Below are 57,671 nucleotides of genomic sequence, written 5' to 3' on the forward strand. Positions count from 1 at the left end.
TAAGGGACATCAGCGCCGGGAACAGGGCATGCAGCGCCAGTTCCCGCCTAGGGCCAGCAGCATCACATCCAGCCGGCGCTGCAGGACCGCCCGGCGATAATGGGCCGGACCCGGACAGGAGTAACCGTTTCACTTCATATCGTCTAGACACCTTCGGGGTCCTCCAGCTGCGGTAAAGGGTTTCCCGGTTTCCTAAATAATTCGAAGAAATCGGTCTAACGTGCACGCTCCATATGAGCCCTAGTCGGCTCTTACCTCCGCAGTACCGGTCGACGCTTTACTACGGATATGCCGAGACCAAACACGTTGTGGTTCTCGCGAAGTTGAAGTGTCGCCGAAACCACGCCAACCCACATCCTCATTTTCTTAAAATCACTTGGCTTCCCTCCCGCTTCATCGGTCGCCCTGCAACACGCCAACGGGTGATGCGTCACTCTCCTATACCTCTGTCAGCGCGTCCTCTGGGGAAACGACCGCGGTGCTAGCCAAACGAACGTTCCGGTGATCGTTCGTTGTGCCCGAGCCAATAGCAAGCGGCACAAGTACTTCACTCAGATTGGCGAGGTTAGGCGGCAACACCCCAAACCTTTACAGTCCCCCCGCTCGCAACAGCCTCAACAGAAACATGCATACCACTGGCCCCCCAAGCAACACGATGCTATGGTGAGCGCGTTAAGTGTCAATATCTCTGTTCGGCAGGTCCCTGGGGGACCACCGGTGCAGCAAACCAGATGGGCGTTCGGGGGAGCGCGCATTGTCCTCCGGAGCCAATATGAAGCGGAACCTGTCTCAGTCCCGTACCCCATTCCTGAAGTACCTAGGGGTGGTTCCGCTCGCGCTTGCCCTAGTAGTGGGCCCGGGCCTCACCGGACCCACCTTCGCCCTTGAATCGAGCCCGGCGCCCAATCCCTCGGATTCACAAACGGCCGCCGCCTCCCCGACCGCTGCACCCCTTGGCACGATGCCATCCGCAACAAGCAGCACGCCGCAGCCGTCACCGCTTCCCACGCAGAGCGGGATGGCTGCCCCGTCGCCACAACCTCAATCCATGGCCGATGCCATCGGACCAGGGGGCGCGCAAATGGGCCAGCGCTCAGCCAGAGTTACCTCCTCCGCGGCCCCGTCCAGCGCCAAGTCGAACAGCATTGAAAACCTCTCCGCCCAAGGAACCTGGACGCCAACTTTCGGAGTCCAGGGACTGGATGTCAGCTACTACCAGGCCGCAGTCGACTGGCAGCAGCAGTGGAACATGGGAGCGCGCTTTGCCTATGTAAAAGCGTCTGAGGGTAACTACTACACGAACCCCGCCTACAGTTCCCAGTACCAGGGATCCCGAAACATAGGGATGATCCGGGGCGCGTACCATTTCGCCATTCCGAACTGGTCTTCCGGAGCCGACCAAGCCACCTACTTTGTCAAGAACGGTGGAGGGTGGTCCCCCGACGGCTACACCTTGCCGCCGGTTCTCGACTTTGAATTCAATCCTTACGAGGGTAGAACCATCAACGGCTTCTACTTCGGTAACACCTGCTATAGTATGTCGCCCGGTCAACTGGCAGCCTGGGTCCAGGACTTCGGAAACACGGTCAGGTCAATGACTGGCAGGTTGCCCATGATCTACACCAACACGAGCTGGTGGAATCAGTGCCTGGGCAACCAAACAGGCTTCGGTGATTACCCGCTTTGGGTAGCTGCCTATCCCGGCTCGCCCAGCAACGACGCCGGCGCCGTTCCCGCGAGTTGGTCAACGTACAGCGTCTGGCAATACAGCAGTACGGGCCCGATGGCCGGCGACTCGAACGTGTGGAATGGCGACTACGGCAGCCTTCAACGGTTCGCCGCACAGTCGGATAACTCAGGATCATCGCTGGCTAAGGCGCCAGGCAGCAGCACCATCTATCTCATCAACGGGACGACTAAGTATCCAATTCCTGATTGGTCGACTTACCAGCTATATATGGGCCTAGGTTCGCTTCAGCAGGTTAGCCAGCAGTACCTCGATTCATTGGCAACGGGAAACAAGGTCGGGCGATTTGCCAGGAGCGACGACGGCTCCATCTTCTTGATCGACAGTGGTAAGAAATTCCACGTACCAAGCTGCTCGGTCATGTACGACTTTGGCGGAGGAAACTGCACTGGTTGGATTCCACTCTCCGGCGGGCAGATAGCATCTTATTCGGATGCAGGGATGCTGAGCAACGCGACAATCTCAACAAGCGGCCAACAGTTCTACGTCTCCGCGATGTCGAAGCGTGAATTTTTTGACACTGACTCCTTGGTACAGTCCGGTCTTTCGGGAGCAATCACAAGCGTTAGCGACTCTGTAACCGCTGGATTCCCGCTTTCATCTGCGGGTCCAATCCTTCGTTCGGACGTTATTGTTGTAGACCGCGCAAGCCGCCAGCCCTATATCTACACGGCTGGAAAACTGATTCCAGTGCCTACTTCGATCAACACCGAAAACGCTTGGGCAACACCCATTAAGGCGGCAGCCTTCGACGCAGCGTCAATCGCCAAAGTTCCCTTGGGTACAGCATTCAAAGGTTTTGTCTCCAATGCGGCGGGGACCTCTCATTATGTGGTTGGCACCAATCGAAAATTCTTGATGGCAGACCCCACTCAGTGGCCGGACTCATCCATCGTGTTTTCCGATGCCCTGCTGAACCTCATAGGGAGTGGAGACATGATTTCCACGCCGGCCCTTGTAAAATCATCTTCCTCGCCCGTGGTCTATCGCAAAGACAAAGCAACTGCACGTGAAATACCTGATCTGGCCACCCTCACCCAGCTCACGCAAGGGGGAAGCCCTCAACTTTATTTGCTCACGGACACGGGAATAGCTTCGCTCGTCAAAGGGCCAGCACTTCTGCCTCTCGGGAAACTCGTTGTGAGCGATACGAGCCCCGCCGTGTACCTAATTGACGGCCCTGACAAGATGCTGCAGCTTGAGGATTTCCGGATCACAAATGCTATGGGGATAAGCGGCTTCTCCCGCATCACCCAACCCCAGCTGTCGCCATATGTCTCTACGGGTACTGTTCAACCCGTAGTTCGATGTGGTTTGGACACCTTTCTTGGGTATGGGGGCGGATTGTGGAAATTGCCGGCAACCGCAGCTACGGCGCAGCTACCGGCGCGAAATCTAGACCTTTCCACGTGTAGTTCTCTCCCCGCTGTACGAGGCAGCTTGGACGCAAGAATTTTTACCAAAACATTGGACTCCCCAATTGTCTACATGATGGTGGACGGCACTAAACGGCCTGTCAATTCTTGGGCGAGGCTCGTTGAACTCAACAACGGCAGCGGTTCACCCATTATCGCCGAATACAGCAGGAGCGCTCTCGATTTGGTCCCAATAGGACCACCAGCGTGACAACCAGCGTGAAAATGAAAGGCGGGTTATCGAAAGCTTCGATAACCCGCCTTTGCTTCCTGTCCTTCTAACCGGCCTGTTCAAGTAGTCCGAGAAGATACTTACCGTAGCCGCTCTTTACCAGCGGCTCAGCGCGCGCCTGCAATTCTGCGTCGCTGAGGAATCCTAATCGCCATGATATTTCCTCGGGACAGCCTATTGAAAGTCCCTGTCTCTTCTGAACTGTATGAATGAACTCCGAAGCTTCGTTGAGGGAATCAAAAGTTCCAGTGTCCAGCCACGCGGTTCCGCGTGGCAAGATCTCTACCTGCAGCTTTCCACGCTCCAGGTAGGTCCTGTTTACGTCCGTTATTTCCAGCTCCCCACGCGGGGAAGGCTTGAGGTCCTTCGCAATCTGCACTACCTCGTTATCGTAAAAGTAGAGCCCCGGTACTGCGTAGTGACTCTTAGGCCTCGTTGGCTTCTCTTCGAGCGATATTGCCTTGCCGTCATTGTCGAACTCCACGACACCGTATGCCGACGGATCGCTTACCCAGTATCCGAAGACGGCTCCTCCCTCAATATTGGCAAATCGACGAAGTTGCGTGCCCATACCACGGCCGTAAAAAATGTTATCGCCAAGAACAAGTGAAACAGGTCCGTCGCCGATGTGGTCGGCTCCTAGGACGAAGGCCTGCGCCAAGCCGTCCGGCGATGGCTGCTGTGCGTACGTGATGTTGACGCCGAACTGTGATCCGTCGCCTAGCAAGCGTTGAAACTGCTCCGCGTCATGAGGAGTTGTGATGACGAGGATGTCGCGGATACCCGCCAAAATAAGTGTGGACAGCGGATAGTAGATCATCGGCTTGTCATAGACCGGCACCAGTTGCTTGCTGATGCCCAACGTAATGGGATGGAGTCTGGAGCCGGTACCGCCGGCAAGGATAATTCCGCGCATGCAATCTATCTTTCCCCCTGATTCGAAGTCCAGCCAAATCCGGTAACCTATGAAACTATGCAGCGACTTCTCGTAACCGGCGGCGCCGGATTCATCGGCTCGAATTTTGTCCATTATGTAATGGCCAACACGGACAACTGTGTCACCGTATTGGACAAGCTCACCTACGCCGGGAACCGCGAGTCGCTGAGGCACCTGCCCAAGGACCGTTTCGCTTTCGTCCAGGGCGATATCGCCGATCCGGCCGTCGTGGACCCGCTCGTGGCCGAGGCCGACGTCGTGGTCCACTACGCTGCTGAATCCCACAACGACAACTCCCTGCATGACCCCCGCCCGTTCCTGGACACCAACATCATCGGCACCTACACGCTGATCGAAGCGGCCCGCAAACACAACAAGCGCTTCCACCACATCTCCACCGACGAGGTCTACGGAGACCTGGAACTCGATGACCCCGAACGGTTCAACGAGAACACCCCGTACAACCCCTCCAGCCCTTACTCCTCCACCAAGGCTGGCTCCGACCTCCTGGTCCGCGCCTGGGTACGTTCCTTCGGGCTGCAGGCCACCATCAGCAATTGCTCGAACAACTACGGCCCGTACCAGCACGTGGAAAAGTTCATCCCCCGCCAGATCACCAACGTCATCGACGGAATCCGGCCCAAGCTCTACGGCAAGGGCGAAAACGTCCGCGACTGGATCCACGCCAACGACCACTCCTCGGCCGTGCTCGCAATCATCGAAAAAGGCGTCGTCGGCGAGACCTACCTGATCGGCGCCGACGGCGAAAAGAACAACAAGGAAGTCGTCGAGCTCATCCTTGAGCACATGGGCCAGTCCCGAGATGCTTATGATCACGTAGTGGACCGCCCCGGCCACGACCTGCGCTACGCGATCGACTCCACCAAGCTCCGCACCGAACTCGGCTGGAAGCCGGAATTCTCGAATTTCGACGCAGGCATCGAGGACACCATCGTTTGGTACCGCGACAACCAGGACTGGTGGCGGCCGCAGAAGGCCGCCACCGAAGCCAAGTACAAGGAGCAGGGCCAGTAAACATGGAGTTTCAAAAGAAGCTCGCAGGCACGGAAACGCCGATTCCTGGCGTCGTGGTCTACGACCTTCCGGTCTACGGGGACAACCGCGGCTGGTTCAAGGAAAACTGGCAGCGGGACAAAATGGTCGCTGCCGGGCTGCCCGACTTTGGCCCCGTCCAGAACAACATCTCCTTCAACGACAAAGCCGGAACCACTCGGGGCATCCACGCCGAGCCCTGGGACAAGTTCGTTTCCGTGGCCACGGGCCGGATCTTTGGTGCCTGGGTGGACCTCCGCGACGGGCCGACCTTCGGGGCGGTCTTCACTACGGAACTCGATGCCAGCAAGGCCATCTTCGTCCCCCGCGGCGTCGCCAACTCCTACCAGACGCTGGAGGATAACACCTCCTACGTCTACCTGGTCAATGATCACTGGTCGCCGAACGCCGAGTACACCTTCCTGAACCTGGCCGATGAGACCGCGAACGTCCCTTGGCCCATCCCTCTCGCCGAGGCGGAAGTCTCCGAGAAGGATCTGGGACACCCCCGCCTCGCCGACGTCAGCCCCATGGGCCCGCGCAAAACCCTGGTCCTGGGCGCAGACGGGCAACTGGGACGAGCCCTCCGCAAAGCGTACGACGGCGACGCCTCCGTCGAGTTCGCCGGACGCCAGGACTTCGACCTCCTGGATCCGAAGTCCTACTCAGCACGGCACTGGGGCAACTACGGCACCATCATCAACGCCGCTGCCTACACAGCGGTTGACACCGCCGAAACAAGCCCCGGCCGCGAGGCAGCGTGGGCCATCAACGCCACCGCCGTCAGCCGGCTCGCCAGAACCGCGGCGGAACACGCACTCACGCTCGTCCACGTCTCCAGCGACTACGTCTTCGACGGCACCCGCACCGAACACACCGAGGACGAACCGTTCACGCCCCTGGGCGTCTACGGCCAGAGCAAAGCCGCCGGCGACGCCATCGTCAGCACACTTCCCCGGCACTACATCATCCGGACCAGCTGGGTCATCGGTGAAGGCAACAACTTCGTCCGCACCATGGCTGACCTGGCCAGCCGCGGCATCCAACCAGCCGTCGTCGACGACCAAATCGGCCGCCTGACCTTCGCCACGGACATCGCCGACGGCATCCACCATTTGCTCCAGGCCAAGGCCCCGTTTGGAACCTACAACCTGAGCAACGACGGCTCTCCGCAGTCCTGGGCCGAAATCGCCGCTGACGTCTACGAACTCTCCGGCGCCGAACGGTCCGTCATTACCGGCGTCAGCACCGCCGAGTACTTCAAGGACAGGGCGGCCGCGCCGCGGCCGCTGAACAGCGTTTTGGACCTCGGAAAAATCAAGGCCACAGGATTCCGCCCAAGGCACTCCAAAACAGCCCTCACCGAATACCTCAGCACAAGCCAGGCGACGGTCTGACCCGCGGGCCAAGGCAAAGCCGGGCGCCGTCCGAAAGGACGACGCCCGGCTTTGCCTCTTGGAGTTCTATCCGGCTTCTTCAAATAATCTGCGGCGCCGGCGGGCAAGAACAACGTCACATGCAGTCCACAAGACCATCCCGCCGACGCCCGCGCACCACAAAGTAACTCCTGCGGCCCAGCCAGGCGGCGTAAAGCTAACCGACAACGTGGACCCGGCCGCACGCTCGGGAACGTCGACGGCCAGAAGGAATCCGTCAACGGGTGAGGCGAGGGTCGCTCCGCTTACCTGATAGCCGGGCCATGGAAGCCGGGCCAGCGCGGCACGACCTCCACCGGATGGCACCTCGTCGACGCGAAGCGTGACCTCTGTGGCTGTTCGTCTTGTCTCGGTGAGCTTAGTCCCCGCCGACGTCCAGACTAGACCGCCTGAGGATCCCGTTGGAACGTCCCGGCTCCACAGAGCTATCTCGCCGTCATCGCTCACTTCCCGCCAACCAGCGGGGACAGGCCTGACAGATATGGGCTCCTGCCTTCCGACATAGTTATTGGAGGCTGTAGGCCGCTGGTTCCCTTCGAACGACTTCTTCAGGACTTGAATATTATCGATTCCAAGAACGTCAACCAGCGGCATGCCCGTTTCCTCCTGACGCTCAAAGAGCCGGTCAAGGAGCTCGGCGCACGTGCCTCCGAGGTAACGCAGGCATAGAGTCTTGTTGTATTCGGTGTGCCCGATCAACTGGTATCTGTTGAGGACTGACGCGTGGCTGAGATACCACGTGTTGGCCATCAGGGTCCTTGACCAGGTTGAGTCATCCTGCGGATAGTCGAGGGGATCCCCGACCACCAAGACCTCGCCACGGACACCTGCCAAAACGCTCTTGGGGCCGGCCGTCGCAGCGGGTACGGCAGGATTAGACAGCGGGCTCACAGGAGTTATCCGAAACTGCAGCAGAGCGGTGCCTAGCGTCACGACGAGACAGACCACGCCGATGGTGGAAGCCACAGACAAATTGTCCAGCCGAAATGTCTTTCCCCTCATTCGCCCCCACAAAACGCATATAGCGGCAACGGCGAGGAGGCCTGCCAGGAAGAGCGCCAGGTAGTGGTCGGGGTACTGCGCCCATCCGCCATAGACGCCAAAGGCAATGGCACCCGTTGCCCCCAAAAGGGACAGTTTCGACGGATTTTTGGCAAGGGCGTGGGAGAGCAGCACAACGCAGAGAAGGATGCAGGCCAGCGCCAGGTACGGCATAAAGCGCGCCGGGTATCGGAGCGGGCCAACCGTCGTGGGCAGCAGCACAAACATCAGCGACAACGCCGCGAAGAACAGTATGTCCCTGATCTGCGGTGCGTACGCCCGAATCCTCCCCCAGCTCAGGAACGCGACGAGCGGCAGGAACCAGGCAATATACAGTGCAGGCGCCGGGGCGGAGAAGCCGCTCCACCACCAGGAAGGCATCATGGGGTAGGCAGTGGCGATGGTGGAACTCACGAGACCACTGAGGTCGGTTCCCATGAAGTCGTCATTGGCGATGGCAGTTGTGCTTCGCGTTGTAACGGCCGCTGACAGGACGCCGGGAAGATAAACCACCACGGCGACAAGAACCAGTCCGAACCCTATTCCCGCAGTTCGCCACGCGGTCCCCCACCTGCGCTTCAGCAAGGCATCCACACCAACGGCCAGCAGGACGAAGCCAACTGCAACAGTTCCCGCTACGTACCCAATGGTGACTATCAGGTATCCGGCCAGGAAAGCCCAGACCGGACTGCGTCGGGCATCGCCGGCAAGCTTCAACAGCATCCAGAAATAGGGCAGCATCGCCCACGCAAGTTGTCCTGTGACCCACGAAGGAGCATCGAAGAACATAGTGAAGCCGTTCAACGGCGAGGCAACCCCTGCCACGAGGGCCAGGGGCGGGGGAACCTTGAAAGACTTGCTCAGCAAGAAGCAGCCAACTCCGCCGAGCACGAGGAACGCGATCTTCAGGCTGGTTGTTACGACAACGGCATCAGGAGCGAGGTAGACAATAACGCCAATGATCATGATGAGCGGATTCCAGGTTCCCCACTGCCCTTCAGCCGCATAGTTCCCACTCGACCACACCTGGGGATTGAGGATCGGAACCGTGCCGGCCAGCAATGAGTCACCCAGGTGGTACCAGACACCATAGGCGCCGTTCTCAGTGTCATCCCAAAAATAGAACCTGGGCGTCCAGATCAGCGGAATCACGCTGAGGACTAAGACGCTGGCTGCGGTGCTGAGGACCCAAAGTAGCGAGCGCGGTGGTGCGTCTTCACTGTCTTGCATTAATTTCCTGTCTTCATCTTCCGCCCGCGCCAGTCCGCGCCTCAAATGCCGGCAGCATGATTTGGCCGGCCCAACCTACTTAGCCCGCTACCTTCCAGAGGGTAACCGTGGCCGGCTGGCCGCCGTTGATGTAGGCGGCCTCGGATATTTTCGCCCCGTTGACCTGCCCTTGCCAGCTGGCGGGGCAGCCCGTGTCCGTCAGCACATAGCGGATGTCGACTTTTTCCGCTGCGGGCTGTGCGAAGGAGCCCTTCGAACGCTCCACCAGGATTTCGCGGATGTCTTTTTCATTCTTGGGCCAGGCCAGGCCGAGGTTGTAGAAGGCAGTGGGCAGGCCCGTGAGGGCCTTAACGCGAAAGGGGCTAATGCACGGATCGAACATGACCAGTTCCGAGGCCTGTCCCTTGGCATCCACCGTAACCCGCAGGTCCGAGCCGGGATCCGTCAGCGGCGTTGCCGCCGACTTGATCGCAAGTGCCTGAGGGTCGTTGAAGCTCGCAGTGCCGTAGTCATGGACGTAGTCGGCGAATTTTGCATAATCGGAGAGGCTGACGGCCGTGGCGGCCACCACCGCGACACATGCGGTCGCCACAACTATCGCGGGCGTTCGTCCGAAACTGACACGCGCCGGCGTCGACGTATCCGACACCTCGGGTGATGCAGATTCCAGTGACTGTACCCTCCTGCCCGCGCGCCACAGCTGCCAGCTCCGTACTGCAACTTGGCAGAATACCGGAACTGCGGCCGCTGTGACCACGGTGAAGCTGTCGATCCAGAAGCGGTATGGCTCCTGGTTCGCGCCCCACAGGTCGTTGCTGGCAACCAGGGGCCATGCGAAAACCGAGCCGACGGCGAATGCCAACCACGCTTTGTTCCGCAGCACGAGTCCCGCGTAGAAAATTAGCGCGAGCATGAGCAAAGGAACCAAGGCCCCCAAAACGCCTGTCCAGAGCGGCACTCCGAGGGCATTGGACGATAACTCCCGGTACGTCAGGAAGTCATCCTTGTCAGCCAGTCCGAGGAGGGTTCCGAGGATCGTGGGGGAAGCAGCTACCGCCAGTGCCGCACAGGCAGCGATCACAGGGGCTTTGTATCTGAGGAGAACCAGGATGAACCCTGGCGCGGCCGCGAGCAGGCCTGCCATGAGAGTTACCAAGGGCCCCGCCTTGGCGGCGATCGCGGTGCCGCCCGCCAGCACGGCCACAAGCAGCACGAGGCTCACGGCACCGTGCCACCTTCGACCGCGTTTCAACAGCCCGTACGCTCCTGTTGCGTAGACGAGAAGGTAGACGGCCGTGAGGAAGGAGTAGGTCTGAACATTTGCCAGCGCACCCACTGCGGCAGCCGCGATAATTACGACGGCGGTCCGGGTCTTCGCACCTGCCGGGGCCGTGCCGTCGGCGAGGGGGAATGTGACACCTATGAGGAGGCAAGTGGCGGTGACGGCAATGGAGAGCGCCGCGGATTCACCGTTGAGAGTGAAAAGCACCCCAAACGCGCCCCAGAGAACGCCGTGGTTATCCAGGGAGTGGTGCCAGTTGCCGGTGGCCGCCACGGCAAACGTGCCGATGATGCTGGGCACGAATCCGAGGACGCCCAGCACCGGCAGACCGGTCAGTCGAATCAGCAGCCAACTGATCGCCGCCACCATGACAAATTGAAACGCAAGGCCCGCAATTTGCCACGTGACAATGATGTCGGCGTTGAACAGGCGGGCCAGGAGCCCGAGGAAAACGTAGTAGAGCCGGGGATAGTGGTTGGTCCCGGTTTCGGTAAACGGTTCGACCGCAGCCATGTTGCCGTTCTTCACGTTCACCGCGATTGCCAGGTAGGAGTACTGGTCGTAGGGAAAGTACTGGCGGAAGTTGTGCCAGCTGAATCCGGTGCTGGTAGTCAGCGGACGGACTTGGAGAACCCAATACATCAGCCCGGATCCGACGATAGCGGCGGCTGAGATCAAATGCTTCCAACGGTTCCGAGAGTTAGTGGCAGCTGTCTGCTGTGTCATTCCGCTGGATACCCCGACATTTTCCGTTGAATTTCTGGGCAGCTTCCCGGAGGCTGCTCGATTACAAGTAAAGATTCTAAGGCCTGCGCCAGCAGGGTCTGGCCTCCATGCCCGGCCGCGCGTCACGCTGCATTGTCGCCAAACCGGTAGACTCTGTGCACATGACCAATGCAGTGACAGGCTCTTCGGCCAGCACCCATCGTATTTCAGTCGTCGTCCCTGTCTACCAAGGCGAAAAGACCTTGCCGGCCGTTGTTGCGGAACTGATGGGACTGGCGGAGCCACAAATTTCGCCGGCTGGCCACCGTTTTGTCATTGCGGAAGTCCTCCTCGTATTCGATCACGGCCCTGATGGCTCTGCGCAGGTCATCCGTGACCTCATGGCCCGCTACGACATCGTCCGCGGGGTGTGGCTGAGCCGCAACTTCGGGCAGCATCCGGCAACCCTGGCCGGCATGGCGTCCGCCGGCGGTGACTGGGTTGTCACCATGGACGAGGACGGCCAACACGATCCGGCTGCCATTGGCGACATGCTGGATACTGCCATGGCCCGGCAATCGACGCTGGTGTACGCGCTGCCCAGCAACAAGCCTCCGCACGGGTTCCTGCGCAATGCGGCCTCGAAGGGTGCGAAGAAAGTCGTATCCGCACTCCTGTCGAGCAACGATGCCCCCAATTACCAAAGCTTCCGGCTGGTCACAGGCGAGGTTGCCCGTTCGGTGGCCGCCTACGCCGGCAACGCCGTGTATCTTGACGTCGCGTTGGGATGGATTGCGTCCAACGTCTCCACCTGCCCGGTTGCCTTGCGCGAAGAAGGTGACCGCGCCTCCGGCTACCGGCTGCGGACGCTGTTGTCCCATTTCTGGCGCATGGTCATTTCCAGCGGCACCCGCGGCCTACGCCTGGTAAGCCTAATCGGCGCGATCTTCGCGTTCCTGGGCATCTGCCTTGCCATCTACCTCTTCATTTCATACCTCACAGGACATGGTGCGGGACAACAAGGCTGGACGTCCACCATGATCGTGATCCTCATCAGCACCGGAGCGATTCTGTTCTCGCTGGGCGTCATCGCCGAGTACGTCGGAGTCAACGTCAACATGGCCATGGGTAAGCCCGCATACCTGATCGTGAGCGATCCTGCCGTGGGGCCCCTCGGAAAGGCCGGCACCGCGGCAGCTGCCTCGAACCAGGAAACAGCCGCAGCATCCGGGGGAACCACGCCAAATGCCTGATCCGGTATGGGTCGTCGGCGCGGGCGGCCTACTGGGGCGGGGCCTCGTATCCGTACTCAAGTCGAGGGGCCATGAAGTACTGACTTCCACCATTCCCTGGCAGGATCCCCGAGCGGCCAAAGCAGCCCTGGCCGCGGGCGCTGAGCAGCTGAGGGTCCGTGCTGACGGCAGGCCTTGGGTGATCGCCTGGTGCGCCGGAGCCGGTGTCACCGGAACGTCCCAGGCCGAACTGGACTCCGAACTGGAGGTTTTCAAGGCGGCGCTGGATTCCATCGCCGAAATACTGTGCCCGCCCGGTTCCGCCGCCGGCCGGTTCTTCCTGGCTTCCTCCGCCGGCGGCGTATACGCCGGCGCCCCGGACCCTCCCTACTCCGAAGCGAGCATTCCCCAGCCGCTGGCCCCCTATGGCTTTGCCAAGCTTGCAGCGGAAGACGCCGTCACCGCCTTTGCCGCCGCCTCCGGCACGCGCGTGCTAATTGGCCGGGTGGCTAACCTCTACGGGCCGGGACAGAACCTCGCCAAGCCTCAGGGTCTTATTTCAGTCTTCGCCAAGGCCCACCTGACCGGCCAGCCGGTGTCAGTGTATGTATCCCTGGACACTCTCCGCGACTACATCTTTATTGACGATGCCGCTGCTCTGATAGCGGATTGCCTTGACCGGCTTTCCGGATCCGATGTCGAAGCCGGAAAAGCCGTGACAAAGATCATCGCCACCCAGCGGGCGGATACCATCGGGGCTCTCATCGGCGCATGCAGGACGGTATTCAAACGCCGCCCGCGGATCGTTCTCGGGGCTTCCCCCTTCGCCAAGGCTCAGGCGCACGATCTTCGGCTCAGGTCCGTGGTCTGGACGGAACTCGACAACCGCCAGTTCACTCCCCTGCCCGTGGGAATCGACGCCACGGTCCGGGACATGCAAACCCTGAGAAGCGCCTCCGGAACCTTGTAGCGGTGCAACGCCGAGCGCCGGCCGCCGCAGCGAACTCGGGGCAATCCGACTCGTTCGGTACCCTAGATGGAGCGTTAGCAACAGAAAGAGACCGTGCCGAGTTGAATATTCAAGATCGAGCTACAGCGGCCAGGACCGGAAATCCGGGTTGGTTGTGGACCCTGGCCACGCCGGTAACCGCCTTGCTGGCTGCGTTGGTACCGGTTATTTTCAACCACCGGTTCTACTTCTACGACGACACCCAGATTGGCGCCTACCCCATCTGGCGGGAAATCGGTGCATTGCTCCGCTCCGGGCAGTGGCCGTTCTTCAGCGCCGAAGGTTGGCAGGCCGGCAACTACGCAGCCGAAGGACAGTGGGGCCTCTTCAGCCCCGTAACTCTGGGCATAGGACTGGCATCCACGTACTTCACCAATGCGCTGGTCTTCTCGACCCTAGTCAAAGTCGGCCTTCTGGCTCTGGCCAGCCTCGGCATTTACCTTGTCAGCCGAAACCTCGGCGCCCGTTCCCCGTGGGCATTTGTTGCCGGCGTAGCTTCCACACTTGCCGGTTTCACGGTTTACCTCGACTCCCCGTCCTGGGTCACCGGGCTCATGGTGTGGGCCTTCCTGCCTTTTGTTTGGTGGTCCCTTCGACGGATGTGCTACCAAAATAAGTCGCCGTTGCCTGTCCTTGTCTCCGGGTACCTCCTCGTAACCGTCGGCTACGTCCACGGGACCATCATGCTGGTCCTGCTCTTTGTCGCCGTCATTGTCGAACTGCTGGTGCGCCCGGACTGGAAGGCAATAGTGAAGACGGTGTCCATGGGGGCAATCCTGGGCTTGGTGGCTTTGGCCGTTTATCTCCCCGGAGTCTTGACCCTTGGCAGTACGGCGCGCACACAGGTCGTGGCCAACACCAACTTCCTTACTGTTGACCTCACCGGCCTGGCCGGATCGGCACTTCCGAGCAACCTTCCACAGGTTGCGTCCTGGTGGTGGGGGCCCTTCGCGCCCGCACCCCTTACTTACATCGCCTGGTTCCTCCCGTTGTTTGCCCTGGTCAACTTCCACCAGCTGCGCCGCCTCACGCCTGGAATATCGAGCGCTCCGGTGTTCCTGGTGTTGTCCCTGATGCTGACGCTGGCTCCCAGCGACCTTGGACCCCTACGGACACCGGTCCGGTTGATGCCGTACGTCTGCTTCGCTGCGATCGTGCTCCTATGCGTCGCCTTGTCGCTCGCTCGGGTCCGCACCGTCTCCCGCGCGCGGTGGCTCAGCACAGCCGCCTTGTTTATCGGGAGCGTCTACCTGGGATGGACGGGGAAACCCGAGCTCTGGGCTATCAGCGCACGCATGGTGCTGATCATGGCCGCCGGTTTTGCCGTGGCTGCCGTGGCACTGCGCTTGATCCGGTCCACGTCGAAGGCCGAGGGCGTAGTGGCCGCCGTCCTGGTGGCGACTTCCCTGGCACTGGCCTTCCCGCAGCATTACTACTTTCCCAACCCGCCGGTTCAAGACTTTAAACTGCCCGCGGATACGTCTAAGTACTCAACGCAGCTCTCCGGTGCCAAGGGGCAGGCAGTCGTTGTCGGTACACCGTCCACCCTGGACCCGTCTATCTGGACCGAGTCCCTTGTGGGCAACATGTGGTATTTGAACCCCACTTCGGTGCACAACCTCTACAGCCCCATCCAGAACGCGGCCTACTCGAAGGACCTCTGCATCGCGTCCCGCGGCGAGACCTGCAAGGAACTAAGCGCAAAGCTGTTCGAGGTTGACCCGACCACGGGCAAGCCGCTCGCAGACCTTCTTCGCGTTGACACTGTCCAGATAGTACGCGACGTGTCGGACACCTCCGGCGCCGAACTCGCTAAGGCAGTCGCGCCTTCGGGATGGTCTGTTGCGTCCCGTACGCCGAATACGGTGATGTGGACGCGTGACATGCCCCTTGGTTCAGTAGGTTCTCCCGTTTACGCCTCCAAGGGAACCGCCATCGAGCCGGTATCCAACTCCAGCACCGAGGTCAAATTCAAAGTGAATGAGGTGCCTGCTTCGGGCGGAACCGTGACGCTGAGCCGTATCGCGTGGCCCGGTTATACGGCCGACGGCGCCACCATTGGCGATCCCCTCCGCGGCTACCTCCTCACGGTCAACGTGGCTCCGGGAACGGCCGGCAAGACTGTAACCATCTCGTTCCAGCCGCCGGGCTGGGCAATCGAAATCGCCTCGCTCAGTGCCGCGCTCCTTCTGGGTGCCGCATGGGCCTTGGTCCATGCGCTGCGAGTCCGACGCCGACGCGGCTCCCCTGGCGAGCAGTCGCCAATGGTTGACCGGGCGGCCGACGCCGCCTTCGTGACCGGTCGCGGTCTTGCTCCCGACCCCCGCTCAAGCGAGGCAGAGCCGGAATACGCTTTGAGAAAGGAGGACCAATAGTGGCTTCCCAACCGCCAACAGCGGACGAGCCTGTTCGCGGCATACACTCGGGGCCGCCGGGCCCGCTGATGAAGATCGTCAAAGATCAGCGCGTGGCCTTTCTCCTCGTAGGGGGCGCCAACACGGCTTTCAGCACCGGTCTCTTCATTGTCCTGGCGTTGGCGTTCCCGCAGGCGCCGTCCTTCATCCTCCTCTCGGTTTCGTGGACAATTTCGCTCATCGCGGTCTTCTTCGTTTACCGAAAGCTGGTATTCCGCGTCAAGGGACATGTCTGGCTCGACCTCGGGCGGTTCGCCCTGGTCAACCTCACATCGCTGTTGGTTAACGTCGGATTACTCTCCTTGCTTGCTGACTTGCTGAAGTTTCCGCGAATCCCCACCCAATTGGCCATCACCCTGTTGTCCGTGATCATCAGTTACTTCGGTCACCGCCACTTTTCATTCCGGCGCAAGAGCTCGCCGGTACAACCGCAGACCGCCCCCATCAACGGCACTAAAGAGGAAGAGACGGCATGACCCCGAAAGTCTCCATAGTTATCCCCGCGTATAACAACGTCCAGTACATCGCTGAAACGCTGGACTCAGTCCTAACCCAGACGTACGACGACTACGAAGTCGTCATTGCCGATCACTCGTCCGTTGACGGAACAAAGGACGTCATTGACGGCTACGGCAGCCACCCAAAGCTCCGGATCCTGAGCCCGACCCCCGCGGGCGGCGGCGCACAGGCCAACTGGAACAGAGTCAGTTCCGAAGCCCGGGGGACCTACCTCAAACTGGTGTGCGGCGATGACATCATTTCACCCACTGCCCTGGCTGAGCAGGTGGCGGCTTTCGAGGCGAATCCGACGGCTGTCCTGGTCGCCTGTCAGCGGGATCTGGTCGACTCCAATGGTGGCATATTCATGAGAAACCGGGGACTTCAGGGAATTTCCGGACTGGTGAGCGGCGCCGAGGCCGTTCGCGCCACCGTTGTTGCAGGGGCAAACATCTTCGGGGAACCGGCGTGCGTCATGTTTCGGCGGGAACTCCTGGAGCATGAAGGCGGCTGGGACAACACCAACCCCTACCTTATAGATGAGGCCACTTATGCACGCATATGCTTTCATGGAGATGTCATTGCATTGCGGCGCAGTCTGGCCACCTTTCGAATCAGTGCCAGTCAGTGGAGCGTGCGCCTGGCCCAGCAACAGTCCCACCAAGCAATCGCCTTCCACAATGAGATCGCCCACAAGCATCCGGGCGTGCTCACCCCGTTCGATCTGGCTCTGGGGAACCTGAAGGCGATAGGTATGTCTTATGCCCGCCGCCTGGCTTACGTTCGACTTCGCAAACGCATGGGTCACGAACTCGCAGTGGAAAGCACGGTCTAAATGACTGTTCCGGTAATTTGGTGACGCGGGGATCGACTTGACGCAATAAGAGGACCTCCGTTGGTGTGTTGGGCTTGTCTATAGCGAACACACACGATGGTTGTCATCAACTGCTCGAAGAGTATCCACGACCGCGTTCCAGGGTCATGGAAGTAGCGCAGGCAGCGGAATCGGTGTTCATCGCCGCCGAGCATCCGCGGGCTGAACTTGTCCACGTCAGGAAAGTGCAGCAGGCCGGCCTCGGTCCCCGCGCCCCGGACCATCCACCAGGACACGGCTGACCCTGCGGCGGTCGCCGACACGGCCGTCGCGGAGCGGATGACCGCGTCCACGAGCTGGCCCCGGTGCTGCTGGCGGAGCGGAAACGGGCTCTTCACGGTTGTGGGGAATTGGATCCCTGGAATGAGCGTCATGCCGCCGTCCGGACGACACTTCTCAAGAGAAGAACCGATTGGTGCTTGGCTGCGTCGCCGTATCCCGGGCGGTGCGCTTGACGGTCTTGATCGCGGTGTTGTTGGCCTCGATCTTGCCGGTCCTGGCGCCGGTGATGACTAGCACCTTGATCTCTTCCCACCATCTGCAAACTGTGCGGTAGAGCCTGTTGGTTTCCGGCCGTGTGGCTGCCGTGACCAGGCCCTCGAGTACCTTCTTGGCCGCGGCGGCGTCTTCCAAGGGTGCCGGGGCCCGGACCTGTTCCTTTACGTCGGCGGACGGCACGGCAGCTAAGTGTTTCGCCGCGGCGCAGGAGGAGCATGCGGTTGGCCCAGGCCTTGCCGATGGGCCGGCCGCGACGGCCTGTGACCTGTTGGGAGAACTTTTGCCGGGTCTCCGTCATGAACTTATCGACAAGCGTGATCAGGTGGAAATGATTAACTGCGACTGCCGTCCGTGGAAGCCACATCCGTAACGCCTTCCTGAACGCCGCGGAAGGGTCGATTGCCACGACCTGCACGGCCAGCCGCCATTCCAGCGGTCGGGCGAACAGCCAGTCCCCCACGCCCCTTGTGGTCACGGCCGTCGACCATGCCAAGGACCTGACCGGTGTCCATGCCCAGCATCCGCATCCGCGTGCTGAGCTTGTCCGCGTCGGGCAGCTGCAGCAGGCACGCCTCGGTCACCGCTGCCCGGACCATCCACCAGGACACGGCGAACCCTGCAGCTGTTTCGGCCACGGGCCGGCCGGAGCGGATGACCGCGTCCACGACCTGGTTCCGCAGCCCGATCGTCGTGCGGGCGCGGGGCGGCGCCTGGGGCGTTGATTCAAACAACGACAGCCGGGCAGGCGGGCTCTTCGCATTACCAGCGGACTTGGACCACAGCACTTCCAGAGTCCAGCGACGGGAATTCGCGGAGCCGCTGACGGCGGCGCTCTTTCCGCCGGGATGCGATGACCCCGTATCTCGGGCATCCCGGCGGGTGGTCGGTGCCGACAATGACCTGCCCGCGAGCGGCAGTGATGGTAGTGGAGATGACGTGGTAGTCGGGCAGCTTGAAGAGGACGGGGCAGCGTCGGCTGCGACCCCAGTAGGCTCGGATCAAAGGCTCCTGGTCCAGTTCCAGGTTGAATGCTAGGCACACTCATCCCAGCAGGGCCACTGGCCCCCTTGTCTTCAACGACACGAACTCAATTCCCCGCCAACCACGAAGACCAAAATGCGAAGGGCATCGCCGCTCGGCGGTTTCACCAACCAGCCCGCTTGGTACTTCTAGAGCCTCCGCTCAGCCAGGTCATGCTGTGCATCGTGGCCTATCGGAGGATCGTCGACGGCCCGCTCAGGAATGTTCTGTGTAGACATGACCCGCATTTTACGGCGGGCCGGTTCTTCGAAGAAACGCCACAAACAATAGCCTGCTGCCGATACGATCGCTGGAATAAGAACAAACCCAACTTGGGCCCCTATGCTTCCTGCTCCGAAGGCGGTTGGGAACGTCATTTGCAGTTTCCAAAACATCTCGATAAGGGGCATGTGGACCAGGTAGATACTGTAAGACGCCATACCTCCCACCACGAAAGCCTTCGAAGAAAGCAGCCTTGCAATATGCCGGTCCGCAATACCTAGCGCGCCAACGATTAGCACCAATATGGGTATCAGCACACCTATATATTGAGTACGCCCAGTCCGATCCATCCAGAAACATCCTGCAAGAATTAGCATAGTTGCAGCAACAACTATGTGGCTTGCAATCAATCTATTCTTACCCGTCGGTGGAATCCTACGAACGATGTAGAAAACGAGAGCACCGGCCATAAAAGCGCAGAGTATCCTAAGTAACCACATCCATGCGCCGTAGAGACCAAGAACGTACGAGAAGAATACAACCGGGAAAAGGAGTACGCCGACCATAATTACGAGAGACCGAGTGCTGAGTGATCTGTTGATCCTAAAAATTAGAAGAACTAGTACAGGAAACAATAGGTAGGCGAAGGCCTCAGCTGACACAGACCAAGCAGCACCATTCCAAGTGAGCCTCTCAAAGCTCGGTTCAGTCCATTGCACCACCAGCGTAAGCTGCCGCAGGAAGCTCCCCACGCTGTATTCATGCACGCTTACGGGGTCATCACTGTGCCGCGCCAAAAGGAGTCCGTGCCACACAGCTGCGAAAACCAGCATGAATGCGTATGCTGGCCAAACCCGGGCCACTCGCGCCCACCAGAACTTTAAAGTGGCTGAACGACCTAACTTCATACCCATCCTGTCGCCGTAGTTCAACGCCAACACGTAACCGCTCAATGCGAAAAAGAGGTCGACTCCGAGCTCACCGTGAGCCAAGACGGGGCCCAGAACATTAGACACCCAAGGGAATTCACTCGCAATGTTTCCTCGGATATGGAACAGTACTACCCACATTGCAGCAACTATACGAACGCCGGTTAACGCGTGGACTTGCTGCACCACGACGCCTGCAGCACGAGAGGAGGTTGGTAGCGTCATATTGTCTTGCATGAGATCCTTACGGTCATCAAGGAGATTGCCGGCGCACGACGGGCTATTTTCCTTGTGCAGTCTTTCAAGAATACCGGATGGGGAAATGCCCACTACTGCAATCCTGGGAGATCGCCATCAGGACGTCCGGCCCGGAGACTACTTGTGGCTCGCGAGGATCTTGGGCTGCTGAGTTGAACTTCTTGTTGCTGCGTTGCTGTGATGATGTACCGTCCAACGGCCCTCAAGACTCTTTGAGTGGGCATCGCCGTCCGGCGACTACAAGGTCTCGATTGCAAAACATGGCTTCCTGCTGGGCCTGTCATTGGCCCAGACTGAATCAGGTCAATCAAGCCATACGCAAGGGACAACCTGGAGGCTGCAAGCGACCTGGGACGGCATTTGTACGACATCGGTTGGCCGTCCAAGATCCGCCTCAACTCCTTCAGACCTGAGCAGGCTGGTCTTCTTTCAAACCTGCATCGCACGGCGTCGGCCCTTGTCAGTGAGGATCAAGCAACACTACGTACCTTTTTCGGCGTCGGGTTGAACTTGATGCCATCAAGGATCTTCGCGGCAACCCCAAGCCTAAGTCGCCACCCCACCTTCCCTCGCCGCATCCACACAAAAGTACTTACGACGAACCTAAGCCAATCAAGCTTATTATTGTGATGCCAGTGATATGACGACTCATTCCGGGCACCAAAGAAGAACTTCCATGCGTTGCCGCCGTTGAGATCACCAAAGTTCACGCCACGGTTGTCAGGCATGTCATGCACGACGACGCTATCCAACACCTGAACACCCGGACCTTCTGCGCTGATTCGCAGCGTGTACTCCATGTCATCAAACCAAATAAAGTACTCGACCAAAGGCAGCCCGTACTTTGCGATCGACCGCCGGGGAATTAGGACCGAAACGAAAGAACAGTTAGTGATAATTACCGAGTTCTGACCTTTAGCAATCAAACGGCCCCAGTCCCAGGCAGTACCCGGATTGTTCATCTCACAGATGGACCCGTCAGTATAGCGGACCAAGGAGCAGCTGTATGGAACAGGGCGTCCCAGTTCGTCCTCAGCGGCGGAATGGCCCGCCAACAGGCGCTCGAGCGCCGTTTTATCCGTATAGCAGTCGTCATCCATAATCCAGACCCAGTCAGCACCGCGCTCGTAGGCCCTACCCATGCCAGCCGCGAAGCCGCCTGCGCCACCGGTGTTGGTCTCAAGCCGGAGAATTTCGATCCGGGGATCATCTTGGTATGTAGCCAAGAGTTCAGACGTGGAATCAGTGCTGGCATTGTCCACTACCACCAGCATGTCAACCGCGCGCGACTGCGCCAGGATCGAATCCAAAACCCGGCCTAACTTCTCAGCCCTGTTGTACGTTACAACCACGGCCGCAACTCTATCGGTCATGCCTTCCATCCTTCGTAAAGCGCCTTTGTCCACCCGCGGGCATCCGGTGATTGTTTCAAGGCGATGATCTTTTCCTGTTGCTCCGCTACGATCTGCATGCGCAATGCTTCCGATGACATCACTGCCAAGGTTCGTGCCACGGCCTCTTTAACGAAAGCAAATGGCTGCCGGGGAAGTAATGCCTGTCCTGCCACCAAGGACGCTTGGGAACCAACGTCGGTCGACAAAACGGCAACATTCATTGCTGTGGCCTCGAATGTCGTTAGTGTGAGGCCCTCATTGTCAGAGGAAACAACCAGCAGGTCGGCTTCCGCCAAGGTGTCGCTCACTGGTTGGGGAGGATGTCGCATTTCGACGCTGCCCGCCAAACCGTAATGCTGAACCAGCCTCTGCGTCTCTTCCAATAGAGCGCCATCGCCGTGCACTATGAACTTTACGTCGCGTTCGGCCGTCTTCTTCAGCTCAGCAGCGTAGCGGAGAAAAAGGTAAGGACGCTTCTGCTGACTAAGTCTCCCAACAAAAGCGACCGTGAACGGCTTGGCAACTTGCAGGAGCTGGGGTGCCAGAATAGGCACAAATTGATCAGACAGCCCGTAGAGTGGCGCCAAGGCCACTCTGCTTTTCGGCACGTCCCGCACCAGCGCGAGGTAGTCCCGGAGTTGGGGAGAGATGACGTGATGAATGTCGATGACGTTCGAAAGTTTGACGGAAACTTCAACGAAACCCCCAGTGCGCCACTCCAGGATATGCAGTGTGTCCACGACTTGAATCGAGGCATCAAACGCTTTTAGCCATGGCAACCGATGGTACAGCCAATTGTTGTGATGTACGTGAATACCTCGCACGGAAAATTCAGAGAGCAAGGCGAGAAGCAGATCAGCTTCTTCACCCTGGGGTAGCGGAAATGTCATTGGCAGTACCAAGGCACCGTGGAGTTCCGGCCGGTCTATCCACGGGTGAGATGAGTCCTTGTCAGTCAGCACGATCGGAAGAAAGCCAGCGCCTTTAGCCAATGCAATAGATTCCAATGCCCACCGCTCGGCTCCTCCCATTTCCAGCCAGTGCAAACCGAATATAATAGCTGGTCGCCGCAACGGCTGCTCGTTGTGCGATCGCAAGGCAGGAGCCGATACCTGCGGTGCTGCCATTCTTTGGTCGCGACGCTTCGGTATTAGGTGTCTCTCATATACGTCGGTGAGGCCCTGCCGTAACGCATCAAAAATTACGGGCGCACCAAACCTGACTCGCTTAAAGACTTTGCCCTTGAGCCCCGCACGATCGTAGTAACTTGTGCCCCCTTCCGAGCCCTCACCTCCGAGGTCGATGACCAGTGGCAACACGCCGGCCTCATGAGACACGACCGCTTTGAGGTTGCTCCGAACAGACAGGGCGCAGATTGCGGTTCGATCAGCTCTCCATTCCAGACGATGACAGGACTGGTCAGTCAGACGCGGAAACTCTCCATCAGGAGCCCTCAGCACCACGACTTTAAACTCTCGTCCAGGATGAACGAGGGAGTGATAGTTCAGCGCGCCCGCAAGCAGCCCCAGTTCCCGCCCGCTCAGGCGTCCTCCTTGCCCGCTGAGGCCGCTCTCTCCTTCGTCAACGATGTCGAAAAGCCGTAATGACGTACTCATGGATCCTTCCGGGGTAAACAAATCCGTTTCAACTGGCGGCATCAGTTCGCCCGCAAGAGGTTAACTGCGTCAGCGATGGGACCATCCGCGACCTTCCGGCCTTGGCGCAAGACGACGCCGCGATCGCACACCCTGCTGACCATGTCCAGGTCATGGCTAACGACCACAAGCGTCGTACCGGACGAGCGCAATTCCTGCACACGGGCGAGGCACTTCTTCTGGAAAGGTTCGTCACCAACAGAGAGAATCTCATCGATGAGAAAAACATCCGGCTTAGTATGGACGGCCACAGAAAATGCCAGCCGGAGGAACATCCCGGACGAATAGAATTTGACTTCAGTATCGATGAATTTTCCGATCTCGGAGAACTCAACGATCTCGTCAAAACGATCGGTCGTCTCTTGTTCGGTCATACCAAGGATTACACCGTTGAGGTATACGTTCTCGCGGCCCGTGAGGTCAGGGTGGAATCCTGCCCCAACCTCAATGAGTCCCGCAACCTTGCCTCGGGTCCTAACCCGCCCGGTGTCCGAACCCATCACGCCCGATATCAGCTTGAGAAGGGTAGATTTACCTGAGCCGTTGTAACCGAGCAAAGCAACCGACTCTCCGGCATTCACGGTTAGGTCCACGCCGTCCAGAGCCATGAACGTAGAGGAGAGATCCCCCCTACGCCCTTTGAAGAGCCATACGACCGTCTCCTTTAGAGATCTAGTATGGCGAAGATTAAAACGTTTAGAGACGTTTTCAACGACAATGGCTTCATTACCCACGACTACAACTCCTGCGCAAATCTGCCCTCAAGGCGACGAAATACGGTTTGCCCCAAAATCAAGAAACACACCGAAATAAGTAATCCGACCGGGAGCCACAAGGAAACGAGGTGCTCGGGAAGCGGAGCGCTTTCAGGGGCTTTCTGCACGGCAGCGGTAGGAAACCAAAAAGCTGCGTGGAAAAGCTCGACTGCGATCGTCATGGGATTGAGCTGGTAAAAGAAATAGAATGTTTCACCGAGACTGTCCCTCACCAGGTACCAGGCGTATAGAACCGGGGACAGCCAGGTGGCCATCATCAGCATAAGATCAACGATGTTTTCAGAGTCACGAAACATCACATTGGCTGCAGCAAACAGAAGACCTAACCCGAGCCCGAGTGCAGTAACCATCACAAATGCTCCTACAGCACCCAGCAACTGCACCAGGGTCGGTGACCAACCAAAGAAGAGACAGGCCGCCAACAGGATCAGCAGTTGTGGAAGAAAATGAACTATAGCTACCCAAACGGAAGCGACTGGAAACAGCTCTCGGGGAAGGAATATCTTCTTGACCAATGCTCCATTCGCGACAATGGACCTGGTCGCTTGCCCAAATGCCTCAGAGAAGAAATTAACCAGAATAATTCCGGAAAACATGTAAATCACGAAGTTCGGCTGTTTGTTGAGGCCAAGGAAGACACCAAGGGCAAAGTAGAAGACTACGAATTGAACCGCCGGCTTGACGTAGCTCCACAGCAGTCCGAGAACGGAGCTTCGGTAGCGTACCTTCAGCTCCTTCCGCACAATTAGCTGAAGGAGCTCCCGGTGCCGAAGGACATCGATGAGTCCGCCGCCCTTGTCGGGAGGCGTCAAGGTTGCGGCGCTCATGCGTCCACGCCTCCACTTTCCAGCTTCACGCCGTTTTCGTAATGCGGCCTGATCTTGTTGTCGAACATACTCAGCGCGGAACCAATGGCCATGTGCATGTCCAGGTACTTGTAGGTGCCCAGCCTGCCGCCAAACAGGACGTCGGTTTCAGCGGCGGCGAGGTCGCGGTACTTGAGCAGGCGCTCCCTGTCCGCGGAAGTGTTGACGGGGTAGTAAGGCTCGTCGTCTTTTTCGGCGAATCGCGAAAACTCCCGCATGATGACCGTTTTTTCGGTCTGGTAGTCGCGCTCGGGATGGAAATGGCGAGGTTCGATGACGCGGGTGTAGGAGACGTCGTCGTCGTTGTAGTTGACGACGGAGGTGCCTTGGAAATCGCCGACATCCAGGACCTCTTCTTCGAAGTCGATGGTGCGCCAGGAGAGGTCGCCCTCGGCGTAGTCGAAGTAGCGGTCCACCGGGCCGGTGTAAACCACGGGAATCTTTCCGACCACCTTGTTCTTGCTGTATTCGTGCGACTCGTCGAAGAAGTCTGTGTTAAGGCGCACCTCGATGTTCGGGTGTTCGGCCATTTTCTCGATCCACGCGGTGTAACCGTTGGTGGGCAGGCCCTCGTACTTGTCATTGAAGTACCGGTTGTCGTAGTTGTAGCGCACGGGCAGCCTGGAGATGATGCCCGCTGGCAGGTCCTTGGGATCCGTCTGCCACTGCTTTCCGGTGTAGTGCTTGATAAAGGCCTCGTACAGGGGACGGCCAATCAGCTGGATGCCCTTGTCATTAAGGTTCTGGGGATCTGTTCCAGCCAGTTCCCCGGCCTGTTCCCGGATGAGGTCCCGTGCTTGGCCCGGGGTGAGATTGGCCCGGAAGAACTGGTTGATGGTTGCCAGGTTGATGGGCAGGGAGTACACCTCCCCCTTGTGGACGCCGTAAACCTTGTGCACGTAGTTGGTGAAGGTGGTGAACCTGTTGACGTATTCCCACACGCGTTCGTTTGACGTGTGGAAAAGGTGGGCGCCGTACCGGTGGATTTCAATACCGGTCTGCTCTTCCTTTTCGCTGTAGGCGTTACCGCCGATATGGTGGCGGCGGTCGAGGACGACGACCTTCAGGCCGAGCTCGCTAGCGGCCTGTTCTGCGATTGTCAGGCCAAAAAAGCCGGACCCTACAATGACGAGGTCAGCGGTCACAAAATCTCCTGGTTTGAATACGGGCAGCACAATGGAGTGCATCGTCTGCTGTTCTAGCCTACCCGAGGGACCGGAGCGTCCGTCGAATCTCCTTCGCCCTTGTGATCCGTCGCACAGGCGTCATCACGCGGGTCGCAGCACCCCGTCCCGTTCGATATACGAATCCCGTGTGCCGGGGCAGACCCATTGGCCGCCTTCGCTTATCAACGGTTGGCCCGCCTTACCCACCCAGCCGATGCGCCGGGCAGGGACGCCGGCCACAAGCGCGAAGTCCGGCACATCCTTTGTGACCACAGCGCCGGCAGCCACCATCGCCCATGCCCCGATGGTGACGGGCGCTATGCAGACTGCACGGGCTCCGACAGCAGCTCCCTCCCGGATCGTAACCCCCACTTTGTCCCAGTCATCCTCTGTCTTGAGGGTGCCATCCGGAGTCACAGCGCGGGGAAAGACATCATTGGTGAGGACCACGGCAGGACCAATAAAGACTCCGGCCTCCAGAACCGCAGGTTCGTACACCAGGGCGTAATTCTGCACCTTGCAGTTATCCCCGAGAACTACGCCCGGGCCGATGTAGGCGCCACGGCCCACAACGCAGTTCTCCCCCAGGCGTGCCTCCTCCCGGACCTGCGCGAGATGCCACACTCTGGCGCCTGTACCGATGTGCGCGCTTGGATCAACGTCAGCGCTGTCAGCGATGGTGCCCAAAGGAGACTCCCCTGCTGCTCATGGCCCTCTTTTCGAGGGCCGGATGTAGCGATCCTAGCCGAGCCCCCGCCGTGCAGGCAGGCCTACCTTGGGAAGTTTTCCACATGGATGCCGATGCCGCTCCACATGATCTCCGGACGTGGATAGCGTGACGCCATACGCACAAAGGATTGGCACCCATGACCCTGCATTGCACATTGGTTGGTGGTCCGGGATCCGCACATCCCGGGCCCCCTCTCGAACTGTCCATTGAGGCCGCGCCCGGCACTCCTGGTGCGGACATCAACGAGCAATTATCGAACAAGTTCGGCACCGGCGCGGTCACTGTGGAGGGGCAGGATCTCTGTTCGTTGGTATCAGGCATTCCGCCGCTGGTGGACGCGGCAATTCTTGTCGACGGCGGCGCCTCGCCATCGACAAGAAGGCCGCGCCGGCCTTCGGCCGTTGATACGGAGGCCCCGCTGGCCCTCGCCATTCACAGCGGAGCCGCCGCAGGGACAGTCGTTGCAATCCGGCGTGGCAGCTACACCATCGGCCGGAGCGGCACACGCATTGTCATCCAGGATCCGGAGTTGTCCCGCGAACACGCGCGAATTGTTGTCACGGACACGGAGATCATCCTGATCGACCTGGATAGTGCAAACGGCACGTACGTCGATGGTGGAAGGATCCGGAACGCTGTGATCTCCACGGATTCCGGCATCAGGTGCGGGCAGTCAACCATGTCGCTGGTGTTTTCGGATCTGCCGGAGAGAGTGCTCTCAGATGCAGGAAGGTCCGTGGCCGAACCCATCGTGGTCTCCGGCCGGGCTGAACCTGGCAACCGCGCGCTGCTCCTGCTGGCCGCAGTTCTCCCGCTGGCAATCGGCGTGGGACTGGCAGTCTTGACCGGGATGTGGATGTTTCTCGCCTTCTCGGCGGCGTCCGCTCTTTCCGTTCTCGTCCCCATCATCGGCGGCCGGCGGCAGAGGCAGGAATTGTCGGCTGCCGTAAAAACAGCGGTAAGGGAAGACCGGGAGCGCCGACGGCGGTGCGCCCCGTCCCTTGCCATCGTTGCCTTGGCAGCGCACCGGGGAACGCACACGCCCGTTCCCGGTTCCGCTGCCGACGGCGTGTGGCTGAGGTTGGGCGAAATGGAGCAGGAGGCCAACGTCCGGGTTGAGCCGGCAGGCGCCGTCCGAACGATTCCTTCGGCGGGCAGAGTCCCTGTCCTCCTTGACCCGCGCCGGCCGCTCACTGTTGTCGGCGGCTCTTCAGCGGGGGTCGACGGCGCTGTCCGTTGCCTTCTCATGCAACTTGCGGGCTACCCACTGGCCGTTACAACGGGGGTGGTCATCCACGGGCAGCCGGAGAATCTGCCGTTGGCCGCCCGGTACCTTCCCGGGGTAACCCTCACGGGAACAACTGACGCCGCCCTCCGGGTTATCGGCGGCGGAGGTCCTTCCGGTTCAGAGCGGACCGTCTTGTTGATTCGCAGTGCCGGGCCGGCCACGGCGGGTGACCTCGAGGTTCGTGCAGCCGCTTTGGAACGGGGGTGGCAGGTTCTTCATTTTCTTCCGGAAGAAACCGCGTCTCCGGCAGCTGATGTGTTCTTGTCTGAGCGCAGGTCGGTCATGCTCCAAGATCACGGCCAGACGCTTTTTGTCGCGGATCTGGTACCGGATGCAGTGTTCACCGCGCTGTGCCGACGCCTGGCGAACGCCCCGAAGCCGGCGGACGGGCCGCTGCGGTCAATTCCGGACACCTGCGGTCTTGGCGATGTCCTGCCCCTGACTCAGGCGGAAACCGCGCGCCGCTGGGAATCGAATGCGGCAAGGGACGGACTCCCGGTGCCGCTGGGCCTGGGTGTGGCCGGGACAAAGACCGTGGATCTCCAGGTTGACGGCCCCCATTTGCTCGTTGCGGGCACCACCGGCTCGGGAAAGTCGGAACTGCTCCGGACCCTTACCTTGGCGCTCGCCCTGAGCTACCCGCCGGAGCGCATCAACTTCTTCTTCTTCGATTTCAAAGGTGGCTCGGGCTTGGGCCCGCTCAGTGGCTTGGTCCACTGCGTCGGCCTCCAAACCGACCTGTCCACCTCCGAAATGGAGCGCACTCTCGTGTCGTTGCGTGCCGAAGTCAGGCTCCGTGAAGAACACCTTTCTGCAGCGGCTGTGCCGGACATCGCGGCCTACCGCTCCTCCCCACTGGCCGAGGACTTCGTCCTCCCCCACCTTGTCATCATCATCGACGAGTTCAGGATGCTCGTTGATGATGCTCCGGAAGTACTTCGTGAACTCTTGCGGATCGCTTCCATAGGGCGGTCACTGGGCATCCACCTGGTGATGGCAACGCAGCGGCCCCAAGGAGCGCTGACAGCCGATATCCGGGCGAACGTCACGTCCAGCATTGCCCTTCGCGTGCAGTCCGACATGGAGTCAATGGACATCGTCAACTCGAAGGCCGCGGCGGCCATCGGTGTTGACGCTCCTGGCCGCGCCTTCCTGGCACGCGGAACGGAACCTGCCGAAGAGTTCCAGACCGCATGCCTGGCCTCCTCTTCCGAGGAGCCGCTGCGGGATTCCGTCGTCGTCCAGCCGACAGCGGTGTACCTCGCTTCCCCGGAAGCGACGGACCCCACACAACCGGGCCCTGCGCCAACGCCTGCCGAGGCAGCAGCTCCGCTGGTGGCGCTCGTCGAGTCCCTTTGCGTGGCCCACGGGAAACTGGTTCCCCGGCGACCGGTGGCCCCTCCGCTGCCTGAATACCTGGATGAACCGGACGGGGACTTGTCAGCCTCTGGATCCGCGGCGGCCGGCCCTATGTCCGGTGGACCTGGAGATGATGAAAGTACTGTGGACCTGGGACTGATGGATCTGCCCCATAAGCAAAAGGCGGTGACCTTAACCTGGAGCCGCGTCAACCAAGGTCATGCCGCCTTCATTGGCAGCTCCACCTCCGGCGCGACGGCAGCCCTTGAACTGACGGCCAGGAGATTGCTGGCCAGCCCATCCGAGGCCCATTTCTATTTCCTGGACAGCACGGGGAGCCTTTTGCCCTTCGCGCAAGCCAGCCGGGTCGGAGCCCACGCCGGTGTGCACGACCTGCGCCGCGGAGTCCGGATCGTGGAGCGGCTTACCCGTGAACTCAGCAGGCGCCTCAGCCGGCCGGCCGCCGGGGAAGTACCCCTTGTTCTCATTGTCTCGGGCTGGGGCTCATGGGTTTCAGCCCTCCGGTCCGGCCCACTCGCCTGGGCCGAAGACTTGGTCCAGGACCTCGTCCGCGACGGAAGCAGGGCAGGGATAACGCTGCTGCTTTCCGGTGAACGGGAACTGGTCACGGCCAGGTTCTACGGTTCCATCCCCAACCGCTTCTACTTTCCGTCCGGCTCCACTGAAGAGAGCCGCGCCGCATGGCCGCGGATGCCTTCCATTGCCGTCGTCGCGGGAAGGGCTGTTGCATTTGGTCCCGCAGCGGACGGCGGCCCGGCCGTCTGCCAGTTCTACCGACAGCCCTTCGTTGGCCCAGGGCAGCCCTGCACTGGCGGGAGCGGTTACCTGCCTGCTTCGTCGCCACCGTTCAGGGTGGAACCCCTCCCGGCTAGGATCGCCACCGGCGAGGTCGCAGCACGTGCGGGGCGCACCCCGCCGGGGACCTCCTGGTCACGGACCGATCCCCGGAACCTGCAACCAGGAGCCGCGAAGGCTTCCGCTGGTTCAGGACAGGCCCGGGCCGTCCTCCTGGGCGTGGCGGGCGATGAACTGGAGGCAACGGCTCTCCGGATTCCGCCCAGCGGCGTGGTGGCAGTTCTCGGTACCCCAGAAAGCGGTAAAAGCAACGTGTTGCACGCCATGAAGAGGCTCAATCCCGATAAAGAATGGTGCTCGGGTCCCGTGCCGCACGAGGCCGCAGGAGACTTTTGGAAGGACGTGCTGCAGCAGGCGGAAGCGGGTGCAGTGCCGCAAGAAACGCTGCTGCTCGTTGACGACATTGACCTCCTGGACCCTTCGGCAGTGAAGGACCTGGGCCGCCTCAACGCTTTGGGCTATTCGCTCGTGGTCACCGCCGGCTACAACCCTGTGCTGCCACAACGGGTTCCCTTGATCATGAACGCGCGGGCGGCCGGCCTCGGGCTTCTGTTGTGCCCGCGGTCCATGGCTGACGGCGACCTGTTCGGGGTCCGCTTTGAAGTTGAGGCCAATCCACCGCCGGGACGCGGCATCCTGATTTCCGCGGCACGGTCCTGCGCCCTTCAGGTGGGGTGGGCAGGTGCCGCGGGCTGAACCAGCGAATGTTTCCCGCCGCCGTCACGCAATCCAGGCGTATCAGCCTGGGTACCAATGCGGTCAGAGGGCAGGGGGCGGACTGCCGGTACGGGATGCGTGGCTGATTACCTTGTTGGAGAACAGGAGGACGATCGCGATGCCGGCCGGAACCACCATCGCCAAGCCGGCAAGAACCAGGCCGCTGGTCAGGGTGGGAACACCAATCGCTAAGACGAACAGTTGGGCCACCAGCGCCGCCGCCCGGGTCCACCTGTACCCGCGGTAAAGGAAGACGGATACGGCGAACAGCCAGGCGGAAAAGGCCAGCAGGAGGCCCAGGGTGAAGACGGCGCCCCAGAACGAGAGCACGGGGCTGCCGGTGAACAGCTCGTAGCCGTACCAGGCGGCCGCCACCAGCAGGGCGATTGCTTCGGCACCGGCAATAAGCGCCACTACTCTTGCCGCGGCAGGTGCGGCTGCGGGATGTTTACCAGCCGGACGGCCGGGCCCGTTGCCGGGGTGATCCGGAGACGTGGGGGCACCTTCTGGGTTTACCGGGGGTCTTGACACACTGGCACCCTACCGGACATAGTCGGACACTGGTGAGGGCAGGAGCCGCCACTGTGATGTATCGCTCAGGTTTCCACTGATATCAGGCGTTATTACCCCTTGTTTACACAGCGTTAACATGACAGGCTTGATGCAGATGACCAAGGGGGCCCAGAGGGCCCCTTTCCTTTGTAGCCACTAGTGAATAATTTCACAAAGGGCACTTCCCAGAAATGGAGCAACTGATCAGCATGGATTGGCGTAACCGCGCAGCGTGCCTCGACAAGGACCCGGAACTGTTCTTCCCCGTCGGAAACACAGGCCCGGCCCTCCTGCAGATCGAGGAAGCCAAGAGCGTCTGCCGCCGGTGCCCTGTAGTGGACACGTGCCTCCAATGGGCCCTTGAATCCGGCCAGGATGCCGGTGTCTGGGGCGGCATGAGCGAAGATGAGCGCCGCGCCCTGAAGCGGCGCGCCGCCCGCGCACGCCGCGCCTCCTAGAAGGCCACCCGCCGGCACCGTCCAACGGACCGTTTCAAACAGAGGCCCCGGATCGATCCGCAAGGATCGCCCCGGGGCCTCTTTCGTTTTTCCTGCCACTCCTTACCTTGCGGCTAACCACCGCAGCGGGTCCCGGAGCGGTCCTTCGCCTACTTTCCGTGCAGGCTGAGCCTGATTTTGACCTCGGTTCCGCCGCCCTCGCGGCGTTCCCAGGTAATGGTGCCGCCCAGTTCACTGGTGACCAAAGTCCGTACGATCTGCAATCCAAGCCCTTCAACATGGGGTGTCTCAGGGAGCCCCACGCCGTCGTCGGCAATGGTTACGGTCAGCTCCTCGCCGTCTTCCCCCTCGGACCTGTCGGCCAGGAGCCACACTGTCCCGGCCCTGCCCTCAAGTCCGTGTTCAACGGCGTTGGTCACCAGTTCGTTGATGACCAGGGCCAAGGGCGTGGCCAGGTCGCTGGGGAGCTCGCCAAACGTGCCCGAGCGTTCCGTCCGTACCTGCTGCGACGGGGACGCCACCTCAGCGGACAGCCTGAACTGGCGCCCAATCAGCTCGTCGAAATCAACACTCTGGGTCAAGCCCTGTGACAGTGTTTCGTGCACCAGGGCGATGGTGGCCACGCGGCGCATCGCCTGCTCCAGACCCTGCTTCGCCTCATCGCTCACCATCCGCCTGGACTGCATCCGCAGCAACGCAGCCACGGTCTGGAGATTGTTCTTGACCCGGTGGTGGATCTCGCGGATGGTGGCGTCTTTGGTCACCAGCTCCATTTCCCGCCGTCGCAGTTCCGAGACGTCCCGGCAGAGCACCAGCGCACCGAAGCGCTGCTGCTCATCGCGTAGTGGGATGGCGCGCAGGGACAGGCTGACGCCGCGGGATTCGATCTCGCTGCGCCATGGCATCCGTCCGGTCACCACGAGGGGCAGTGTCTCGTCGACCATCCGCCGGTCCTTGAGGAGTCCGGCGGTGACCTCGGCGAGGGAGCGTCCCTCCAGGGATTCCCCATCGCCGAGCCGGCGGAACGCGGAGACACCGTTGGGGCTGGCGTACTGCACCACGCCCTCGGCATCAAGCCTGATCAGGCCGTCCCCCACGCGGGGTGCGCCCCGGCGCGAACCGGTAGGTGAGGCGAAGTCCGGCCACAATCCCAGGGTGCCCATTCGCAGCAGGTCATACGCGCACTGGCGGTACGTCAGCTCCAGCCGGGACGGCATCCGGGAACTGGACAGGTCCATATGGGTAGTGACCACCGCAAGCGTCCGCCCGTTGCGGACCATGGGGACAGCCTCCACCCGAAGCGCCATCTCACTGTTCCAGTTGGTTTCGCTGGACCGCTCAATGGAGCGGCTGTTCCAGGCCTTGTCCACCAGCGGCTGCAGGTCCGAGCGGATCCCCTCCCCCACGAAGTCGCTGTGGAACGCGGTATGCGTGGTGGAAGGGCGCACGTGTGCCAGCGCGATGTAGCCAAGCTCCGGGTGGGGGAACCACAGTGCCAAGTCGGCGAACGCCAAGTCCGCGACCATCTGCCAGTCCCCCACCAGGAGGTGCAGCCATTCGGCATCGCCCGGCCCGAAATCAGCATGTTCCCTGATGGGGTCCGTAAAGATTGCCACTGCACCTCCAGTTGCGACGCCACATTGCTAGCGTCGGACGATTGACCTCAAGAGCCTCAATGCTACCGACAGTGAGGCCATGTCGTCGGCCTCCAAGGCGTTCACTTCGTCGAACATGCTCTTTGCCCTGCCCAGCTGTTCGGCATTTTGAGCCTCCCAGTCCTTGAGCCGCGCCTCCGGTGAGTCGGCGGCGGACGTCGCGTCCAGCACCGCCGTCGTCATGTCCGACACCGTTGAATACAGATCGTCGCGCAAGGCAGCCCGCGCCAGCGCCTGCCACCGGTCCTGCCGGGGCAGGCTGCTGATCCGTTCCAGCAGCGAATCCGCGTGGAACCGGTTGAACACCGTGTAGTAGGTGGCCGCGATCTCCTCCACGGGGTCCTTGCGGGACCGTGCGATCTTGGCGACGTCGAGCAGCACGAAGCTCTCGAACAGCTCAGCCCAACGCAACGCCAGGCGTTCCGGAAGTTCCCACTCGCGGCCCTTCGCCAGCCACTCGGCCACCCTTTCGCGGTCATCGCCACGCAGGTAGTCCAGCAGGCGGGCCCGCATCGGATCCATGAGCGGCTTGAACTCCGCCACTACGTCAGCGATGGGGCGCGAGACGCTTTCCTGGCCCAGCAGCCACCGGACTGCACGATCCAAGAGCCGGCGGATATCCAGATGCACGGTGCTCCAGTGCTCCGTCGGGAACGAAGCCGGCAAGCTGTTCAGGTCCGCGACCATCGCATCCAGTTCGTACACCTCCCGCAGCGCCACGAACGCCTTGGCGACGGCCACTTCGCTGGCCGACGTTTCCTCCATGACCCGGAAGGCGAAGGTGATGCCGCCGAGGTTGATCATGTCGTTGGCCACCACGGTGGCGATGATCTCGCGTCGCAGCGGATGCGTGTCCAGCTCCGCGTCAAAGCGTTCGCGCAACTGGTGCGGGAAGTAGGATCGCAGCGTGTCCCGGAACCAGGGATCATCGGCCAGGTCGCTGTCCCGAAGCGCCGACGCCAGCTCGATCTTGGCATAGGCGGCCAGCACCGACAGCTCAGGTGATGTCAGGCCCTGCCCCGCCTGAAGGCGCTCACGCAGGGTTTCGGTCGTCGGCAATGCCTCCAGATCGCGCTTAAGGTCGGCGCTCTTCTCCAGCCAGTCCATGAGCCGCTCGTAGCTCGGGCTCCACTCCGCCACCCGGCTGCGGTCGTTCAGGAGCAGGATGTTCTGGTCGATGTTGTCTTCCAGGACCAGGCGGCCCACCTCGTCGGTCATGGACGCGAGGAAGTCTGCCCGTTCGTCAGCCGGCAGCTTGCCCGCGGTGACCATCCGGTCAACGAATATCTTGATGTTGACTTCGTGGTCGGAGCAGTCCACGCCCGCAGAGTTATCGATCGCGTCAGTGTTGAGGATGACTCCCTGCAGTGCCGCCTCAATGCGGCCGCGCTGGGTCATGCCGAGGTTTCCGCCTTCACCCACCACCTTGACGCGCAGGTCCCGGCCGTTGACGCGGATGGCGTCGTTGGCTTTGTCCCCTACAGTGGCGTTCGATTCGAAACTGGCCTTGACGTAGGTGCCGATGCCGCCGTTGTACAGCAGGTCCGCCGGCGCGAGCAGGATGGCCCGGAGCAGCTCCGGCGGGCTGAGTTCAGTCGTTTCGGCCGGCAACCCCAGCGCCGCCCGTACCTGCGGGGACACGGGAATGGACTTGACCTGCCGGGCGAAGACGCCGCCGCCTTCGCTGATCAGCGACTTGTCGTAGTCGTCCCAGGAGGACCTGGGCAGGTCGAACAGTCTCCGACGCTCAGCAAACGAGGACGCCTCATCCGGTGTGGGATCCAGGAAGATGTGCCGGTGGTCGAATGCCGCAAGCAGGCGGATATGCCGGGACAGGAGCATCCCGTTGCCGAACACGTCACCGGACATGTCGCCCACGCCCACCACAGTGAACGGCTCGGTCTGCGTGTCGAGGTCAAGTTCGCTGAAGTGCCGCTTCACCGACTCCCAGGCGCCCCGGGCGGTAATGCCCATGGCCTTATGGTCATAGCCCACTGAACCGCCGGAAGCGAACGCGTCCCCCAGCCAGAATCCGTACTCTGCGGACAGGCCGTTGGCAATGTCCGAGAAAGTAGCCGTTCCCTTGTCCGCCGCAACCACAAGGTAGGAATCGTCGTCGTCATGCCTGACAACGTTCGACGGCGGCACAAGCCGCTCGCCGTCACCTTCAGTGAGCAGGTTGTCAGTGAGGTCCAACAGACCCCGGATGAACGTCTTGTAGCTTTCGACGCCTTCCGCCATCCAGGCCGCGCGGTCGGTTGCCGGGTCCGGAAGCTGCTTGGCGAAGAAGCCGCCCTTCGCTCCGGTGGGAACGATGACGGCGTTCTTGACCGTCTGCGCTTTCACCAGGCCCAGGACTTCGGTACGGAAATCCTCCCGCCGGTCAGACCAGCGCAGGCCACCGCGGGCCACCTTGCCGAACCGCAGGTGCACGCCCTCAACCTTGGGCGAGTAGACCCAGATTTCGAACATGGGCCGCGGGAACGGCAGCCCTTCGATCCGTGCCGGATCCAGCTTGAAGCTCAGGTGCGGCTTGTCCTGGAAGAAGTTGGTGCGCAGGGTGGCCTCAATGAGGTTCCCGAAGGTGCGCAGAACACGGTCGGCGTCGAGGGTGGCAACCTTCTCAATGGCAGCGGCCAAGTCGTGGCGCACTGAGGCCTGGGCGCCGGCACGGCCGTCGTCGTCCATGGACGGGTCAAAGCGGGCAGCGAAAAGCGCGATCAGGCCCTTGGTCACATCGGCGTTCGCCAGAAGCGTGTCCGCCATGAACCCGAAGGAACTGCTGCTGCCCATCTGGCGCATATACCGGGCGTAAGCACGCAGCACCGTGATCTGCCGCCAATGCAGGCCCTCCCGCAGCACCAGGCGGTCGAAACTGTCCGACTCGGCCGCTCCCGTGACTGCCGCGCCGAAGGAATCGGCAAGGAGCTCTCCAGTGGTGAGCGGATCCACGCCGGCCGGGTATTTCAACCCGAGGTCGTAAAGGAAAAAGTCCCTGTGATCGGCGGTTTCGATCTCGAACGGGCGTTCATCCAGTACTTCCAGTCCAAGGTTGTGGAAGTACGGAAGGATCTGGCTCAGGCTCTTGGGTTCCAGCATGTAGAGCTTGACCCGGGCGTCCTCTTCCAAGGTGGCGCCTGCCCCTTCGGGCAGGTAGACGTGGACGCCGGGACGGTCCTGCCGGGCGCCAGTGCTCCGCTCGGCGGCCGCCCCGTACTTCTCGAAACGCGCAATATCCTCAAGCGCGTCCTCCACCTCATAGTCCACCCGGTAGCTGGCAGGAAACGCTTCGGCCCAGATGGCGGCCAGTTCCTTGGCCTCGGCCGCGTCCCGCCCTTCACGCAGGACCTCCGTGATGCCCTCGCTCCAGGACCTCGCCGCCCGCACAAGCCGCGTTTCCAGCTCGTCGCTGTTGACGTGGCTCACGTCGGCGTTCTTGGGCAGGCGGATGCGGAAGAACAGGCGTGCAAGGGCCGACTCGGTCATGCGCGCTTCGTAGTCGATCGAGACGGCCTGGAACGTTTCCCGCAGCTCCTGCTCGATGCGGAGCCTGACGTTGGTGGTGTACCGGTCGCGGGGCAGGTAGACGACGGCGGACATGAACCGGCCGTAGATATCGGGCCTGAGGAACAATCGGGTACGCCGCCGTTCCTGCAACTTCTGGATGCCCAGGGCCGTTGCCGCAAGGTCGGGGATTTCGATCTGGAACAGTTCATCGCGGGGATACGTCTCGAGGATCCCCAGCAGGTCCTTGCCCGAGTGCGAGTCCGGCGGGAAGCCCGCGGTTTGCAGCACGGCATCGACCTTTTCGCGGACGATCGGAATGTCCCGAACCGACCCGGCGTAGGCACTGGTGGCGAATAGTCCGATGAAGCGGCGCTCGCCGTTGACGTTGCCTGCGGCGTCGAAACTCTTGATTCCGATGTAGTCAAGGTAGGCCGAGCGGTGGACGGTCGAGCGGGAATTGGCTTTGGTAATGACCAGGGCGCGCTTTTCCCTTGCCTTCTTGCGGCCGGTGTCGGTGAGGTGCTGGATGTGCGGGGAATCTGCGGCTGCCCGCAGCAGTCCGAGTCCGCTGTCTTCACGCAACTCAAGGACGTCTTCGCCATCAACGTTCAGGAGGTCGTATTCGCGGTAGCCCAGGAACGTGAAGTTCCCGTCATCCAGCCAGCGAAGCAGGTCTTTGGCCTGGCGCAACTCGGCGATCTGCGCGGGGTGGGCCACCTGGTCCAGGCTCCGGGCGATCTCCAAGGCTTTTTGGCGCATCTTTGGCCAGTCCTCGACGGCGGCCCGGACGTCGTTGAGTACGCGGGTCAGGCCGGCAAGCAGGGACGTCTTCGCTTCGTCCGAAATGCGCTGGATTTCGACGGCGATCCACGACTCCATATGGGAGGCATTTTCACCCTGGGCGATGAGGTGGGAAAGGTTGGGCATAGCGGCCGTATCCCCGCTCGAAATACCCAAGTGGGCCGGAACCCTGCTGACCTTGACCAGCTCACCGCTTTCCCGGTTCCTGGTGGCGACGAAAAGCGGGTGGACCACAAGTTTGATGGCTGCGTGCTGCCTGACCAGTTCCGCGTTCACTGAGTCGACGAGGAAGGGCATGTCGTCGGTGACGACAAAGACCACGGTGCTGTCCTCTTCGTCTGCAATCGAGATCTTTGCCTGTCCGGGCTGCCGGACCGACGCCGCCTTGTGATGCTCTTCGGCCCGGGCCGCCAGTAGCTCGCGAGGGTAGCTCCGGGCATCCTCCTCGGCCAAGTGCTGGTAGTAGTCCCCCATGAAACCCTCAAGGCCTTCAATGGAGAGGGGCTGATCCTCCACACCGGATCCAGACGACATCGACAACGCCTCCACTAGAGAAATTCGCCGCACCTTTGCAGCTCTTATGGCGAGCCTAGTCCTTTGCCGATCGCCGCGGTGTGGAAGAAAACACAGAGGATTTTGGTTTTTGCTGGACGGGTGCACAAACCAGTTCCCTGATCGCTTTGCGGAGTGTCGACTCGGGCGCAGCTTCGTGCAGCAGGGAGCCCGCCAGGAGTGCAGCGTCCGCCGCGGCGGGGTCGTACGGCAGGAATGCGGTGAGCCCGGATGCGGGGCCGTATCTGTCCCATGCGTCCCGCAACTGGCGTTCGGGGCTTCTGCCGACGGCGGAGGCGCGCACCTTGTTCATGACCACTGTGGGTGAGGCGTGCGGAACGGCTGTTTCCAGTTCGGCGAGCGCACGCACCAGCCTTGGTACACCCACCGGATCCGCCGCCCCGACTGCATAGACCGTGTCGGCCAATTCCAAGGCGCACAGTGTCGCCGCATTCCGCCGCGGCGCCATCGTGTCGAAGCTGAGCTCTTCATCGGCCTCAAGGCAGAAGCCCGTGTCGACCACCACAATATCCGCCATGTGCCTGGCCCGCTCAAGAACCGCAGCCAAGGCGGTGGCCCGGAGTTCGGTCCACCGGTCGGCGCGGGTTATTCCCGTAAGCACCTTGAACGTCCCGGACGTGGTGGCAACAGTGGAGGCCACCTTCCGCAGCGCATCAGTATCCAGCGTCCCCTGGTCAGCGAGCCTGCACGCCTGGGCAACGCCGGCCGACTCATCGAGCAATCCCAGGACGGCCGCTACGCTTGCGCCATAAGTGTCGGCGTCGACAATTAGGACCTCCCCGCCATCAACCGCCATCTCTCCGGCGATGTTGGCGGCAACCGTAGTCCTTCCCGGCGACCCCGCCGGACCCCAAACGGCGATGATCCTCCCGTTTCCGGCCCCCTCCGTGCCAGGCGGGGGTTCGACGGGATCGGTGGCCAGCGCAGCTCCGGTATCGGCTTCCGCGCTCAGCGTGGCGGGGCGACCAAAACCGGTCAATTGGGAAACTGCGTCCGCGATCTTGTCCGAAAGTTCCGCGGACTGGACGCCCGTCAACGCCGAGGCCACCCCGATCTTGCGGAGCCGGGCTGCTTCATCAGCGTTGTCGGTCAGGGCAATGATCGCAACACCGACAGCGCCAAGGCGGTCGACCAGGGAGGCCGTCAGCCCCTCGGAACCTTCAGCCACGATGGCGGCCCTGGCGAGGCCGCTCTGGCAGGCGGCCAGCAGTTCCGGAAGTTCCGCGCATCGTCGAACCACCGTGACGGGGCCGTGCAGCCGCTCAAGGCCGCCGACCACATCCTCCCGGCTTTGGCCCACGGTAACGACGGGGATGCTCATCGGGCGCCACCGGGGTTCCATACGACCGATATCTTTGCCTCATTGGCCTGGGCGCCGAGCAACGCCGGCATCTGTTTGTCCTCCACCAAGACCATCAGCACTGTTGTTTTCGATGATCCGAGGGCCGTGGACCCCGTTGTCACCTCGCTGATCTCGGCGCCGGGCAGGAGGAGCTTCGGCTCACTGAATCCGTTCTTGGCGTCCGGCTGCGCCACCCAGACGTCCACGCGGGCGCCGGCGACGGCCTGTGACGGCAACGTCTGCTCAATCGAGAGCGCTACGGGCTTCCTGTCCAGCCGGTCGACTTCACCAAGGCTTGCACGAGGAACAAGCTGGTCCTTGGCAATCTTCTGCATGGCGACCACATCCTGCGGCAGTCCGTCCTCCACGGTGATGTAGTGCTGCTCGGTATCTCCCAGCCGGACCTTGGCGCGCACCACGTTCTCAGGTGTCAGCCGTTCACCCACCGCTATGCCATCCCGGGCGGCGTAGACCTCGGTTGTCCGGTCCGCGCTGCCCACGAGAAAGACGACGCCGGCCACGGATACCAGGACCAGGAGAACCCCGACCAACAGCCGGGGGTCTTTCCACGATGGACGCTTGAGCCGCGCAGCACGGACACTTGAATCAGGAACCATACCGTTCTCCCCCTTGGTATCCCGGACCCTCCCCAGTGTGGCCGGACTCCTCATTGTTGCCGCAAGGCCCGTGGAACAAAAGTCATTTGCCCAAAACCCGCCAATATGTGGATAACGGGCACAAACTGCGCCACTTGATGGCAAAATGAGTCCATGCCACGGTTTCTCACGCTCGCAGACGTCGCTGAGCAGCTTCAGATCAATTCGCCCGCCGCGTATGCCTTGGTGCGCAGCGGCGAGTTGAAGGCCATCCAGGTGGGCGGCAGGGGCCAGTGGCGGGTCGAAGAAAAAATGCTGGAACAGTACATCCAGGAACGCTATGCCGAGGCCAGCCGCATGATTCAGGAGTCACGCGCCAAATCGATGTGAAGGGCTTGAGCACGCTTCAGCCCCTGCCTGCACCACGACGTAGACGGCTGCCGCTACAGACTGCCCGTCTTGCGTGACCTGATCATGGCAAGCCCGGCAATGGGTATGGCGGACACCTGGCTTACGCCCTGCATCCTGCGGACCTCCCCGGGCGTGACCTCCGCCAGGTCAATAAAGTCCCTTCCCACGCGGTCGATCACGCCGGCCATGCGGATGGATCCTGCCGCACCGGCAATCGTGACCGTCAGTTCCGTCCTGTCCCGCGCAAGGCCGCGCAGGGAATGGGCGAGCCCAATCGACCGGCGGACCACAGAAGTCTCTGCCCGCGCATGCCGCCCCAGACCGACATAACGTGCCACGGCCGCATAAGGAACAAGCACCTGGTGCTGGTCTTCGTCGAGGACCAGCGCATCTGCCCCGGCATGGGTGAGTTCACCACGCGCTGATTCACCACAGAGCAGGTGGACGCCGATGCGGCAGCCCAGCGACCCCCGGAGCCTGTCTTCCAGGGGCAGGCTTACCAACTCGGCCCGCGTCCGCTCATTGATCTCGGCGTCCAGTGACAGGCGGTCAGCTTCCGCAAGTTGGCTTTCGATGTCATTGAAGAGTGCATCCCAGCGCATTCCGCCAGCGTAAGTCGCGCTTCCTCCCCGGTCAACGAAGGGGGCTTTTTCTCTCCAGCGTATGGACAAACGCTTCCAGTGCGGTTCAAACTGGGTCAAGCAGTATCAAACAGCATCAAATGATATCAAAGGGATGGATGATGAATCATTCGACGACAGCACGATGGTCAGACACCACTGCTGCGATTGCTTTGCTGCTGCTCGGCGTCATTCTCTGCTTCCTCGGGTCCGGGCTTCTCTCCCAATGGCAGGCCGCCACAGCGCGCAACCAGGAATTGTCCGTGGAAGTCCTGCTGGCGGCTGCAGCAGCAACGGCCGGCGTCGGGATTCTGCTGTGGTGGGCCTTCGCGATCGCGTGCGCCGGCTCAGGTGTACTGCTGGAGCGACTTGGCCGACGTCGGGCCGCGGCAGCCGTGCGCCGGCTCTCTCCAGCGTTCATGCAGCGGGCAATGGTTGCAGCCCTTTCGGTCCAGCTGCTGACAGGAGTGGCCGCACATGCCGCCGGAACTGATCCAGGACCCGCTTGGACCCCAACACCGGCCCATTCATCACCGGTTCGCTCGAGCCTCTCCCCCGCGGGAAGCATTCCGGAATCGGGTGGCCGAGCAACCTTACAGCCCGCCGGGGAACCATTAGGGGGCCAGGTGATCGAGGCACCCGCGGAGCAACCCGGCACCCAACAGCCCGTCGCCACCCTGGCACCCGGATGGCGTCCAGCTCCCCAGGTGGTGGAGCCCGGTCTGCTCGCCACACCGGAGAGCCGGGCCGCAAGTGAAGGAAAGTCCGGGACCGAGGCTACAACCGTGACCGTGCTGGCCGGGGACACCCTGTGGGACATCGTGGCCACCCGTCTGGGCCCCGGAGCCTCGGATGTGGACATAGCCCTCGAATGGCCGCGCTGGTACACAGCGAACCGCGGGCAAATCGGCGGGAACCCTGATGTCCTGCTGCCAGGCCAAATCCTCCAGGCGCCGAAGGCGTCCTGACTGCTCCTTTCCTGCCAGGCAGTCAAACCAGCCAATCACACTAAGGGGAACCCAATGATCGCAGTGACACCGATACGTGCCAACCAGGACAAGGCTGCCAATGCCAGGAAGCAACCGGGCGAGGCAGGGATGGCCCTCAACGGGACCCAGGCCGCGGAGCGCTCCCGGGGAGCAAACCCTGCACCCCTGCGGCCTGTAGATGAGGCTGCAGAAGTCCGGGCCATCACCCGCGGGACGGTCCAGGCGTCAATGGAGGTCCTGGCCGGAATCCGGCCCATCCACCAGCTCGCGCGCCGGCTTGATCCACGGTGCCTTGCAGCGCTTCAACACCGGGCAGCGCTGATCAGGCGTGAACTTACCAGGACGGGCAACCCGTCGCTGGCCCGCCTCCACCGAAATTCAGTGGTCCGGTCGGTCCGCGTCTGCGAGGTGGCCGACGGAATCTATGAAGCCAGCGCCGTCGTGGTGGATGACGTGCGCGCCCGCGCCGTTGCTGTCCGGCTCGAACGCAGCAAACAAGTGTGGCGGGTGGTCGAACTTGTCATCGGGTGAGTCCGCGAGAAGATTGCCCCACCCGGGTATGCAAACAGGGCAGGGAACGACTGCTTCCCTGCCCTGTTTGCCGATGCCGGTGGAATTAGTTCACCTGGCGGCCTACCTCTTCTTCTTCTTTGCGGGGCGCTTGGCTGCGTCCTGGGCCGCGGCCTTGGCCGGGTTGCCGGAACGTCCTCCTGAGCGGGTTTCCACCCGGGTCTCGGTTCCACCGCCCTCGCTCGGGGCCGTGTACTGGAGCTGCGCCGGCTTCTCGGGTGCTTCCAGGCCCGCCGCCCGCAGTTGCGGGTCAACGTGTTCGGTGTGGCCGCCCGAAGCATCCTGAACCACGACGTCCTGGGCGGGGGTGACTTCCACCTCGAGGTTGAAGAGGAAGCCTACGCTTTCCTCCCGGATGGCTTCCATCATGGTCTGGAACATGGCGAAACCTTCACGCTGGTACTCCACGAGTGGATCGCGCTGGGCCATGGCACGCAGGCCGATGCCCTCCTTGAGGTAATCCATCTCGTAGAGGTGCTCCTGCCACTTGCGTCCGATGACGGACAGGACCACGCGGCGCTCAAGTTCGCGCATGCTTTCAGAGCCAATCGCTTCCTCCCGCGCCTGGTAGACCAGCCGGGCGTCCGAAAGGATTTCCTCCTTCAGCAGTTCCACGGTGACCCTGGGCTTGCCTCCGGCTTCTTCGATGATGTCTTCCGCGGTGACGCTGACGGGGTAGAGCGTCTTGAGGTTCGTCCAGAGCTGGTGGAAGTCCCAGTCATCGCCGTTGCCCTCCGCGGTAGCGGCATCAATCAGGGCCACGATGGTGTCCTCGACGAAGAACTGCACCTTCTCGTGCAGGTCATCGCCCTCGAGGATGCGGCGGCGGTCGCTGTAGATGGCTTCACGCTGGCGGTTCAGGACGTCGTCGTACTTCAGCACGTTCTTGCGCTGTTCGGCGTTGCGGCCTTCCACCTGGCCCTGGGCCGAGGCGATGGCCCGCGATACAAGCTTGGATTCCAGCGCGACGTCGTCCGGGACAGAGCTGTTCATCAGCCGCTCGGCCGCCCCCGAGTTGAAAAGCCGCATCAGGTCATCCGTCAGGGACAGGTAGAAGCGGGATTCGCCGGGGTCACCCTGGCGGCCGGACCGGCCACGGAGCTGGTTGTCGATGCGCCGGGATTCGTGGCGTTCGGTGCCCAGGACGTACAGGCCCCCAAGGTTCAGGACTTCCTCGTGCTCATCCTTCACGGACTGCTTGGCTGCCTCCAGCGCTGCGGGCCACGCGGCCTCGTACTCTTCGGAGTTCTCCTCCGGGTCCAGGCCGCGCTTGGCGAGCTCGGCTACGGCGGTGAACTCGGCGTTGCCGCCCAGCATGATGTCCGTGCCGCGGCCGGCCATGTTGGTGGCCACGGTGACCGCACCCTTGCGGCCGGCCTGGGCAACGATGGCGGCTTCACGGGCATGGTTCTTGGCGTTCAGGACCTCGTGGCGGATCCCTTCCTTGGCGAGCAGCTTGGAGAGGTACTCGCTCTTCTCCACACTGGTGGTGCCCACGAGGACGGGCTGGCCCTTTTCGTGCCGTTCGGCGATGTCCCGCACGACGGCGTCGAACTTGACGACCTCGTTCTTGAACACGAGGTCCGACTGGTCGATCCGCTGCATGTCCCGGTTGGTGGGAATCGCCACGACGCCCAGCTTGTAGGTGCTCATGAATTCGGCCGCTTCCGTTTCGGCGGTGCCGGTCATGCCGGACAGCTTGCCGTACATGCGGAAGTAGTTCTGGAGCGTCACGGTAGCCAGGGTCTGGTTTTCCGCCTTGATTTCGACGCCTTCCTTGGCCTCGATCGCCTGGTGCATGCCTTCGTTGTAGCGCCGGCCGGCCAGGATGCGCCCGGTGTGCTCATCGACGATCAGCACTTCGCCGTCCAGGATGACGTAGTCCTTGTCCCGCTTGAAGAGTTCCTTGGCTTTGATGGCGTTGTTCAGGAACCCGATCAGCGGTGTGTTCGCGGATTCGTACAGGTTCGAAATGCCGAGATAGTCCTCGACCTTTTCGATCCCGCTCTCCAGGACGCCCACGGTGCGCTTCTTCTCGTCGACTTCGTAGTCCTTCTCGGGTTGCAGCCGGAGCACTACCTTGGCGAATTCGCTGTACCAGCGGTTGGTGTCACCCTGCGCCGGGCCGGAGATGATCAGCGGTGTACGGGCCTCGTCGATAAGGATGGAGTCCACTTCGTCAACGATGGCGAAGTGGTGGCCACGCTGGACCAGTTCAGTCCTGTCCCACGCCATGTTGTCGCGCAGGTAGTCGAACCCGAATTCGTTGTTGGTGCCGTAGGTGATGTCGGCGGCGTACTGCTGGCGGCGGACGGCGGGATCCTGGTTGGCCAGGATGACTCCGCTGGTCAGGCCGAGGAAGCGGTAGACGCGGCCCATGAGTTCGGACTGGTATTCGGCCAGGTAGTCATTCACGGTGACCACGTGGACACCCTTGCCGGAGAGGGCGTTCAGGTAGGCGGGAGCGGTCGCCACCAGGGTCTTGCCTTCACCGGTTTTCATTTCAGCGATGTTGCCCAGGTGCAGGGCCGCGCCGCCCATCAGCTGGACGTCGAAGTGGCGCATTCCGAGGGTCCGCGAGGAGGCTTCGCGAACTGCGGCGAAGGCTTCCGGAAGCAAGTCATCGAGCTTCTCGCCGTCCTGGTGGCGTTCGCGGAGGCGGTCGGTCTCCTCCCGCAGCTCCGCGTCGGTGAACGTCTTGAACGAGTCTTCGAGGGCGTTGATGGAGTCGGCATAGTTCCGCAACTGCCGGAGTGTCTTTTTGTCACCCGTGCGGAGAATTTTTTCGATAAGTGATGCCACGTGAAGATGCTCCCAGTCTCATGCCGCCGAATTCTGGCGTGTTCAGTCTACGGGAGAGACACCAGGCCGGTGCTCCCTTTTCCCTGAGAGCGGATAGTCCTGCAGCCGCCCAAGTTCCGCTGCCATCCCTGCGGCGAGATCACCCGCCGGGCCGGCCTGCACTTCAGGCAGGCCAAGCCATTGCCCCATGAGCTTGAGCTCTGCGGCCAGTTCGACGGCGGTGTCCGCCGGAGCGTCCGGTTCGGCGAAAGCGGACCTCACCAGCAGCCGCCCCCCGGAGCGGTCCGCCTTCACGTCCACCCGGGCCACAATCCTGTCCCGCAACAGGAACGGCAGCACGTAGTACCCGTAACGCCTCTTAGGCTCGGGTGTGTAGATCTCGATCCGGTAATGGAAGTCGAACAGTTCCAACAGGCGCCGCCGCTCAAAGACCAGGGAGTCGAACGGGCTCAGCAGGGCACGGCCGGTGGCACGCCGTGGCAAGGCAGCTTCCACATGCCGGAAGAGCGCGCGATTCCAGCCGTTCACTGTGACGCGTTCGAGCCTGCCTTCGGCCACCAGTTGCTCGACGGCCAGTGCGGTCGCTTTCACGGGAGTCCGGAAATAATCGGCGAAACAGCGGACGCTTCCGATCCCGTGCGCCATGGCCGCCGCTTCGGTCAGCCGTTGGAGTGCAGCAGCGGGGTCGGGTTCGGCCGTTGTGGCGGCGGGAACCGGGAGGACCTTGGCTGCGAGGGTGTACTTGCGCTCGAACTGCCCCGTCCTGGACGCAGCGGACACCGCACCTTCCTCGAAGAGGTGTTCCAGGACCCGTTTCACGGCATTCCAGTTCCACCCCCAGTTGTCCGTCTGCCGTTCCTCGACGTGGCCAATCCTGGCTGTCAGTTCCGAAGCCGTCATGGGCCGGGACCCGGCGAGGACGGACAGGATTTTCCCCGCAATGTCGTTGCGGAGCTCCGGGTCCATGCGTGAGGCACCCACCCACGACCGCTTCTGCCACAGCAGGAGGTCCCGGTAGTGCTCGGGCCGGATGTAGCTTGCCTCGTGCGCCCAGTACTCCACCATGCGGCGTGGCGGCTGCGCTGACATGCGGTGCAGGATTTCGCGGTCGTAGTTGCCAAGGCGCGAAAAGAAGGGCAGGTAGTGGCTGCGGACCAATACGTTGACGGAGTCGATTTGGACGAGCTGGAGACGGGCAAAAGTACGGCCCACCGCCCGTATTGTCACGGGGCCGGTGGGCCGTCCTTTGTGGAGTCCCTGTGCTGCCAATGCGATTCGCCGTGCCTGGTCAAGGCTCAGCGTTGCTGACATTCAGTCCTCTCAAGTGGTGGTGGAATCCACCTTAGGCGTTGGCGGGTGCGTCGTCGGAGCGGTAGGCGAGGATCTTTTCCTCCACAATGGTGTCTCCGGGTTCGCATTCGTGGTCCAGGGTGATGACCCCGTAGGTCCAGCCACGGCGGCGGTACACGACGGAGGGCGTGTTGGTGGCTTTGTCCACGAAGAGATAGAAGTCGTGGCCGACGAGTTCCATGTTGTCTACAGCATCATCAAGGGAGAGCGATGCCGCGGGAAAGACCTTGCGCCGGATCAGCACCGGTGAGTTTCCCGCCGGAATGTCGTTGTCGACATCGTAGGGGGACTTGTTATCCGCAGCCTGCACGGTTTCATCCCGGTGGTTCGCCTCAAGGTACAGCGGCTCGTGCGCACTGGCGGGTTCAAGCGATGCGGTTGCCTCGCGAACGGCCTTGGGGGTATGGCGCCCGTGGTGGACCTTCTTGCGGTCCTTGGCCCGGCGGAGCCGCTCAAGCAGTTTGTTGTAGGCGAGGTCAAAGGCAGCAAATTTGTCTGCGGCGCTCGCTTCGGCACGGATTACGGGTCCGCGGCCCAGGACTGTCACCTCTACGGTCAGCTGGTCGCCGGTTTGCCGGGCATTGGTCTCCTTGGAGACTTTCGCGTCGACCCGCTGGACCTTGTCACCCAGCGATTCGATTTTTGCGATCTTTTCCCCGGCATATTCGCGGAACCGGTCTGAAACGGTCAGATTTCGTCCGCTGATCATAAACTCCATGGTGCCCTCCAAATGACTTCGGTGACACGACGGCGGCACTTCCGTGGGCCGGGCTGTCTGACAGTCGAGCCCCTCTCCGAGCCGCCATCGAAAGGTACATTCTGTTCTTGGTACCCACCTTCGACGTTAGTTCATAGCCACCTGTTATTCATCCTTTCCCGGTTTATTTTTTTCTAAGTCATGGTTGCTTCGGCGGCCCCGCGCGGGAGGCGCCGGCCGGTTCCGCAGCATCGGGCGGGCGTGTCGCGGCAAGCACGACGGCGCCTCTCACCCTGGCCCCGGCCTGATGCAGCGCACGGGCTGCTTCGCCGATCGTGGCACCCGTGGTCAGGACGTCGTCGACGATGATGCAGGACCTCCCGGCAACCACCGGACGGGAGCGGAAGCCGACCCGCATGGACCCCCTTACCCGCTGTGAGCGGGCTCCCCTGCCCAGGCCCTTCTGCCCGCCCCGCCGACCTGACCACGCAAGCCTTTGGGCCCCAGTCGGCCGCACTTTCCGCAGGACATCGACGACGACGACGCCCGGCAGATGCCCGGCCGCCTCCTTGAGGAGCAGGTGGACCGGGCTGAAGCCCCGGTTGACGTAAGCCGCCGTGCTGGTGGGGACCGGGACCAGCAGGAACCCGTCTCCGTCCGCTGTTGCCGCCCGGACTGCCGCGGCCAAAGCCCTGGCCAGGCTTTCACTGAGCTGGTGCTGGCCGTGCCGCTTGAACGAGAGCAGCCCCTGCGCCAGCTCTTCCCGATAGACGCCGGCCGCCACCACGGGTAGCAGGATGGTTCCGGCCACGTCCATCAGCGCGGGGGCACCGCCCTCCGCCCGGAACGGCTGCCTGGTGAGGTGGCGGATACGGCTGCTGCAGGCTGCGCAGAGTGCCCTGTCTTCTGCCCCGCAGCACACGCAGTCCACCGGAATCGCCAATGCCAGGAGTTCTTCCCCGGCCCCGGCGACCCAGTCGAAAAGCCGAACGAAGGGACTGGTTTGTTCCGCCCTGTGCTTTGCCGCCCACCGCGGGGGCGGATGAAGGTCAGGATCACGCGGGGGTTCCCCGCGAAGGGACCGGGCTGCGCCGACTGGATGTGTTGGGCCGTTCACCGTTCCACTATTGCCGGCCGGTTGCCGCGCGGGTAAGTCCCGGGCGGCCCCATGTGGATATCCGGAGCGCCGCGGACCGCCCGGCTTCAGCCCGGGAACGAGGGATCGACCGGGCCCTTGATCTGCGGTGACCAGCCATTGCCCAGGCGCTGGAAAATCCCTTCCCCGGATTGCACGTAAATGTCATCGGCACCGTTGCCGGCACTGATGGACACCACACCCGGCCACGGGGCAAGCTGCTGCGGTTGCCCGGAGGTGAGGGACAGCAGCTCCGGCGTGACGTTTGAGCCCGCTGCCGCCTTCATCACGGCGATGGTGGTGCTGTTGACCCACACCCCCTGGTCCGGATTGGTGGCGGTGACCAGGGTGATGGGCGCCGTCAGTTCGCGTGGCGTGCCATCGCTGCCGCGGATCACGCCCGCCACCTGCACTTTGGATTTGCCGTTCTGTTCGGAGATCACCAGGGCGCGCACGCCGTCGCGCGAGATCCGGAATTCCTTCACCGTGTGGCCGGCAAGCCACGACGGTGCCAGTGTCACGGAAGGGACCGGGGCGCCTTCGGCCACTCCGCCGGGGCGGAACGCCACTACCTCGGTTGCCCCGGTGGCACCAGGGCCGGCCGTCCACACCCAGTCGTTAATACTGAAGGACGGACGGCTGAGGGTGCTCCGGGTGGTCAGGGCGCGGGCGGGCTGGCCCGGGGTGATGCTGTAGAGGGTGGTGCGTTCTTCATTGAGGAAAGCGGCAGCCTGGGAGACCGGCGATTCTGCGGGGAACCGGGGGTTGAGTGCGGACACCGGCTGCATGTCGGGCAACGGGGAAACCCGGTTGTTCTCGTACCGCACCAACTCGCCGCCACTGATGGCGATCTGGCGGGACGGCACTGTCTTTTCCAGTACCGGGGGAAGTACCGAACCGTTGTCTTCCACGCGCACCAGGTCCTGGTTGGCGCGCAGCTCCACATTGACCACATCGGGCTGGGTGCGGAACGTCAGGGTCAGCTGCATCTGCATGCGGAGCCGGTCTTCGGCTGACGTTTCCGTAAGCTCCTTTGCCGTCAAATCAACCTGGGCTGCTCCGGACACCACCGGCACCGATTCACGGGCCAGCTTGATCCCGGAAGGAAAGGCGCTGACGACGGCCCCGCGCAGGTAAGGAGCAGGGCCGGCCAGCAGGGCACTGGTCATGGCCTTGACCGTCTTGTTCTTCAGGAACCACCGCACGTCCGGGACCGCATAGGTGAACGTGGGGTCGTAGAAATAGATCGGGTAGGCGCCGTAAATCACCTTGAACGTTTCCTCGGCTATGGCGGTTCCGTCCGGGATCGCTGAGATCCGCCACTCGCCGTCCACCTGTGTCACGGTGACGGGAATCCGCTCCACGGTTCCCGGCGGTGACTGGGTGGCTATGCCGTCGGCGTCCACGGTGTAGGCAACATCGAGCTCATAGTTGTAGACGTTTTCGGCGCCTGTCGGCACGACCCGTGCCTCCCGGTACACCAGGGCCCGCTTATCGGGTTTCCAGGACACCGCCGATGCCTGGGTCAGGTACTGGCGGGCCACGGCATAGTCGTCCTCGTAGCCGCTGCCTGCCCGGTAGAAGTAGTCGATGATCGTCTCCGGCGCCGCGCCAGGTTGCGGCGCTGCAGGAAGGAACACCGGTGCGCTGACGTTTCCCGCGCTGCTTTCGCTGCTCTTCCCCACCGGGCCGGACGTGGGGATCCGGGCGCATCCTGGCAGGAGGACGATCAGCAGCGCCAGGAGTGCCGCCGGGTACTGCGCGTGGCGCCCTCGGCGCATCATGGTGTCTCCTCGGGTGCCCGGGACGGAGCGGGCCTGACGGTGTCTGTCTGCAGCACCAGCATGTTCTTGTTGTCCTGTTCTGCGGGAATGCTCCCTGGCGCCCCCGGAATGGTGACGTCCTTGGGCTCCAGCTGCACCGGAGACTCGGTGATCCCGTCCTCCTGGCGCAACGGCAGGGTCAGGCGGAAGTTTGCCCCGCTGCCTTTCCTGCCCCAGGCCTGCAGCCAGCCGTGGTGCAGTTTGGTGTCCTCCATGGCGATGGACAGGCCCAGTCCACTGCCTCCCGTCGTCCGGGCGCGGGCCGGATCCGCACGCCAGAACCTGTCGAAGACGCGGGCAGCCTCCGCCGGGTCCATCCCGATGCCGTGATCCCGCACGGAAACTCCAACGGCCGTATCGTTGGCCGCGACCGTCACCGTCACCGGCCTGCCCTCACCGTGTTCCACCGCATTGAGGATCAGGTTCCGCAAAATCCTGTCGATCCGGCGGGCATCCATTTCCACCACCATGGCGCCTTCGGGGGCGGCGAAGATGATTTCCGAACCGTACTCGGCCGCGACCGGCGCGGCGCCTTCGATGACGTGCGCAATGACCTGGAGCAGGTCCTCGGGTTCGGCGTCCAGCACTGCCACGCCGGCGTCGAAGCGGCTGATCTCAAGCAGGTCCGAGAGGAGGGACTGGAAACGCTCCACCTGGTTGTAGAGCAGTTCCGCCGAACGCTTGTTGATGGGGTCGAAATCGTCGCGCGCGTCGTACAGGACTTCGGCCGCCATGCGCACCGTGGTCAGGGGCGTGCGAAGCTCGTGCGAGACGTCGGAGACAAAGCGCTGCTGCATCTGTGAGAGGGTGGCCAGCTGGGTGATCTGCTCCTGCAGGCTGGCGGCCATGTGGTTGAAGGAGGCGCCGAGGCGGGCCACTTCGTCCTCGCCCCGGACCACCATGCGTTCCTGCAGTTGCCCGGCAGCCAGCTTCTCCGACACCATGGCGGCGTGGCTGACCGGGCTGACAACGTTGCGGGTGACGTACCAGGCGACGGCGCCGATCAGGAGCACCAGGACCGCGCCGCCCGCCCACAGGACGCTTTGGATCTCATTCAGCGTCTGCTGTGCCGTGTTCAGGTCGTAAATAAGGTAAAGCTCATAGACGGTGCCGTTGAAGGTCACCTTGTTTCCGACGGCGATTCCCGGCCGGTCCTCGGTACCCACCGGAATAACGGTGGACGCCCAAAACTGTTCCTTGCCCGATTCCTGCACTGCCTTGCGCAGGGCGGGCGGGATGACGCTGACGGTCAGCTGGTCAGAGGCGCGGGACTCCACCCAGCGGTTGCGGGGCTTGGTCTGGTTGGGCATTGCCTCAAAGACGTAGCGCCGCTGGATGACCGACCCCCTGCCCTCCACCGCGCTGAGCGTGTCCGAAACCAGGGTGATGACGCTGGACTGGTCGGTGACCTGCGCGCCGTCGAACGTGTCCTGCACCTGCTTGACGTTGTAGCGGGTCTCCGACTCCGCCTGGGTCAGCCGCTCCTGGAAGAGGTTGTTGGCAATCTGGTTGGACAGGTAGGCGCCAACCACGGCAAATGAGGTCACGACAAGCATCAACGTGGTCAGGACCGTCCGGAACTGCAAGGAACGGCGCCACCGCTTTTGCAGGGCCCGGCCGAGGTACCGGAGGCCGGGAAGGAGCCGCACCACACCGGTACGCACCAGCCTGAGCACGCGCAAGGCTACGATCAGGGCGCGCCGCTGCCAGATCCTTGCGCGGAACACCATGTGCGGCAGGCCCGGAGGTGAGGCTTCCGCAGGCCCGGACCGGCCTTCTTCGGCGCTGCCGTGCTGTCCGGCCCCTGCTGCCGGCGCCTCCTCGGAGGCCGCGACGCTCCGGTCAGGCCCCCCGTCCTGCGCGGCGGGGTCAGACCCCTGCTTTGTAGCCGACACCACGCACCGTCAAAACGACTTCCGGGGCTTCCGGGTCCTGCTCGATCTTGGACCGCAACCGCTGGACATGGACGTTGACCAGGCGGGTATCGGCGGCGTGCCGGTAGCCCCAGACCTGCTCCAGCAGCAGTTCCCGCGTGAAGACTTGCCAGGGCTTGCGGGCCAGTGCCACAAGGAGGTCGAATTCCAGCGGGGTCAGCGAGATCCGGTCGCCGCCCCTGCTGACGGTGTGGCCAGCGACGTCGATGGTGATGTCCGCGATGCGAAGGGTCTCGGGCGCCTTCTGGTCCCCGGGGCGGAGGCGGGCACGCACGCGCGCCACCAGTTCGGCCGGTTTGAAGGGCTTCGGCACGTAGTCGTCAGCGCCGGATTCGAGGCCGCGGACGACGTCGGAGGTATCTGATTTGGCGGTCAGCATGACGATGGGCACGTCGGACTCGGCACGGACCTGGCGGCAAACTTCAATACCGTCCATGCCGGGAAGCATGAGGTCAAGCAGGACCAGGTCCGGCCGCGAAGACCGGAAAACGTCCAATGCCTGGGCGCCGTCGGCGCAAAAGACCGGCTCGAAGCCGTCATTCCGGAGGACAATTCCAATCATCTCGGCCAGCGCTTCGTCATCATCTACAACCAGAATGCGTGCCTTCATAGTTATATATTCCCTTATCAGGATGGCTTTGTCCTGTTCAGCGGCTTCCGGCATGGCGGGGCACTAGGCCGTCCGACGCCGGAACTATAGTCTTGGGGTCATGCCCTGCGCTGCCCGCGGGCACCTTTCGACGGTGCAGCGCGCGGGCGGCAGGCGTACTGGTATTGGGGGAGGAAATCAGTGTCACCACAAGAGTCGGAGTCCGGAGAGCCCAGGCAGGAGCGGCCCGGCGATGGAGCTGACGACGGCGGATCAGCCGCCGGGGACAGCCGCGGCCCGGTGCTGCCAGGATGGCAGCAGCCGTGGGAACCACCGGCTGGCCGGCAACCACCGGCGGGGCAGCAGCCACCGGCCTGGGAGCATCCTCCGTCTTGGCAACAGCCGCCACAGTGGCAACAACACGGGCAACAGCCGGGCACCCCGCAGCACGGCAGCCCCTACCCCGGCCAACCCCCATATGGCACCCAACCCTATGGACCCCCCGGACACGGCGGGCCGTATAGCGGGTCTCCCTACTCCGGCGCGCCCTATGGCGCGCCGCCCTACGGTCAACCGCGCTACATCGCTCCCCCCAAGCCGGGCATCATTCCCTTGAGGCCGCTGATGTTCGGCGAAGTCCTGGACGGTTCGTTCCAGGCGATGCGACGCAATGCCAAGGCAATGGTGGGCGCCGGCCTCCTGACACAGGCCCTGGCAGCGATCATCACCGCAGTGGTCACGGCCGTGAGTGCATCGTCCGCCGTCTCCCTGAGCGAGTGGGCGCGCACTGCCACCCGCGGCGATGTAACTTCGATGGCCGTCGGGCTGATGGCCGGCGCCGCCGCGGTGACCATCCTGTCCGTGTTCCTGTCAGCCGTCCTCCAAGGCGCCATGGTGGTGCCCGTGGCCCGGTCCGTCCTGAACCGCCCTACCGGTTTCCGTCGGATGATGTCACTGGCACGGCCCAGGATCGGGGCATTGATCGGGCTGGCTGCACTGCTGGTCGCAGCGGGAATTGCGGCCATGGTGCTGCTGGCCGTCATCCTGGCGCTCTTCTTCTCCAACGTTCGTGGCGCCGCGTCCCTTTTTGCCCTGCCGCTGGTCCTGGGCTTCGTCGCAGTCTTCGCCTGGGTGGGAATCAAGCTCATGGTGGCACCGGCCGCCGTCGTCATTGAAGAACTTGGCGCTTTCGCCGGGCTTCGGCGTTCGTGGGAGCTCACCCGGGCCAACTGGTGGCGGATCCTTGGCATCACCCTGGTGGTGTCTATCCTGGTCGGTGTCATCAGCCAAGTGATCCTGATCCCGGTGAGCTTCCTGCCGGCAGTCCTGGCCGGCGTCGTCTCGCCACACGGCGGCAGCGGACAAGACGCCACGCTGGCCGTGGTCCTGGGCATTGTCACCGCTGTTGTGGGAGCTTTGGTCGGCGGGGTGGGCGTCGCTTTCCAAACGTCCGTCATGGCCTTGCTCTATATGGATTTGCGGATGCGCAAGGACGGCCTCGACATCACCTTGCTGCGCCAGGCGGAGACCGGGGCGGATCCTGACGGCATCCCGGGCCGGGAGCCCCGGCCAGGCGCCGACGCTCCGTACCCCGGGCACGGCGAGGCGCCGGGAGCCTGGCCTTATGGCCGCTGAGCCTCCGGTGCTTCCCGGCGCCGAAGAGGCACGGCGGTGGGCGGCTGAGGAGCTGGCCAAACCGGAATACCGGGAGGCCGCCCCGTCCTTGCTTGACACCCTGTGGCGGAACTTCCTGGACTGGCTGCAATCCCTGGACGGCTCGCGCGGGGATGCACCGTCGGTCCCCGCGATCGCCATCGCCGTCGTCATTGCCGCGATCATCGCGGTCTCCATCATCCTCGCGCGCCCCCGCCTGAACGCCCGCACCCGGCAGGCCGAGGGCGTCTTTGAACAGGAAGCCCCGCTGGCAGCCGCGGACTACCGTGCCCGCGCCGAAGCTGCGGCCGCGGCGGGAAACTGGGGGGACGCCGTCGTCGACCGCTTCCGCGCCGTGGTCCGCAACGCCGAACACCGCATGGTGCTGGACCCTCAACCCGGCAGGACGGCAGACGAAGTGGCGCGGGCCCTGTCCGTCCAGTTCGCGGCCGAAGCCAGGCCCCTGAAGTGGGCAGCGTCCACCTTTGACGGGATCCGCTACGGAAACCGGCCGGCGGGCAGCGGGCAGTACCAGGAAATGGCGGGACTCGATACCAGGCTGGAGGCCGTGAAGCCCGCATCCTCCGCTTCCACCGGAACGGTACCCTTGCCATGACCAGGTTGCCAACGGCGGGCGCCGGCCGCCGAAACGCCCCGGGAGCGGGGATTGCCACCGCGAAGGGTCCGCGGCGCCGCAGACCCTTCGCGTGGATCCGGAACCACCGTGGCCTGGCGGCCGCGGCCCTGGTGGCCGTTGCCGCGCTGGCACTCATCATCGGAACGCAACTGGCACCCAAGGGCGACACCGTTCCCCTCTCCGTCCACAATGCAGGACCCAACGGCGGCAAGGCGCTGGGTCAAATCCTCGGCCGCCATGGCGTGAACATCCACACCCCGGGCCGCTTCGATGCGGCGCTGGCCGACCTCCGGTCAAGCTCCTCCCCCACACTCCTGATCTACGACAGGAACGGCATCCTTGGTAAGCCCCAGCTTTCGGCCCTGGTGGCGGCGGCGGACCACGTGGTAGTCATCTCCCCCAGGCTGGACACCCTCGCCGCCCTTGACAACGGCATCCATCAGGCCGGCGTTGTGCCCGACGCCATCCCTGTCCTGGACCCGAGGTGCAGCCAGGCCGACGCCAACGCCGCGGGCCAGGTAACCGGCCAGGGTGGATTCGTTTACGACGGCGGCACCACCTGTTACCGGGCAGCGGGAACCGCCGGGATGCTCGCCATCAGCGGGGACCGGCGGACGGCGGTGCTGGGAAGTGCGGCCGTCCTGGCCAACGACAAGCTCGACGACCTGGGAAACGCTGCGCTGGCGGTCAGGCTGCTCGGCGCTTCCTCGGACCTCGTTTGGTACCTGCCATCGCTGGAGGACGTTACGGTGACAGGCCACGGGAAGACCCTGGATGACCTGGCCCCGGGTTGGGCCCGGTTCCTGGGGCCCTGGCTGCTCCTGGTGGCAGTGACGGCAATCGTGTGGCGCGGCCGCAGGCATGGGCCTTTGGTATTCGAGCCGCTGCCGGTGGTGGTCAAAGCCGTTGAGACCGCGGAAGGACGCGCCAGGCTCTACCAGGACTCACGTGCCATAGACCAGGCCCGGGACAACCTGCGGGCCGGTATGCTGGCGCGGCTTTCCGCCAAACTCCGGCTGGGCCCCGGCGCCGGCGCCGAGGACGTCGTAGCCTCCGCGGCCCGGCTCCTGGGCAGGGACGCCGCGGCCGTTCGCACGCTCGTGAACGAACGCCCCGCAACCGAAGCCCGCCTGGTGGCCTGGTCACAGGCCATGGACAAACTCGAGAAAGAGGTCATGACCCAATGAGCGAACACAGCAGCGGCCCGCAGGTCCTTAATTCGTTGGGCGGCGGCAATTCAGTGGACGACGACGCACCGAGGCAGGCGCTCCTCGCTGTCCGCCACGAGGTGGCAAAGGCGGTGGTGGGGCAGGACGCAACTGTCACGGGCCTCCTGATCGCCTTGCTTTCGCAGGGGCACGTGCTGCTGGAAGGCGTTCCGGGCGTCGCCAAGACCCTGATGGTCCGGGCGTTGTCCTCGGCCTTGAGCCTGGACACCAAACGCGTGCAGTTCACGCCGGACCTGATGCCGGGCGACGTCACCGGCTCGCTGGTCTACGACGCCCACACGTCCGAATTCAGCTTCCGGGAGGGGCCGGTGTTCACCAATCTCCTGCTCGCGGACGAGATCAACCGGACGCCACCCAAGACCCAGGCCTCGCTCCTTGAAGCCATGGAGGAGCGGCAGGTGTCCGTGGACGGCCGCGCCCGGCAACTGCCGGCACCGTTCCTGGTGGCCGCCACCCAGAATCCGGTGGAGTACGAGGGGACTTATCCCCTGCCCGAGGCGCAGCTGGACCGGTTCCTGCTCAAGCTCAGCATGCCGCTGCCGCAGCGCCAGGACGAAATCGAGGTCATCCGGCGCCACGCGGCCGGGTTCGATCCCCGCGACCTCGCTGCCGCGGGCGTGCAGGCGGTGGCCGGTGCGGAGGACCTCGAACGGGCCCGCGAGGCAGTTGCCCGGGTGGCTGTCGAACCGGAAATCATCGGCTACATTGTGGACCTTGTTCGGGCCACGCGGAGCGCCCCGTCATTCCACCTGGGGGTCTCCCCGCGTGGTGCCACCGCCCTGCTCAACACGTCAAGATCCTGGGCGTGGCTCTCCGGCCGCCCCTTCGTCACCCCCGATGACGTCAAAGCACTCGCACTGCCCTGCCTGCGCCACCGGGTGGCGCTGCA

Annotated in this window: 43 protein-coding genes and 1 pseudogene (1 of these 44 running past the window's edge); 17 read left to right on the plus strand and 27 right to left on the minus strand. The window is 62.6% G+C overall.

Annotation, left to right across the window (positions count from 1 at the left end; all coding sequences use genetic code 11):
- Positions 1 to 1,048: 1,048 nt before the first annotated feature.
- Positions 1,049 to 3,373 (plus strand): lysozyme, encoded by a 2,325-nt coding sequence (locus AB4Y79_RS01990; protein WP_441858317.1) that lies wholly within the window; start codon positions 1,049 to 1,051, stop codon positions 3,371 to 3,373.
- Between the two features lie 67 nt (positions 3,374 to 3,440).
- On the opposite strand, the gene rfbA is transcribed toward AB4Y79_RS01990, so the two are convergent.
- Positions 3,441 to 4,310, minus strand: a complete 870-nt coding sequence (rfbA, locus tag AB4Y79_RS01995; protein WP_441858319.1) for a glucose-1-phosphate thymidylyltransferase RfbA — start codon at positions 4,308 to 4,310, stop codon at positions 3,441 to 3,443.
- Between the two features lie 57 nt (positions 4,311 to 4,367).
- Between rfbA and rfbB the strand changes: the two genes are divergently transcribed.
- Positions 4,368 to 5,366 carry a dTDP-glucose 4,6-dehydratase gene (gene rfbB, locus AB4Y79_RS02000; RefSeq protein WP_441858320.1) on the plus strand — a complete coding sequence of 333 codons (999 nt, stop codon included), beginning with the start codon at positions 4,368 to 4,370 and terminating at the stop codon, positions 5,364 to 5,366.
- Positions 5,367 to 5,368: 2 nt separating this feature from the next.
- Positions 5,369 to 6,781: a sugar nucleotide-binding protein gene (locus tag AB4Y79_RS02005; protein WP_441858322.1), complete on the plus strand. Its 1,413-nt coding sequence runs from the start codon at positions 5,369 to 5,371 to the stop codon at positions 6,779 to 6,781.
- A gap of 66 nt (positions 6,782 to 6,847) precedes the next feature.
- Here the strand turns inward: AB4Y79_RS02005 and AB4Y79_RS02010 are convergent, their stop codons facing one another.
- A complete protein-coding gene (locus AB4Y79_RS02010) occupies positions 6,848 to 9,013 on the minus strand; it encodes a hypothetical protein (RefSeq protein WP_441858324.1) in 2,166 nt (721 codons plus the stop codon).
- A gap of 157 nt (positions 9,014 to 9,170) precedes the next feature.
- On the minus strand, positions 9,171 to 11,051 hold the full coding sequence (locus AB4Y79_RS02015) for a hypothetical protein (RefSeq protein WP_441858325.1): 1,881 nt from the start codon (positions 11,049 to 11,051) through the stop codon (positions 9,171 to 9,173).
- A gap of 209 nt (positions 11,052 to 11,260) precedes the next feature.
- On the opposite strand from AB4Y79_RS02015, the gene AB4Y79_RS02020 reads away from it, so the two are divergent.
- The 5 genes from AB4Y79_RS02020 to AB4Y79_RS02040 all read left to right on the plus strand — a co-directional run bounded on the left by AB4Y79_RS02020 (position 11,261) and on the right by AB4Y79_RS02040 (position 17,066).
- Entirely contained in the window at positions 11,261 to 12,331 is a 1,071-nt protein-coding gene (locus AB4Y79_RS02020) for a glycosyltransferase (RefSeq protein WP_441858327.1), read from the plus strand.
- Positions 12,324 to 13,280, plus strand: coding sequence for an NAD-dependent epimerase/dehydratase family protein (locus AB4Y79_RS02025; protein WP_441858329.1), 957 nt, complete (start codon positions 12,324 to 12,326; stop codon positions 13,278 to 13,280). The genes AB4Y79_RS02020 and AB4Y79_RS02025 overlap by 8 nt, the downstream gene beginning before the upstream one ends.
- A 152-nt stretch (positions 13,281 to 13,432) precedes the next feature.
- On the plus strand, positions 13,433 to 15,694 hold the full coding sequence (locus tag AB4Y79_RS02030; protein ID WP_441858331.1) for a hypothetical protein: 2,262 nt from the start codon (positions 13,433 to 13,435) through the stop codon (positions 15,692 to 15,694).
- Entirely contained in the window at positions 15,694 to 16,209 is a 516-nt protein-coding gene (locus AB4Y79_RS02035; protein WP_441858333.1) for a GtrA family protein, read from the plus strand. Before AB4Y79_RS02030 ends, AB4Y79_RS02035 begins: the two co-directional genes overlap by 1 nt.
- The gene (locus tag AB4Y79_RS02040; protein WP_441858335.1) at positions 16,206 to 17,066 is read left to right on the plus strand and encodes a glycosyltransferase family 2 protein; all 861 of its coding nucleotides are present in this window, start codon (positions 16,206 to 16,208) and stop codon (positions 17,064 to 17,066) included. The genes AB4Y79_RS02035 and AB4Y79_RS02040 overlap by 4 nt, the downstream gene beginning before the upstream one ends.
- Here the strand turns inward: AB4Y79_RS02040 and AB4Y79_RS02045 are convergent.
- From AB4Y79_RS02045 to AB4Y79_RS02095, 11 genes and pseudogenes are all read right to left on the minus strand, one after another.
- Entirely contained in the window at positions 17,063 to 17,479 is a 417-nt protein-coding gene (locus AB4Y79_RS02045; protein ID WP_441858337.1) for a hypothetical protein, read from the minus strand. The two genes, AB4Y79_RS02040 and AB4Y79_RS02045, sit on opposite strands and share 4 nt — an antisense overlap.
- A 22-nt stretch (positions 17,480 to 17,501) precedes the next feature.
- Entirely contained in the window at positions 17,502 to 17,783 is a 282-nt protein-coding gene (locus AB4Y79_RS02050; protein WP_441858339.1) for a transposase, read from the minus strand.
- A 58-nt stretch (positions 17,784 to 17,841) separates the two neighbouring features.
- Positions 17,842 to 18,018 (minus strand): annotated as a pseudogene (locus tag AB4Y79_RS02055) (transposase); the annotation flags it as partial.
- Positions 17,936 to 18,388, minus strand: coding sequence for a hypothetical protein (locus AB4Y79_RS02060; RefSeq protein WP_441858341.1), 453 nt, complete (start codon positions 18,386 to 18,388; stop codon positions 17,936 to 17,938). The gene AB4Y79_RS02060 and the pseudogene AB4Y79_RS02055, both read right to left, overlap by 83 nt.
- Positions 18,389 to 18,772: 384 nt before the next feature.
- Positions 18,773 to 20,104, minus strand: coding sequence for an acyltransferase family protein (locus tag AB4Y79_RS02065; protein ID WP_441858343.1), 1,332 nt, complete (start codon positions 20,102 to 20,104; stop codon positions 18,773 to 18,775).
- A gap of 398 nt (positions 20,105 to 20,502) precedes the next feature.
- Positions 20,503 to 21,405, minus strand: a complete 903-nt coding sequence (locus AB4Y79_RS02070) for a glycosyltransferase (protein WP_441858345.1) — start codon at positions 21,403 to 21,405, stop codon at positions 20,503 to 20,505.
- Positions 21,402 to 23,042 carry a glycosyltransferase gene (locus AB4Y79_RS02075; protein WP_441858347.1) on the minus strand — a complete coding sequence of 547 codons (1,641 nt, stop codon included), beginning with the start codon at positions 23,040 to 23,042 and terminating at the stop codon, positions 21,402 to 21,404. The genes AB4Y79_RS02070 and AB4Y79_RS02075 overlap by 4 nt, the downstream gene beginning before the upstream one ends.
- 41 nt (positions 23,043 to 23,083) lie before the next feature.
- Positions 23,084 to 23,815 (minus strand): ABC transporter ATP-binding protein, encoded by a 732-nt coding sequence (locus tag AB4Y79_RS02080; RefSeq protein ID WP_441858349.1) that lies wholly within the window; start codon positions 23,813 to 23,815, stop codon positions 23,084 to 23,086.
- Between the two features lie 2 nt (positions 23,816 to 23,817).
- The gene (locus AB4Y79_RS02085; RefSeq protein ID WP_441858351.1) at positions 23,818 to 24,684 is read right to left on the minus strand and encodes an ABC transporter permease; all 867 of its coding nucleotides are present in this window, start codon (positions 24,682 to 24,684) and stop codon (positions 23,818 to 23,820) included.
- Positions 24,681 to 25,868 carry a UDP-galactopyranose mutase gene (gene glf / locus AB4Y79_RS02090; protein ID WP_441858353.1) on the minus strand — a complete coding sequence of 396 codons (1,188 nt, stop codon included), beginning with the start codon at positions 25,866 to 25,868 and terminating at the stop codon, positions 24,681 to 24,683. Before glf ends, AB4Y79_RS02085 begins: the two co-directional genes overlap by 4 nt.
- 123 nt (positions 25,869 to 25,991) lie before the next feature.
- Positions 25,992 to 26,576 (minus strand): acyltransferase, encoded by a 585-nt coding sequence (locus AB4Y79_RS02095; RefSeq protein ID WP_441858355.1) that lies wholly within the window; start codon positions 26,574 to 26,576, stop codon positions 25,992 to 25,994.
- Between the two features lie 179 nt (positions 26,577 to 26,755).
- Here AB4Y79_RS02095 and AB4Y79_RS02100 point away from each other — a divergent pair, with 179 nt between their 5' ends.
- Positions 26,756 to 30,838, plus strand: coding sequence for an FtsK/SpoIIIE domain-containing protein (locus AB4Y79_RS02100; RefSeq protein ID WP_441858356.1), 4,083 nt, complete (start codon positions 26,756 to 26,758; stop codon positions 30,836 to 30,838).
- A 63-nt stretch (positions 30,839 to 30,901) separates the two neighbouring features.
- Here AB4Y79_RS02100 and AB4Y79_RS02105 read toward each other — a convergent pair whose 3' ends face one another.
- Entirely contained in the window at positions 30,902 to 31,390 is a 489-nt protein-coding gene (locus AB4Y79_RS02105) for a hypothetical protein (protein ID WP_441858358.1), read from the minus strand.
- Positions 31,391 to 31,620: 230 nt separating this feature from the next.
- Between AB4Y79_RS02105 and AB4Y79_RS02110 the strand changes: the two genes are divergently transcribed.
- Positions 31,621 to 31,869 carry a WhiB family transcriptional regulator gene (locus AB4Y79_RS02110; protein WP_003804966.1) on the plus strand — a complete coding sequence of 83 codons (249 nt, stop codon included), beginning with the start codon at positions 31,621 to 31,623 and terminating at the stop codon, positions 31,867 to 31,869.
- A 149-nt stretch (positions 31,870 to 32,018) separates the two neighbouring features.
- On the opposite strand, the gene AB4Y79_RS02115 is transcribed toward AB4Y79_RS02110, so the two are convergent.
- Genes AB4Y79_RS02115 through AB4Y79_RS02130 form a run of 4 tightly spaced genes read right to left on the minus strand, consistent with a single transcriptional unit; the run spans position 32,019 to position 40,364 of the window.
- Complete coding sequence (locus AB4Y79_RS02115) at positions 32,019 to 33,485, minus strand: sensor histidine kinase (RefSeq protein WP_308930494.1); 1,467 nt, start codon at positions 33,483 to 33,485, stop codon at positions 32,019 to 32,021.
- A gap of 27 nt (positions 33,486 to 33,512) precedes the next feature.
- Positions 33,513 to 38,366: an NAD-glutamate dehydrogenase gene (locus tag AB4Y79_RS02120; RefSeq protein WP_441858361.1), complete on the minus strand. Its 4,854-nt coding sequence runs from the start codon at positions 38,364 to 38,366 to the stop codon at positions 33,513 to 33,515.
- A gap of 55 nt (positions 38,367 to 38,421) precedes the next feature.
- Positions 38,422 to 39,726 (minus strand): AAA family ATPase, encoded by a 1,305-nt coding sequence (locus tag AB4Y79_RS02125; protein WP_441858363.1) that lies wholly within the window; start codon positions 39,724 to 39,726, stop codon positions 38,422 to 38,424.
- Positions 39,723 to 40,364 (minus strand): hypothetical protein, encoded by a 642-nt coding sequence (locus AB4Y79_RS02130; protein WP_441858365.1) that lies wholly within the window; start codon positions 40,362 to 40,364, stop codon positions 39,723 to 39,725. The genes AB4Y79_RS02125 and AB4Y79_RS02130 overlap by 4 nt, the downstream gene beginning before the upstream one ends.
- 153 nt (positions 40,365 to 40,517) lie before the next feature.
- On the opposite strand from AB4Y79_RS02130, the gene AB4Y79_RS02135 reads away from it, so the two are divergent.
- Positions 40,518 to 40,733, plus strand: a complete 216-nt coding sequence (locus AB4Y79_RS02135; protein ID WP_018760220.1) for a helix-turn-helix domain-containing protein — start codon at positions 40,518 to 40,520, stop codon at positions 40,731 to 40,733.
- 53 nt (positions 40,734 to 40,786) lie between these two features.
- Here the strand turns inward: AB4Y79_RS02135 and AB4Y79_RS02140 are convergent, their stop codons facing one another.
- The gene (locus tag AB4Y79_RS02140) at positions 40,787 to 41,356 is read right to left on the minus strand and encodes a hypothetical protein (protein ID WP_441858367.1); all 570 of its coding nucleotides are present in this window, start codon (positions 41,354 to 41,356) and stop codon (positions 40,787 to 40,789) included.
- A gap of 140 nt (positions 41,357 to 41,496) precedes the next feature.
- Here AB4Y79_RS02140 and AB4Y79_RS02145 point away from each other — a divergent pair, with 140 nt between their 5' ends.
- Entirely contained in the window at positions 41,497 to 42,342 is an 846-nt protein-coding gene (locus AB4Y79_RS02145) for a LysM peptidoglycan-binding domain-containing protein (protein ID WP_441858369.1), read from the plus strand.
- 54 nt (positions 42,343 to 42,396) lie between these two features.
- Complete coding sequence (locus AB4Y79_RS02150) at positions 42,397 to 42,894, plus strand: Rv3235 family protein (protein WP_441858370.1); 498 nt, start codon at positions 42,397 to 42,399, stop codon at positions 42,892 to 42,894.
- A 102-nt stretch (positions 42,895 to 42,996) separates the two neighbouring features.
- Here the strand turns inward: AB4Y79_RS02150 and secA are convergent, their stop codons facing one another.
- From secA to mtrA, 7 genes are all read right to left on the minus strand, one after another.
- Positions 42,997 to 45,735, minus strand: a complete 2,739-nt coding sequence (secA, locus tag AB4Y79_RS02155; protein WP_441858372.1) for a preprotein translocase subunit SecA — start codon at positions 45,733 to 45,735, stop codon at positions 42,997 to 42,999.
- Between the two features lie 42 nt (positions 45,736 to 45,777).
- Positions 45,778 to 47,046: a winged helix-turn-helix domain-containing protein gene (locus AB4Y79_RS02160; RefSeq protein WP_441858374.1), complete on the minus strand. Its 1,269-nt coding sequence runs from the start codon at positions 47,044 to 47,046 to the stop codon at positions 45,778 to 45,780.
- 31 nt (positions 47,047 to 47,077) lie between these two features.
- Positions 47,078 to 47,803, minus strand: a complete 726-nt coding sequence (gene hpf, locus AB4Y79_RS02165) for a ribosome hibernation-promoting factor, HPF/YfiA family (protein ID WP_285248809.1) — start codon at positions 47,801 to 47,803, stop codon at positions 47,078 to 47,080.
- Positions 47,804 to 47,981: 178 nt separating this feature from the next.
- Positions 47,982 to 48,725 carry a ComF family protein gene (locus AB4Y79_RS02170; RefSeq protein WP_441858376.1) on the minus strand — a complete coding sequence of 248 codons (744 nt, stop codon included), beginning with the start codon at positions 48,723 to 48,725 and terminating at the stop codon, positions 47,982 to 47,984.
- Positions 48,726 to 48,985: 260 nt separating this feature from the next.
- Entirely contained in the window at positions 48,986 to 50,701 is a 1,716-nt protein-coding gene (locus AB4Y79_RS02175) for an LpqB family beta-propeller domain-containing protein (protein ID WP_441858378.1), read from the minus strand.
- Complete coding sequence (gene mtrB / locus AB4Y79_RS02180; RefSeq protein WP_441858885.1) at positions 50,698 to 52,470, minus strand: MtrAB system histidine kinase MtrB; 1,773 nt, start codon at positions 52,468 to 52,470, stop codon at positions 50,698 to 50,700. Before mtrB ends, AB4Y79_RS02175 begins: the two co-directional genes overlap by 4 nt.
- Before the next feature lie 139 nt (positions 52,471 to 52,609).
- Positions 52,610 to 53,284, minus strand: coding sequence for an MtrAB system response regulator MtrA (gene mtrA, locus AB4Y79_RS02185; protein WP_441858380.1), 675 nt, complete (start codon positions 53,282 to 53,284; stop codon positions 52,610 to 52,612).
- 591 nt (positions 53,285 to 53,875) lie between these two features.
- Between mtrA and AB4Y79_RS02190 the strand changes: the two genes are divergently transcribed.
- The 4 genes in view from AB4Y79_RS02190 to AB4Y79_RS02205 are tightly spaced (each overlapping or abutting the next) and all read left to right on the plus strand, a layout consistent with a single transcriptional unit that may run on beyond the window.
- On the plus strand, positions 53,876 to 54,898 hold the full coding sequence (locus tag AB4Y79_RS02190; protein ID WP_441858382.1) for a hypothetical protein: 1,023 nt from the start codon (positions 53,876 to 53,878) through the stop codon (positions 54,896 to 54,898).
- Positions 54,888 to 55,532, plus strand: coding sequence for a DUF4129 domain-containing protein (locus AB4Y79_RS02195; RefSeq protein ID WP_441858384.1), 645 nt, complete (start codon positions 54,888 to 54,890; stop codon positions 55,530 to 55,532). The genes AB4Y79_RS02190 and AB4Y79_RS02195 overlap by 11 nt, the downstream gene beginning before the upstream one ends.
- Positions 55,529 to 56,740: a DUF4350 domain-containing protein gene (locus AB4Y79_RS02200; protein WP_441858386.1), complete on the plus strand. Its 1,212-nt coding sequence runs from the start codon at positions 55,529 to 55,531 to the stop codon at positions 56,738 to 56,740. Before AB4Y79_RS02195 ends, AB4Y79_RS02200 begins: the two co-directional genes overlap by 4 nt.
- On the plus strand, positions 56,737 to 57,671 hold the 5' portion of the coding sequence (locus tag AB4Y79_RS02205) for an AAA family ATPase (protein ID WP_441858388.1). The gene runs 79 nt beyond the window's last position; the window shows 935 of its 1,014 coding nt (coding positions 1-935); its start codon is at positions 56,737 to 56,739; the stop codon falls past the right edge of the window. The genes AB4Y79_RS02200 and AB4Y79_RS02205 overlap by 4 nt, the downstream gene beginning before the upstream one ends.

Source organism: Pseudarthrobacter sp. YAF2 (genome assembly GCF_052113345.1).
GTDB lineage: Bacteria > Actinomycetota > Actinomycetes > Actinomycetales > Micrococcaceae > Arthrobacter.

What these genes read in the sequence shown, in the direction of transcription:
- AB4Y79_RS01990 (WP_441858317.1), top strand. Translation starts at nt 1,049, where the DNA reads ATGGCCGATGCCATCGGACCAGGGGGCGCGCAAATGGGCCAGCGCTCA.
- rfbA (WP_441858319.1), bottom strand. Translation starts at nt 4,310, where the DNA reads ATGCGCGGAATTATCCTTGCCGGCGGTACCGGCTCCAGACTCCATCCC.
- rfbB (WP_441858320.1), top strand. Translation starts at nt 4,368, where the DNA reads ATGCAGCGACTTCTCGTAACCGGCGGCGCCGGATTCATCGGCTCGAAT.
- AB4Y79_RS02005 (WP_441858322.1), top strand. Translation starts at nt 5,369, where the DNA reads ATGGAGTTTCAAAAGAAGCTCGCAGGCACGGAAACGCCGATTCCTGGC.
- AB4Y79_RS02020 (WP_441858327.1), top strand. Translation starts at nt 11,261, where the DNA reads ATGACCAATGCAGTGACAGGCTCTTCGGCCAGCACCCATCGTATTTCA.
- AB4Y79_RS02025 (WP_441858329.1), top strand. Translation starts at nt 12,324, where the DNA reads ATGCCTGATCCGGTATGGGTCGTCGGCGCGGGCGGCCTACTGGGGCGG.
- AB4Y79_RS02040 (WP_441858335.1), top strand. Translation starts at nt 16,206, where the DNA reads ATGACCCCGAAAGTCTCCATAGTTATCCCCGCGTATAACAACGTCCAG.
- AB4Y79_RS02045 (WP_441858337.1), bottom strand. Translation starts at nt 17,479, where the DNA reads ATGACGCTCATTCCAGGGATCCAATTCCCCACAACCGTGAAGAGCCCG.
- AB4Y79_RS02070 (WP_441858345.1), bottom strand. Translation starts at nt 21,405, where the DNA reads ATGACCGATAGAGTTGCGGCCGTGGTTGTAACGTACAACAGGGCTGAG.
- AB4Y79_RS02075 (WP_441858347.1), bottom strand. Translation starts at nt 23,042, where the DNA reads ATGAGTACGTCATTACGGCTTTTCGACATCGTTGACGAAGGAGAGAGC.
- AB4Y79_RS02085 (WP_441858351.1), bottom strand. Translation starts at nt 24,684, where the DNA reads ATGAGCGCCGCAACCTTGACGCCTCCCGACAAGGGCGGCGGACTCATC.
- AB4Y79_RS02100 (WP_441858356.1), top strand. Translation starts at nt 26,756, where the DNA reads ATGACCCTGCATTGCACATTGGTTGGTGGTCCGGGATCCGCACATCCC.
- AB4Y79_RS02110 (WP_003804966.1), top strand. Translation starts at nt 31,621, where the DNA reads ATGGATTGGCGTAACCGCGCAGCGTGCCTCGACAAGGACCCGGAACTG.
- AB4Y79_RS02120 (WP_441858361.1), bottom strand. Translation starts at nt 38,366, where the DNA reads ATGTCGTCTGGATCCGGTGTGGAGGATCAGCCCCTCTCCATTGAAGGC.
- AB4Y79_RS02125 (WP_441858363.1), bottom strand. Translation starts at nt 39,726, where the DNA reads ATGAGCATCCCCGTCGTTACCGTGGGCCAAAGCCGGGAGGATGTGGTC.
- AB4Y79_RS02130 (WP_441858365.1), bottom strand. Translation starts at nt 40,364, where the DNA reads ATGGTTCCTGATTCAAGTGTCCGTGCTGCGCGGCTCAAGCGTCCATCG.
- AB4Y79_RS02135 (WP_018760220.1), top strand. Translation starts at nt 40,518, where the DNA reads ATGCCACGGTTTCTCACGCTCGCAGACGTCGCTGAGCAGCTTCAGATC.
- AB4Y79_RS02140 (WP_441858367.1), bottom strand. Translation starts at nt 41,356, where the DNA reads ATGCGCTGGGATGCACTCTTCAATGACATCGAAAGCCAACTTGCGGAA.
- AB4Y79_RS02145 (WP_441858369.1), top strand. Translation starts at nt 41,497, where the DNA reads ATGAATCATTCGACGACAGCACGATGGTCAGACACCACTGCTGCGATT.
- AB4Y79_RS02150 (WP_441858370.1), top strand. Translation starts at nt 42,397, where the DNA reads ATGATCGCAGTGACACCGATACGTGCCAACCAGGACAAGGCTGCCAAT.
- AB4Y79_RS02160 (WP_441858374.1), bottom strand. Translation starts at nt 47,046, where the DNA reads ATGTCAGCAACGCTGAGCCTTGACCAGGCACGGCGAATCGCATTGGCA.
- hpf (WP_285248809.1), bottom strand. Translation starts at nt 47,803, where the DNA reads ATGGAGTTTATGATCAGCGGACGAAATCTGACCGTTTCAGACCGGTTC.
- AB4Y79_RS02175 (WP_441858378.1), bottom strand. Translation starts at nt 50,701, where the DNA reads ATGATGCGCCGAGGGCGCCACGCGCAGTACCCGGCGGCACTCCTGGCG.
- mtrB (WP_441858885.1), bottom strand. Translation starts at nt 52,470, where the DNA reads ATGGTGTTCCGCGCAAGGATCTGGCAGCGGCGCGCCCTGATCGTAGCC.
- mtrA (WP_441858380.1), bottom strand. Translation starts at nt 53,284, where the DNA reads ATGAAGGCACGCATTCTGGTTGTAGATGATGACGAAGCGCTGGCCGAG.
- AB4Y79_RS02195 (WP_441858384.1), top strand. Translation starts at nt 54,888, where the DNA reads ATGGCCGCTGAGCCTCCGGTGCTTCCCGGCGCCGAAGAGGCACGGCGG.
- AB4Y79_RS02200 (WP_441858386.1), top strand. Translation starts at nt 55,529, where the DNA reads ATGACCAGGTTGCCAACGGCGGGCGCCGGCCGCCGAAACGCCCCGGGA.